The organism is Cyanobium sp. WAJ14-Wanaka (assembly GCF_024345375.1).
Classification (GTDB): Bacteria; Cyanobacteriota; Cyanobacteriia; order PCC-6307; family Cyanobiaceae; genus Cyanobium_A.
The window spans coordinates 394,609-452,279 of record NZ_JAGQAZ010000002.1 but is presented as its reverse complement, the minus strand read 5'-3'; the positions used below and the strand labels follow the sequence as shown (position 1 = coordinate 452,279).

Below are 57,671 nucleotides of genomic sequence, written 5' to 3'. Positions count from 1 at the left end.
GTACGAGAAGTGGCCGTAAAAAGCCATACCCGACGCAGCGCCCAGCCATCTGATAGGGTTTGGAGCACTCTCATGGCCTAGGCCGATGGTAGTGCTCCAGGGCCTCCTCAAGATTGCCATCAAAGACAATCGAACCCTGCTCAAAAACCAATCCACGCACGCAAAACTGCCTGAGCAGGGCCTCTGAATGGGAGGCCAAAATCAAGGTGCCCGCAGATTCAATGAAAGCCTGAAGGCGCTGCTGGGCCTGCTCATAGAAGCTGGAATCTCCGGCGCCAAAACCCTCATCTATAGCCAGGCATTCATGGGTACAGGCAGTGAGCATCGAAAAAAGCAAACGGGATGCCATACCCTGGCTATAGGCCTTGACTGGTAAATGAATGAAATCACCCAATCCGGAAAATTCCACCACACCCTGGCAATAACTCTCAAAACCTTTGAGATTACCATTGACCATCAAATAGTGGGCCTTTATGGCCTGCAGGCCGCTGAGCTCACCACTGGTAATGAAGCTCTTATGAATCATCGGGAAAACCCGAATACGTTGCTCAAATCTTCCACAACTCGGCATATAGATGCCCGAGATCAGCTTTAGAAAAGTGGATTTACCTGCTCCATTATGACCAATCAGGGCAATGCGTTCACCTTCATGAATCTGACAATTCACATTGTGCAGTGCAGTGATCACCGCACCGCCACCCTGGCGGCGCAACTGACCTCCGGTGACTGAGCGCAGCAGGGCTGATTTAAGACTGCGGGTTTCGGAGCTGAATACGGGAATTTGCAGACCAATGCCCTCAAGCCGCAACACGGGCAAGTGCAACAGGGGGCTCAGGGCAATGGATCCCGGAGAAGGGAGTTGATCTCTCTTGCTTGGCGCTGGCTGGTGTGGGCCGCCGCGTTGAGAAGTCCCGCCTGAGAAAGCTGTCGCCAAAGGGCAGGATCGCGGTCGAGCCGCTGCAACTGATGAGCCATTGTATCGCCGCGATCATGGAGCTCAAACAGCAATGCCGCATCTTGATGCAGCTCCTGATGCACGGGAATGCGGCTGGCCAGGGTGGGCAGGCCCAGGGCCTGGGCCTCGAGCAGGGGGTAATCAAAACCCTCCATCAGGCTGGGGGAAACAAGGCAAAAAGCTTGGCGCAGCAGGGTTTCAAGGGGCTCTGGTGGCAGTGGAGATATCCAGCGCACCCTCTCGCCCAGACCAAGCTGCCGCTGCTGCCTGAACAGGGCAGATGTGCAGCGATCCGTGGCACCCACCACCAGCAACCGACCGGGCCAATCGGGGTTGCGCTTGAGCAGGGCCGCAAAACCGTTCAGAGCCAGGGCCAGATTTTTATTGCGGGCATGGCGGGCCAGCACGACGCAATCGTGGCTGGCGGGGGCCTGGATCGGATCGGCCACGGGCTCCACGCCATTGGGCACCACGGCAATGCGGCGAGCGGGCAGACCGGTTTGCACCAGTTGGTTGGCCACGCTTTGGCTAATGGCCACCACCAGGGCAGCCCGTTCAAAGTGGGCTGGCAGCAGCAGCCGGCTACGCCAATGGGCCCTGCAACTGCTGGGGAAGTGGAGGGGCGTGAGGTCGTGGCAGGTGATCACCTGGGGCACCTGGGGCAGGGCCCAGAGCCATTCGCTGTAGGGGCTGTAGATGCGATCGGGCCAGTGGTCCGCAAGCAACCGGCGCAGGGGTAGGGCGTGCTGGGCCAGGGCATAGCGCTGGAGCAAGCCCATGGGGCCAGTGCAGGGCTTTGTCGGCAAATGGGGGCTCTGGCTGAACTGGCCATGGCCTGGGGGTGCCAGGCGCAGCTGCCAGGGCAGGGATTCGCCGGGCCAGGCCGCCAACAGGCGCTCCACATAGCGGCTGAGACCGGTGGGTTCGGGCCGGTAGGGCAGCAGGTTGAACAGCAGGGGCAGCCTGGTCATGGGGCCAACCTGCGCGCCAGGGCCAGCAGGGCTAGGCCGATTAGGTCGGCATGGAGTGGGGCCAACCGTTTCTGGCGGCGGCAGGCCAGGTGGGGTTGGAGCCAGCCGCTGGTGGGATCGAGCAACAGGGCCAGCAGGGCCGCCAACTCGCCAGGGCGCTGGGGATGGAAGCGCAGGGCGGCCGAACCACCGGCCTCCCTAAGGCCCGGGCTATCGGCCACCAACACGGTGGCCCCGCTGGCGAGGGCCTCCACGGCGGGCAGGCCAAAACCCTCGGCGCGGCTAGGGATTACCACGGCCAAGGCGTGGTGATAAGCAAGGGCTAGCTCGAGATCGGTGAAACCGGCCGCCAGGCAGCGACCACCCAGGTGTGGGAAGCGCTGCTCCAGCTCCCGGCAGCGCTGCTCGGCAGCAATGCCACAGAGCACAAGCTGGAGGGGAGCCAGCTGGGGATCTGCCAGGGCCTCTGCCACCAGCTCGGGGTTTTTGTAGGAGCCGATGGCACTGGTGGCGGGCAAGAGCAAGTAGGGCTGCTGGAGGCCAGAGCGCTGGATGAGTTTGGCCCAGAGCCGATCGCCCCTAGGGCCCTGCAAAGGGGCACCAAATAGGGGGGCAGGGGCGGGGTGGCACCAGCTGAGGCTGCCCGTGGGGCGGCTAAGCAGCACCTCCAAATCGGCGGCCGTGGCAGCAGACACGGCCAGATGGGCGGTGGCACCCTTGAGCCAGCGCCGGCGCAACTGGGCCAGGGGCGCGGCAACGCCGTAGCGCTCGGGCAGGCAATCGTGGACTAGGGCCAGCTCGGGGCAAGAGGGGCGTTCTGGTCCAGAACTACTGATCCAGCTGGAGATAAACACATCGGCCCGCCAGCCCTTTAATAAAGCCGAGTTCTCTGGGGCCAGGGCAGCTACCGCCTCAGGATCTAGGGGATCGACGCCTGCGCCTTGAAGGTTTGGGAAGCTGGCGCTTAGGGCCAAATGGCTGTTGCGCTCAATCAAGGCCACAGGGGCCGAATTTGTAACCAGCCCCGGCAGGCTCCAGCAGTCCAAGATCTGCTCCCATACCCGGGAGATGCCGCCAAAGGGTCTGCAAAACCACAATCCATCCACCAGCAAGCGGGGTCCAGACCTGCCCTCAAGCCGAAGCGCCAATTCCGCCAGGAGGGGATCGGCGCTGGAGCCGCCCTGCTGCCGATCCTGCTTTGCCAGCTGGATTTTTAATTGTCGGGCCGCTGCGGCGGCGCCATCGCTGCGCCAGCAATCCAGCACGGCGCCACTGGCCCGCTGATCGCCCAGGCCTGGGGCCAGGGGGAGGGGGTCAGCCATCGGTGCAGAAAATCTGGGTCTGGCGGCGCCGCCAGATCGGATAGGCGAAATACTGGTCGTAGCGACGGCGGGCCTGGTGGCAAGCCAGGCGATGGCGCGGGGCATCGCTGAGCAGTTGCTGGATGGTGGCGGCCAATTCGCTGGGCCGGCCGCTCCAGCCAAGGGCGGGCAGATTGCTGACCCAAAACATGCCGGAGCGCGGCAAATCGAAGGCAAGGGAGGGGATGCCACTGGCCATCGCCTCTAGCTGGACAATGCCAAATGCTTCATTACAGCGATCGGCGGGCAGCACCAAAAGATCTGCAGTGGATAGGAGATCCAGCTTGGCCTGCTCCGCCAAACGGCCATGGAAAACCACCCGCTGACTGAGGCCCAGTTCGGAGGCCAGCGCTTCGAAACGACCCCGCAGCGGGCCATCACCCACCAAATCCAGCTGCCCTACGGCGGGGGCGAAGGCGATGGCCTGCAAGAGCCAATCAATGCGCTTGTAGCTGTCGAGCCGGCCAATGGAGATCAGCCGGCCAAGGGGCCTTGCCTCTGGCTGCTGGAGGCGGCACTGGTGGATCTGATTGCAGGCGGCTTCGATGGGGGGGGGCAGGCAGCAGGGAAGACAGGTCACCTGGGCCACTGGCAGGCCAGATTGGATGAGCTGGTGCCTGAGGGGAGGGGAGGTGGTGAGCACCGGAAAAAATCTGAGCAAGGCCAAGGCCAAGGCCTGATAGACAGCCTCCAACCAACCAGCGATGGTAGGCCTGGGCTCGATGAAGGCATGCCAATAGATATAAATATGACGGCGGGGGCGCAGCAGGCGGGCCACTAGCACCAGCAGCAGCACGGTGGGGCAGGGCAGGTGGCCAAGCAGGGGCTCTCGGCCAGCCAATAGTTGAAACAGGGCTTTGCTGGGCAAGGCCAGAAGCAACCGGCCAAGGGGCAAGGCGGGCAAGAGGACGCGGCGATAGGGCACCGGCAGGGGATCGGCTGCTGGTGGGGCGGGTGTTAGGGAGAAGGTGGTGTCGCCAGAGCCACCGGCAAGAGCCAGGCAGTGGGCCACCCTCTCCACGCCGCCGTAGCCCGGGGGCCATTCACGCAGCAGCTGCAGCATCAGCGGCGGCGATCCAGCAGGCGGCGATCCAGCAGGCGACGCAGCAGGGCGCTTAGCCACCTAAGCGGAGCAGTGATTTGCCAACTGCTGGAGCCACGTATGGCCCGGAGGGTCTCCTGATCCAACTCGCATTGGGTTGTGAGTTGCTCGCACTGGGTTTCGAGCTGGCTTAGGCGCTGCTGGAGGCTGGCCCCAGGGGCACAAAGCTGGTGCTTAGCGCAGAGCTGGAGGACCTCCAGGGGCAGGCTGGAGAAGGCAGATCTGTGGCCCCGAATACCGCATAGAGCTTGCTGGTATGTCGCCTCGACCAGCTCCACCAGCCGAGGATGGAGGCTGGCCATCGCGGGGCTGGCCGGCAGGGCTGCTACGGCCCGATTCAAGCCCGGATCCACCCGATTGGCCAGCATTTGCTGCCAGGCTTGGGCAGTGGGGGGCTGGTGGCCATGGCCCTCAAGAAATCCGCCAAGGGCCGCTAACAGCTGGCTAGCTAGCTGGCCGTTGGTGGGAGCGGCGATCAGTTCAGCCTGACTAATTAAAAGGTCAGCAGGCTGGAGGGTGGCTGCCAGGTGATGGTTGTAGATAAACCAGAGGGCCAGGCCCCGCTCCAGGGCAAAACCATTGCGGAGCTGGAGTGAACAGGCAACCTCTAGGGGATTGCGCAGGGCAACCACCACGGGCACCCGGCGTAATAGCAGGTGCTGAATGGCTGGCAGGGTGATGCAGAGCCGCGGATCCTTATCAAGCCAAGGGCCCTGCTCGCCATAGGCGGCAAAGCGATCGCGGGCCCCACTGATCAGATCCAACAGAGGTGGATCGCTCCAGCTAGGTGGCAAAAGTGGTGGAAGGCTCCAATCACCACCCAGGGCGTGGAGAAGCTCGTCGTTGAACTCGGTGAGCAGGCGGCTTTCAAAAAAACCGCGGGGGTTGTCAGGGCCAGGCGGCAGATCGTCGCCGCGTCGCTGGCCAAGGACATCCCCCAGCAGTGAGGCAAGTAGGGAGGTGCCGGAACGGTGGCAGCCGGTGACAAACACCAAGGCCTAAGCTGGAAGACCAGGATCCTAAGCAACAACCCGACTGATTAGTGCCAGTCCAAAAGCGGGTGGAATTCCTAGTGTGTGGCACCCAAAAAGCCGGCACTACCGCGTTGGCGGATTACCTGCGCAGCCATCCTAAATTATATATTCCAGCCCAAAAAGAATTGCACTTTTTTGACGAAGAATCCCAGGAATGGGATGGCAATGGCATGGCCACTGCTGGCCACGATGGCTACCACAAACATTTTGCTGCGGCCCCCAGGGACGCCATCTGGGGAGAAGCCACACCGATTTATATGTATTGGGATCCGGCACCAATGAGGATCTGGGCGTATAATTCAGCAATGCACATTATTGTAATTTTACGCAATCCGATTGAGCGGGCCTATTCCCACTGGGCCATGGAGCTGGGACGCGGCGCTGAGCAGCTCAGCTTCTGTGATGCATTGACTGAAGAAGCGGAACGATGCCGCAGTGCCCTGCCGGCACAGCATCGGGTTTATTCCTACACGGACAGGGGCTTTTATGCAAGCCAAATAAGGCGGTTATGGCGATTCTTTGGCCGTGATCGGGTGTTGGTGCTGCGCCAAGAGGAGCTGCGCCATTCCCCCCAAATCTGCCTGGATCGAGTGTGTAACTATTTAGGGATAGCGCCATTGACTGGAGTGGAAGCCAGGGATAGGCATGTGGGCAGCTACCAGCAGCCCATGGAACGCGCAGCCAGGCAAAGGCTCACCGAGATGTTTGAGCCGGAAATCCGCCAACTCGAGCAGATGCTGGGTTGGGATTGCAGCGGCTGGCTGGAGGGCTGAGGTGATGCGGGTGCTGCTGGCGATTCCCCACGTATTTGCCCCCAAGGATGGGTCGCTGTATTCATCGCAAACCGAATCGAAACGGGCCACCAAGCGCCTAGCCCTGGAGCAAGCCACCCTGGGCAACCTGCATCGCCATGGCGGGACGCACTGGATCCACGCATCCCTAGGCAAGGGCAAAGCGGTGGTGACCAGGGCCCTGGCCACCCAGGGAGGTGCCGAGATCACAATCCAACTCTACACACCAGCGGATGCAAGCCTGGCGGGGGAAATAAATACCGATCCTCGACTTGAGCTTGTGGATCCACAAGTAACAGATCCCACCCAGGTGCCACTGGTGGCATCGCGCCGGCTGCTGGAGCAGGCCCAGGATTACGACCTTGTGGGCTACCTGGAAGATGACCTACTAATAGAGGACCCACAATTTTTCGCCAAACTGCTTTATCTGGATCGCAATAGTGATGGCAGCTTCGCTTTCTTGCCCCATCGCTGCGAGCACATTCCAGGAAAGGGAGATGTGATCCTCTCTGGCGATCCGGATGGGGGAAGGCCCGATTTATTTTGGGATACGGGGGAGGAGCTGCGCATCCCCTGGCCCCTGGGGGATGTGGCATTTTACCGGGCCACCAATCCCCATTCTGGCTGTTACTTTCTCAGCCGCCGCCAGGCGATGCGAGTAGCCCACTATTGGCAAGAAAGGCAATGGCAATCAGATTTTCAGCTTTCCGGACCCCTAGAGCAGGCGGGCAGCGGCTTACTGCTGCCGGTGTTGAAGATAATGAAAACGCGGCCAGCCGATTACCGGTTTTTGATGGTGCGCCACCAGGACGAACTCTGGCGTAGGCATCCAATGGAAACAGCAAATCATGGCTGACTCAGATGCCCTGCCTGCACTACTGCGCTATCGCCAACAGCTCTGGCTAAGCCACTGTGGGCAGGTGCTGGAGTCAGTGTTACTACCACTAGCAGGTCGAGGCTTGCTCCACCGGGATAGAGGAGGCGACAAAGCGGCTGTACTAATTGAAAACCGAATTGATAATCAGTGGCTGTTCACGGTGCTAAATACGGCCCTGATGTGCCCATCGGGCACTAGCTTGTGCCTAATCTGCGATCGGGGCAGCCTGGCTGAAGCCCAGACCTGTCTGCAGGCCAGCGGAGCAGCCTTAGAGCCCTATTGGATGGTGGCTGAAGAGCTAGTTCCTGGCACCTGGTTGGGCGATGTCGCAAGTTTCAACAGGATGATGAAACAGGAGCCGTTTTGGGCGGCGATGCCCAACGAAAAGTTGTTGTTTATCCAAACAGATGCCCTACTGGCGGAGCCACTGCCGGAATGGTTCTTTAACTTCAGCTACCTGGGGGCGCCGTTCCTACCGCGGCAGCAAAGTGAATACTTCGAACGGCGCAACAGCCAGGGAGAACTGTGCGGATTTTTCAAGGTGGATACTGCAATCCACGGCTCACCAAACCCAGACGTTTATCCCCATCTACATGGCAATGGGGGTCTATCTATTCGTGATCGAAAGCTGATGCAACGGATCTGCTCGGACTCAGCAAGCACCAGCGGACCAGAAGAAATGGAGGATGTGTTCTTTAGCCGACACTTAAGCCGCCATGGGCAAGCAGCTCCCCTTGCTGTGGCGAGGGCCTTCGCCAGCGAGAGCACCTATTCAGCGGCAGCAATTGGCAGCCATGGTGCCTGGAAATACTTCAGCTCAGCTGAAATAGCCAAGCATCTGGAGCGGCACTGGAAGCAGGCCTGGGCGATGGCGCAAGCGATTGGGGGCAACGAGAGTTGTGATCGGCTCAATTAAGCAATTGGATCAAGCCGCCTGATCGGGCCGCAACCAACGACTGAAACGCACCAATCGACGCCCCCGCAACTGGGTCAGCTCGGCCTCGGCACGGACACGTTGCTGTTGCTCTTCTGCCAAGGTGCGGCCATAGAGGGCTTCTGCCCAGGCGAGCTGCTGGCAGATCACCTCGGGCATCATGCGCGGACGCTCTTCGCCGCGACTTTCCGCCAAAAGCCAGCCATGGAGCTGCATGGCCATTTGCAATAGGGGAGAGCTCTCGGTGGAGCTGGGCACACTGGGGACGGCAACAAGCGGGGACTGGGGTTGCTCACTTTCCCATTGCAGAAGCCGCTCATGGCTTCGTTCAGGCAACTGCAAATTCAGCTGGCGCTCCAGATGGTCGAGGGCGCCCTCAGGATCCCAATGCAACTGCTCCTGCTCCACAACCACCCGAGCAGCACCCCGACTGGAGGCTTCCATGGCCAAGGTGCTTTGCAGCCACACCAGCAGACCGCGATCACGGCTCCAGCCATGGCTTCGGCGCAGGGCTTCTGCCACCTCAAGTGGATGACGCAGCACCAACAGATAGGCGGGCTGCACAGGCAATTCGGCCAGGGCTAGCCGCCAAAGGGGCAATAGATGCTCAAGCCCACTGAGCTGCAGCACCCGTAGGCCCTGGGGTGGAAGCTGGGCCTGCAATGCACTCTGGAGCTCAGGCAGAAGGGCGTGGCTGGCTTCACTGGCAAACCAGCGACTGGGGATGGCTCGAGTGGCCTGCCAGGCGGCACCTGCTGCACCCAGGGCTTTGCGATGGATGGGCTCTAGAGCTGCCGAGAGAGACGGGGCCCCGCAAAGCTCAAGGGCTCGCTGCAGCGGTTCCAGGCCGGGATCTGGGCTGGAATCCTGAGAGGGTTCCGGCAAGCCGAGCACTACCAGCAATCGGGTTGACGGAGGATTCATGGCAGGCAAGCCAGCAGGCAGATAAACAGAAGGTATCTATTGAATGCGGGGATCGCAAGCCCAACCAGTCGGCATTCAAGGCATTGGATGCAAGGTAGCTTCGATGCAGACGAATCTGCCACTGGTTATATTTTAAGTTCAGATGGGGGGCTGTAAAATTTCGAATTTCCAACCCCAATTACCTCTGGATCGGCTTTCACGCCCTGGCGATCGGCAGAGTTCACACAGCACTGTCCAAGCTTTTGTACAGGCTGTACAGAATCGCGAAACGCAAAATTTCCACCACAAAAACTTCAGCCCGCCCAGATCTCCTCAATCCCCAACTGAAGTTCAGGAAACTCCGGTCCAGCCTCCAAAACACTGAGTCCTTCAAATCGCTGTTTATCGCCGCTGGAGGACCAGACCTCCACAGCCTGTTGGTGGGGAATCAACAACCAGCCGAGCCGGGCGCCGTTGGCCTGGTAGGCAGCCATCTTGCTGCGCAGGGCCGTGAGGGCGCGGGGGCCTTCGTCTGTAGGGCTGGCAAGTCCACCACCAGATCGGGGCAGAGGGGGGCGAAGCCGCGGCGTTGCTCGGGGGTGAGGTTCTGCCAGCGATCTAAACGCACCAGGGAGGCGTCGGGGCTGAGCACGGAGTCGTCGGGCAGGCGGAAGCCAGTGGAGCTATCAAACGCCTTCCAGGTGGTGCTTGATCTTGCAAAGCGCTGCAGCTGGAATGCAAGTTCGCTGTTACGCCCGCCAGTTTCACTGCCTGTGGGCGTCATTGCCAGCACCTGGCCATCGGCAGTGAGTTCAAGCACCGCCCCACTGTTCTCGGCACACAGAAGGCCAAACTGTTCTGGCGTGAGCTGCAGATCGACGGGTGTGACTGGTCTTGCAGAGAGGGCCATCACCCCAGGCCTGTGGACTATTTCAGATTAGGTCAGTTCGCTGGGCGTGGCCCATATGAGTTGCAGCAGTCGCCAGCGGGGATATCAGCGCACCACTGCCCAAGATTTTGTACAGGCTGTACGGAATCGGAAAACTCAAAATTTCCGCCACAAAAACTTCAACCAGGGCATTCAGGAGGCGATTCCAGGCCTTGGTAGGACGCGCCGACCTCGCCCGCGAAAGCCAACCTAATTCTTGGCTAAGCTAGCTTTGCCTGCTGATGAAGGCAGCCCTGGCCGGGGAGGAGGTAAATATCGCCAGCCACGGCAAAGCCCAGGTGAAGTTGGTGCCCTGCGCGACTGCCGTTGGCTTGACACGACCTGCAGCCCTGGGGGACTGGGCGGCAAACCTCGCGCAAGACCAGGTGGATGCGGCCTTCACTAAGGCTATGGATAAGGAGGTGGCGGAGCTATTTGGCTGCTGATGCGCCTGCTCCTCGACACCCAAATCATGCTCTGATGTGCCGAGAAGCTTGCGTGGTGTCGGTGGCCAGCATCTGGGGGGTGGCCATCAAGCACCGTCTCGGCAAGTTGGCGGTGTCACCAGCCGACTTTCGCGATCAGAGCCTGGCTGCTGGTGCATGCCGATCTCTTTGACCGACTGCTCATTGCCCAAGCGCGCGTGGAAGCCTTGATGGCCGTGTCGGCCGATGGGCATTGGCCTCGCTACGACGTTTCACTACATCGGTGTGGATCGACTTCTTCAATGGCGTGACCAGCGTCTACGGATGCTGGCCAAGATGGCTGCCGGGCATATCCGCGCGGCACTTTCAAGGCTTTTGTACAGCCTGTACGGAATCGCAAAGTGCAAAATTTTCCCTACCAAGACTTCAGGAAGGGCAGGCAGGGGCGATTCCAGCGATTGGGATGTGCTGACCGACCTACAAAACCAAGGCACCCCCATCGATCAGCTTGGGATTAGGAACCAACTAGATCGTCTCATATACTGCAAAGCTGTAGCCAGTACCTGGCCATGAAAGCCGTAATCCTCGCCGGCGGCCTCGGCACTCGTCTATCTGAAGAAACCCACCTAAAACCCAAGCCAATGGTGGAAGTGGGCGGCAAGCCAATCCTGTGGCACATTCTCAAGATCTATAGCTATTTTGGCATCAATGAGTTCATCATCTGCTGCGGCTATAAGGGCTATCTAATCAAGGAGTATTTCGCCAATTATTTTCTACACACCAGTGATGTCACCTTCCATATGGATAAAGACAACTACATGGAGGTGCATGAGCGAAAAAGTGAACCCTGGAAGGTGACGCTGGTGGACACCGGTGAAATGAGTAACACCGGAGGACGTCTGGGCCGGGTGCGCCCCTATCTAGATGGCAGCAGCTTCTGCTTCACCTATGGCGATGGCTTGGCAGATGTGGATGTTGGAGCCCTGATTGGCCATCACCAGAACCATGGCCGCCAGGCCACGCTTACGGCGGTGCAGCCGCCGGGGCGCTATGGGGCGCTGCATTTGGACGGTGATGCGGTGAGCCAGTTTCAGGAGAAGCCCGATGGCGATAACGCCTGGATCAACGGCGGTTTCTTTGTGCTGGAGCCAGAGGCGCTGGATCGAATCGCTGGCGATGCCACCAGCTGGGAAGGGGATGTGTTGCCCCAGCTGGCGGCGGCAAGCCAGCTGAGTGCCTACCGGCATAAAGGCTTCTGGCAACCGATGGACACCCTGCGCGACCGCACCCGCCTTGAGGAGCTCTGGGCCAATGGCCAGGCCCCCTGGAAGCTGTGGTGAATCTGAATCCAGCCTTTTGGCAAGGCCGGCGCGTGTTGCTCACGGGTCACACCGGCTTCAAGGGCAGCTGGCTGGCCCTCTGGCTCGCCCAGCTCGGAGCTGAGGTGCATGGGGTGGCACTGGCGCCAGAAACCACGCCAGGCCTATTTGATCAGCTCGATTTGGCCCCCCGGCTGGCGGGCCATCACCTGCTTGATCTGGCCGATGCTGCTGGCCTGGCGGCAATCGCTGCTGAGGTGCAGCCTGAAGTTGTGCTGCATCTGGCCGCCCAGCCCCTGGTGCGCCGCAGCTACGCCGATCCCTTGGGCACCTGGGCCACCAATGTGCAGGGTTCGCTGCACCTGCTCGAGGCCCTCAAACCGCTGCAGCATCCCTGCGTGGTGGTGATGGTGACCACCGACAAGGTGTACGCAAACCAGGAATGGGATTACGGCTATCGCGAGGATGATCGTCTCGGCGGCCATGATCCGTACAGCGCCAGCAAGGCTGCAGCTGAGATCGCCATCGCCAGCTGGCGGGCCAGTTTTTGCGGTGATGGCAGCCACCAAACCCCCCATCTGGCGATCGCCACAGCCCGGGCCGGCAACGTGATCGGCGGCGGCGATTGGGCAGACGACCGGATCGTGCCCGATGCCATGCGTGCACTTGCAGCGGGCGAGCCCATAGCGCTCCGCAACCCCCAGGCCACCCGACCCTGGCAGCACGTGCTCGAGCCCCTTGGTGCCTACCTGTTGCTGGCCGAGAAACTGGCCGGTCAATTGGCTGTGGCCCATGGGCCGGCCAACCCCTACACCAGTGCCTTCAACTTTGGTCCGGCGCTGGAGGCCAACCGCAGCGTGCAGGCCCTGATTGAGGAGGCCCTGCTGCATTGGCATGGCAGCTGGCGGGATTTCTCCGATCCCAATGCCCCCCATGAAGCTGGTCGCCTGCACCTGCAGATCGATAAAGCCCACCACCAACTCGGCTGGCGGCCCCACTGGACCTTTGCCATCACCGTGGCGCGCACGGTGAACTGGTATCGAGCCGTGCAGGAGGGGGCTAGTCCCCTGGAGTGTTGCCTGGCCGATTTAGAGACCTATCAAATGGACCGCGTCGATGGCCACTGAATCTCGCCCAACCCCCATCGCCGGTGTGATCGAGCTGGTGGGCCAGCCCTTCGCTGATCAACGTGGGGCCTTCCTCAATGCCTTCCGCGCCCAGGAGCCGGTCTTTGCCGAGGCCTGGGGCGATCGCGCCACTGCCCAGGTGAATATCAGCCGCACAGAAGCGGTGGGCAGTGTGCGGGGCCTACACCTGCAGGCCAATCCCCATGCAGAAGCCAAGCTGGTGCGCTGCCTGCGGGGCCGGGTGTGGGATGTGGCGGTGGATCTGCGGCCAGGCTCAGCCAGCTTTGGCCAATGGCATGGCGTGGAACTTTCTGCAGCCGCATCCAACGCCCTGCTTATCGCAGAGGGCTGTGCCCATGGCTTTCAGGTGCTGGAAGCCAGCAGTGAGTTGCTTTATCTGCATTCCGGAGCCTGGGTGCCAGAAGCTGAAACCGGCGTGCGCTTTGATGACGCCCAGTTGGCCATCAGTTGGCCGTTGCCGCCCCAGGGCATGAGCGAGCGGGATTTGCAGTTGCCAACCCTTAAATTTTTCCCATGAGCCAGCACCGCTGCCGCCATTGCGGCTCACCCCTAGGTCACACGGTGATCGACCTGGGCCACCAGCCGCCCAGCAACGCCTATTTGAGCCGGGAGCAGCTGGCACTGCCAGAGATTACCTATCCGCTGCAGGTGTTTGTGTGCACTAGCTGCTGGCTGGTGCAGCTGCCAGCCCATGCATCGGCCGAGGAGCTATTCACTGCCGACTACGCCTATTTTTCGAGCACATCTAGCAGTTGGTGCGCCCACGCCGAGCGGTTTGTGGAGGCTGCGGTGGCGCGGCTGGATCTGGGCCCCCAAAGCTTGGTGGTGGAGCTGGCCTCAAACGATGGCTACCTGCTCCAATACGTGCAGCAACGAGGTATCCCCTGCCTGGGCATCGAGCCCACCCAGGCCACGGCAGCAGCGGCCCGGGAGAAGGGGATCACCACCATTGAGCGGTTCTTTGGGGTGGAGCTGGCGAGCGACCTGAAGCAGGCCGATCTGGTGGTGGCCAACAACGTGCTGGCCCACGTGCCTGACATCAACGATTTTGTGGCCGGTATTGCCAGGATGCTGAAACCCAGCGGCCGCGCCTCCATTGAGTTTCCCCACCTGCTGCGGCTGCTGGCAGGCAACCAGTTCGACACGATCTACCACGAGCACTACAGCTACCTGAGCCTCAAGGTGGTGCAGCTGATCGCCGCAGCGCGCAGGCTGGAGGTGGTGGATGTGGAGCAGCTGGCCACCCATGGCGGCAGCCTGCGGGTGTGGCTGGCCTATGGGGGCACGGCGCAGCCAACTGCAGCGGTGGCGGAGGTTTTGGCACTTGAGGCGGAAGCCGGCCTGGAATCGATCGAGGCCTATGCCGGTTTCCAGCAGCGGGCCGAGGCGGCCAAGCACGGTCTGCTGGAGTTTCTGCTGCAGGCCAAACGCCAAGGAAAACGGGTGTTGGGTTATGGCGCAGCAGCTAAAGGCAACACCCTGCTCAACTACGCCGGTATCAGCTCAGACCTGCTAGCTGCCGTGGCTGATCGGGCCACCAGCAAGCAGAATAAATACCTACCTGGCAGCCATATTCCAGTGATAAGCCCAGAGCAACTGGCTGCTCAGAAAGCTGATGCCCTGCTGGTGTTACCCTGGAATCTGATAGAGGAGTTGCGAGAGCATCTTGCTGGGATTGAGCTGGTAACTGCAATTCCTGAACTGCAACATTGGGCTGGGTATCGCGGAGACGTGCACAAGGTAGATTCTCGGCGTTTGAACGAAAAGCCAATGATTACTGAGATGTAGCTATGACAACTATTCATCTTCTGGGTAGTGAAGGTTTCATAGGACGCGCCATTCAGCGTGAGGCGGCGGATACCTGCCTGCATTGTTGGAGTCATCTCAATTCAGATTCAGAGCACCATTTTGATCTGCTCGATCCCTCCACTTGGCAGACTTTGCTAAATCGACAGCCAACGCATGCCATCTTGTTGAGCTGGCCAGGCCTTCCTAATTATCAAGAACCTTTTCATGTAACCCGTAATTTGCCGGCTTGTCTCGATTTAATTGAGCAGCTGGTAGCGTCAGGCCTCCAGCGTCTTGTAGTAGCTGGAACGTGCTACGAATATGGGATGCAGAATGGACCTTTGAAAGAAGATCAGCTAACGGATCCTGTTAACTGCTACGCAATTGCAAAAGACAGCCTGCGCAGGGTCATTACTAGCCGCCTTAACAAACAAGAAGTTCAATGGTGTTGGATTCGCATTTTTTACCCTTTTGGCACAGGACAAAATCCCAATTCATTGCTGCCATCCTTACAGGGTGCAATTGATCAACACGATCCGGAATTTGCAATGAGCTCTGGTCGTCAAGTTCGTGATTTTGTTCCAGTAGATCAAGTTGCCAAGCTTCTCCTGAAGCTTTCTAATCATCCATATGCTCAAGGGATTTACAATTGCGGCTCAGGGAATCCAGTTTCATTGAGAGAATTAGCCGAAGAACAAATAACTAACTCTCTCTCTTCAATAGTTCTGAAGCTTGGAGGTTATCCTGATAGGCAAGATGAGCCCCTTGCCTATTGGGCAGATACAAGCAAAATCGACCTTTTAAGCTGATTGACAACTAGAAAACTCTATATCAAAGCACATGTGACTCATATACGAAATAAGAGCTCCGCCCAACCGAGACCTCACTTCCCATGCATACACACGCTAATGCCCGTCTGACGCAGAAGGGCAGGCTGCGATTGGTTTCTCAACACCTCAACGACCATCGCCCCCTGGCAGAACTGGCCGCAGAAGCAGGGATTTCTCTGCGCTGTGACTACAAGTGGCTGGCCCGCTACCGCTCTGGTGGTCAACCCTCGCTGGCGGATCGACGCAGTGTTCGCCGCACCCAGCGGCGGACGCTCGATCCGAACCGCCTCCAGCGCGCCGTGGAGCTGCGCCTTCAGCGGCTGCACCTGCGTCATATCGCCCAACTGCTGGTTACACCCCTCTCCACCGTGGCAAGGAGCCTGAACCGCCTGGGCCTGGGGCGGTTGCGGAACCTAGAGCCCAAACCTGTGGTGCAGCGTTATGAGCGCCAGACGCCGGGCGACCTGATTCACATCGACGTCAAGAAACTGGCCCGCTTCCGCAAGGTGGGTCACCGCATCACCGGCAACCGGCAGCAGGGGCGTTCCAAAGGCGTCGGCTACGATCCGATAGACGCGGTCATCGACGACGCCACGCGGCTCGCCTATGTGGAGGTTCTTGCTGATGAGCAGCAAGCCACTGCGATCGGCTTCCTGAGCCGCTCCGTGGCCTGGTTCACCGGCCAGGGCGTCGAGTGCCATCAGGTGATGAGCGACAACGGTTCGGCCTACATCTCCAAGAACTTTGGTAAGGCCTGCAGCGTCCTCAAGCTCAAGCACATCCGCACCAGGCCCTACACGCCTCGCACGAACGGCAGGCCGAGCGGTTTATCCAGACCCTCTGCAAGAAATGGGCCTATGCCATGCCGTTCCAGGACTCCCAGGAGCGGAACGCCTGGCTACCCGTTACCTATCGATCTAAAACCGGATCAGGAAACACTCAGCCCTCGGCAGCCGATCCCCTAAGCAGCGGCTCAACGAGCTGCTCTCCTGATCAACGTGGTGAGACACAACAGCTAAACCGGCATCTCAAAGAGCCAATCACACCAATTTGAACTGGTGAAACCAGGCACATATCCGAAAAGATTGACCTAGCTCTCTAGGCCTAGCTAGGCAAACCTCACAGGTTTACAGTAACCATGGGCATCAGCATACCCTAAACCCATTCTTTTTAACATGCTACAAAGCCAATGAAACAAGAAGTCTTGCAGGTGCTTCACCTTGCCCCACATATAGGAGGCGGAGTTGGATCGGTTCTCGTAGATTGGCTCAAAAATGCAAGGGATGATACTTCTACAAAACATACAATAGCATGCCTTGATACCTGCAAGCCAGCAACGGTTCAAACCCTAAACTCTGAAAAGATAACATATCACGACAACCTATGGAAACACAAGAAAGAAAAGCTTCGAGGAATAATTAATGCTGCAGACATAGTAATTCTGCACTACTGGAACCACCCACTCTTGAGTAGGTTGCTAATTGAGGATGGCTTACCAGCATCTCGTCTTATATGTTGGTGCCATATTTCCGGACTCTACGAACCATGCATCATCCCTGAATTTCTGATAGATATGTGCGATAAGGTAATTTTTAGCTCAAGTATATCCAAGAATGCCGCTACTCTCGCTGGCAAGATTTTGGTAAATCCCGAAAAGTTTGTTACAATTCATTCGTCACGAGATCTTCGACCGTATCTAAGAATGTTTCACAAGAGAAAATATCCTAAAATAGCACATCGACTTGTATATATCGGAACCGTTTCATTTTCAAAACTTCACCCAGATACAATAGAAATTATGTCACGGCTAAGCCGAATGGGCTTTGATTTAACAGTGATTGGAGGACCAGATCACGAATACATATCACGTCAAATTCCAAATGATGCCCATAGGATTAGATTCCTGGGACCAAAGGAAAACATTCATGATTATCTACTCAATTCAGATATATTTGTATATCCACTTTCGCCAAGTCACTATGGAACGGGAGAGCAATCTATACTGGAGGCAATGGCATCGGGAATGCCCGTGATAAGCTTTAGCAATCCTGCAGAATCTGCCATAATTATTGATCAAAGAACAGGCCGACTAGTTTCCAACGCAGATGAGTTCGTGGAATCAATTATACCCATTGCCCGATCTGCGTCATTACGTCAGTGGATGGGAGAAGCATCAGCGACTGAAATACAAAAAAGATTTTGTGAAGAAAAAAACAAAGATACTTTCAATTTAATACTCGAATCAGCAAGCAGACAACCAAAACAAAAAAGAAATGCGAAATTAATACAGTCTTGCAATATGGACATTTGTTTATTAGCATTTTTGCTCACTTCGTTTAGCTCGACCAAAGCCCTAAATTTTATCAAGGGCTCTAGCGAAGAGGAAGAAAGACTTCACAGCATATCAAACTATATAGCAGGAGAAATAGAAAACGGTAAAGCTATATGGAAGGCGCCAACCAAAGGTACTCCATTACATTACGAGAATTATTTTCCCAAATCAAGAAGCATAAATCTTCTTGTAAAAAAAATAACCCAAAACCTATGCGCAAAAACCTAAATTAAATTAAACCTGATAAACATGGGAGAGCCTATCAGCGCGATTAGTTTTAATTATTAAATATGGAGTTGATCCAAAAATTAAACTATTTTCCAAAATTAATTCATTGTTAACTAGTGATCCATTTGAAACACAAGTATTCTTGCCAATAACACTATTGCCAGTAATAGAACTATTTGGGTACATAAATAAAAACTCCCCAAGGTATGGCATTTCAAAAGAGCTGTTTGCTCCCACCGTACACCCGTGCATGACAACAAAATAATTACTGTAAGATGCCTTTCCAAGAACTATCCCAGTTCCATGAACAACAAGGAATATATCTGGAAGAATAGTGTCATACATACAGTGAAAAGAGTGCATAATTTTATTTAGATAAAAAAGTTTTTCAGCTAAATTTAGGTTACACAATTCAGAATATGCTACATTCGAACAAAAGTATATGAAAACTGTGTACTGGTCGGCATTTAGATGGTTAAAATAGAAAATACCTTGACGCCTATATGAAGAATAGATTATTTTTTCGAAGCAGAATTCAAGTCGTTCTAAAGCTCTTGGAATAATTCTACTAAGGGGAGGAGTTTCCTTGAAATCTGGAAAAAAATTAAATAATTGTGTTGAGAGATAGTTAGTTAACTGCTCACGACTGAGACTGCATTGCATGGACAACAATAGGGGAGGACATTGACTGAATCTTATCAGAAAAATAACCAAAATTCACCCCAATGGGAAGGAGACACATGGGGAAATTTACACTTAAATATTGGGGAAAAGGGAAGTCAATGAGAGTAATAGTCATTACAGCAATTTAAAATATAGAAAAGCTTACACAAGAGCCCCTTCTGCCAGCAAAGTCAACAAACCATACTATAATACAGTTGTAGCACAAACCAACCATTATTAACAAACTCAAGATGCAAATCAAGATTACCAACAATTTTAGCGAATGGGCAAGTCAGGATAAATATCTTGAAACACTGACGGTAACACGCCAGACAGTTAAAGATAAACACACAAAAAATCAAATCAGAGGGCTCCGCTCACTAGGAATGACAAGTAGTTCATTGGCACTCCTATATGGCATGATGCGGAATGACTATGAAACAGGGTACGCATTGTTTTCAAAAATAAGATTTCTATGCTGGTATTGGGATAATGGGGACAAAATTATTTTTCCGCTTAATAGCAGAAATATGCTGTACATAGGGAATGATTCAATTGATTGGTGTAGTCATTGGCCGTTTTTTAGGGAGATAGAAGAAAAAACTTATGAGTGTCAGCTAAGAGAATTTAATTATCATCTCAATTATGTCTCCGAATACCCGTTATTAGGGATAGGTGGTCAATCTCATTTTGGCCATTTTGTGGCCAATAAGGTTGCTGCACTTTATCAAAGCGCGCTAGCATACCCATATCTTTCATCCCTTGAAAGCCTGTTAGTTCCAGATGATTACATTGATCTACACAAATCCATATTAGAATCTGTCTTGAAGGGTAAAAAAAACCATTATGTGCTCCCTCGCATTAATGGCATACATTCTTTCCATAATATTGTAATACCCTGCATAGATGAGCATAGTAATGCAATTACAGGGCTAAAGGGAGTAATCGAAAAACAAACTCTAGATCGGCAAACAGTTTCAGGGAAAAGAATATATATTACGAGGGCTGACGGCAAAAAAAATGATCGAATTATGGACTATGCCATTTTTTGTAATCGCCTCGCAGAGCTAGACTATCAAATAATAAATCCTTTAGGCCATAGCTTTGATGAGAGATTATCGCTAATTGGAGATAGTGAATTGATTCTTACTGATCCGGGTTCCTGTGCTCTAAATGGCCTATTATTTGGCAATATTAAAAGCATCCTAAAATGCATGATACCTAAAAGGGTTATAAGTTCTGTGCAATGCACTATAATAAACCAACTTTGCCTAGGATTTGACCAAGGCTTATCCAACCAATGGTTGCCGTTAGAAAGTTATAACCACAACCCATTCAATCCGTGGTATGATATATTAAAACCTCCAGCAAAAGAATATTTAGTGACACTTTCAAGCAGTGCTTGAGCACACTCCTATTTCAGGAGAGAAGAAGCCCCTTTCAATCGCACACAACAAGGCATTATGTGCAATAAATACCTTAATTAAATGAAGGCGTTGAAAACTTCCCTTTAGTGGCCAGCGTCTTATAAAACTATTGGGATGATTAAGGCGCTTGTAAATCCTTGGGAACATCTAGACAAGGGATACTTTGTCGGCGCCCTTCTTGGGCCAGAACACCAGTACCACTGAGTTCAACTCCGCTAACGAAGATCCATAAATAGCTTAGCGATATATGTGCTAGAGTGACGATGAACCGTAAGGGATTTGATGGAAAAGCAACTTTCGTTAAGAGCATTGTATGGATTCTCTCTAGTAGTGTATAATGATTAGGCACGTCGCTTTTGGGTGAATTCAAGTAATGACGACAGTTACTAATCTAACAACTCTTTAGAGCGGAATCTGCCCAACATACACTAACCACAAGAAGCATAGAATATTACTAATCTATAGCAACAGCTTTTGCGTCCATTCCAAAAATTAATCCTCAATGACTGAGCCAACCTTTAAGCCTAGAATTGATCTGAAAAATAGGACAAAGCTTGAAACTGTATTGCCATTATCAACTCCCTTTGTAATTTTTATTGATCCAAGCGATGCTTGTAACTTTAAGTGCAGCTTCTGCCCGACAGGAGATAGCGAATTGATGAAGGAAGTGGGACGACCTCTTAAGCAACTAGATTGGGAGCTATATGTTAAAATAATAGATGATTTACATTGCTTTGACGAAAAGGTAAAAGTTATAAGATTATACAAAGATGGAGAACCACTCCTCAACAAAAAACTTGCCAATATGGTCAAATACGCCAAAAATTCTGGATACTGCGATCGAGTTGACACAACCACAAATGCGTCTCTCCTTACAGCGGATGTGGGAATAGAACTCGCTGAAGCAGGCCTTGATCGAATTAATATTTCAATCGAGGGTATGAACGAAGAGCAGTATATGAAGTTTTCGGGATATCGCCTAACAAAGTTCCAAGACATCGTCGACAATGTTAGTAGTTTTTACAAATACAAAGAAAACTGCGAGGTAATTGTTAAAATCAACGGCGATGGGCTTAATGACTACCAGAAGAAAGAGTTTATAGATACTTTTGGACCAATAGCAGATGGAATCTGGATTGAGAGTGTTATGTCATGCTGGCCCGAGTTTGAACTTAGAAACGGTGTAACTACGAATCAAGACAGAGGTATTTATGGGCAGGCCATTAAAGAAGTTTCAACATGCCCTTACCCATTTTACTCGTTCTCAATAAATCCTGAAGGAACCGTAAGTCTCTGTTTTCTAGACTGGGGCAGAAAGCTGCTAATTGGGGATGTAAGAAAACAATCTGTTAAAGAAATCTGGAATAGTGACCAGATGAAACAATACCGCCTAATGTTTCTAAGAGGTGAGCGAAAAGCACATCCAGTATGTGGCGGCTGTGGACAAATGACACATGGCATGCCTGATGATATTGACTCCTACACGTCAGATCTGCTTTTAAAATATGAAAATAACTAACCTAGCTGATAGAACATTAGGGCTTCGGCCAAATCTTGGACCACAGCTACCGCTGGCACAGCCTCATGTACTCTTGATCGACCCTTCTAGCGCATGTAATTTGAGATGTAAATTCTGTCCAACTGGCGATCCAAAGCTTATCAAAAGCACAGGTAGATTTCAGGGTCAAATGACCATAAAGACATTTGAGAATATTATTGAAAATGTAAACAACTTCGACACTCCTCTTTCTATATTAAGATTATACAAAGAAGGCGAGCCTCTTCTTAATAAGAATTTATCTCAATTCATAACTATGGCTAAATCAGCCAACGTAGACCGAGTTGATACGACAACTAACGGGATACTACTTAACAAAGGGTTATCCGAGGATCTCATAGCATCTGGAATAGATCAAATAAATGTATCCCTTAACGGATTATCAGCTCTTCACTATAAGAAGTTCACGCAAACAGATATAAATGTTGATAAGGTCGTGGAGGAAATTAAGTACCTCTGCTCCATCAGTGGTAAAACCGTTATATATGTGAAGTGCATCAAGGAACACCTGAATATGGATGAGCAGAAGTTATTTATCGATTTATTTAGTGGTTTTGCTGATAAAGTATTCTTTGAGGGTTTGCAGCCAAACTGGCCTCAATTTCACTTTAATTATATTGACCCAGTTTACGAAGCCGGGCATTATGGTCAACAACTCATTCCAAGAGAAGTCTGTCCTTTCATCTTTTACATGATGGTTGTTAATTCAGATGGAACAGTAAGTGCTTGTGTACAGGACTGGAATCATTCGCTTATAATTGGCGATATTAATTCATCGTCACTTTTAGGGATATGGAATGGTTCGAGCATGAACGAACTAAGGCGCAATCATCTCAGTCATAATCGCAAAGTACATTGTAACTGTGCAAAATGTCCAGTACTAACTCACGGCTGTCTTGACAATATCGACTCATATGCTTTTGATCTGCTGCCAATGTATTGATGAAGTTTTTAATACTGGGAGGCAGCGGAAATCTCAGCTCGATAACGGTACGTCAATTATTGACCTGCTCCCATACAGTTCATTGCATCACTCGTGGGACCAATCCTTCGCTTGAGACCGAGCTCAGGCTAATCGGGGCTACTTTTATACATGTTAATGATCTAAGCAGGCTAAGTACAGACTTTTCTGATAAAATGTACGGCGGTTATGACTTTGTCATAGATTTTATTGCCTATACATCTAATGATATATCATCTCATCTGCATTGCTTATTTGGCCGTATTCGATATTGTTACGTCTATATTTCTACGACAGCTTTTTATGAGCGCAGTTTCACGCAAGACAGGCCTTATCGTGAGGATAGCATTAACATTTCCGATTCATGGGATTATGCAATTAATAAATATCGGGCCGAGCTGCGCTTGTGCAAATTATCTAATGATACTCCTTTTAAAACATTAGTAATTCGTTTGGGCCATACAATAGGATTATCAGTCCCAGTTTACTTGGGAAATCCTGGTAGGGCTTTTTTATCTTATATTACCGATGGCATGCCGATACCATTTTTGGGAGATATTGATCATCCTTGGTCGATAGGTAGTGGATATGGGCTTTCTACAATAATTTCGAGTCTTCCCAATGCAATAGCAGAGCTCCCACAATATTACCTATTCCATTATTCACAAATTCAGTCAACATGGCGTGAGATATACTCATGTTTATGCTCTGCTCTACAAATCAGCACTCCCTTGTATAAATGTCTTGCAGCAGAAGATGTTTCTCTGGTATCGCCGCATTGGCTGCCAAGCATAGTCAATCATAAGATATACTATGATTGCTATGATTTAACATTCATGTCGAAATACTTTTCCCCTATCACTGAAGAATCAACGAAGAACATAGTTTCTAAAGCATGCGATTTTACTTTATCACAGGGCGTAGATCAGGCGTATCATTCTGACAGGCAAAAATTATTGAGGCTTTCATGTTTAAATGGGTACACTTTTAGTCTATAGGATCATGTTTGCTTCGCCCCTCAAGAATGATCTCAGAATACCCTGCTCATTGAGCAGTATTTTTACGTTAGTTCACATCCGGCATGCGGCAAGCCTCCTGCTATGCATTGTAGTTTTTGGTTATCACTTCATTTTTGCAGGTAAGAGAGGGAATATACAAGTTGCTCAAATACATCGAATAATTTTTCTTTCTTATACATAAATGGGAATACTACTGAATCGGGTTCGTAATGCGCTCGACAAACGCTGGAGGCAACTTGCAAAGAATAGTCATGTTCCCACTTATTTTTACGCGCTATCTAGTCATAACCAAGGATGGGGTGTTGTCGTCCCAGAGATTCTTGGGGTACTTAAACACGCCTCTGTGCATGGCTATCGTATACAATTTATTGCTAAAGAAGGTACCCATACAACAACAATTAGGTTTTTTGACATAGGCGAAGAACTAGCTATATGGGACAGAGACCAGTTCATTTTTCAAGCTGGTCTTGAGCTGTATTCATCAATTCTTTCCCAGCGAGCTTGGAATAAACAGGAAATTTTAGCTAATTTTTCTCAGAATGTTGAGATTGTATCCCTACTTGATCAAAACCCTAATTTTAGGTGGCCGTTTTCGGATATCTTTAGAATTTTAGTTCATTCAACTGAGTATGTTCATCCTGCGTTTGCACAATCTCGCTCTATATATAGTATATTTGAAAGCTTAACAGTGAACGGCATGGTAGCGGGTGAAAATCCTATTAGCCTTACATCTCATAACAAGGTGCTTGCAAGAACAATTCTTGGAAATTATGTACAACCTCGCTTTGTGCTTTCAGTAAGAGAGGCACCTCTTCATCATGGTGGCACTGGAAGAAACACGACACTCGAAGACCTAGATCAAGTACTTTCTATTTTGTGCAAATTCACAAAATCAATTGATTTAATAGGTACTAGCCCAGGCAAAGTTTTAAGTAGCATTATTCAAAAATACTCTTCGCATTTTAAGATACAAGATTTTACACATGGCAATTACGAAACTTATCCAATTGACAATCTCTCACCCAAAAATATTGAAAGTCATTTGCTGCAAACTTATCTACTATCCACGCCTAATGTAAAACTACTTCCACAAAATGGGATTGCTGTGATTCCTTCTGCAACAGGCCAAATGGCTGGCATTTATGGCACCCCAAATATTTTTAATGCATGGATGAAAGATGTTTTACTTATGCCGCAGAGATTCAATTATGCACCTAATAAGTCACCTGTTAAGGCTTTCATTTATGGCTTGAATTGCAATTATGGAGAATCGTGGGCCTACGATCGTTTGCCTTGTGCATATGGTGTTCTCCAGGCTGGTATAGAGAATTTATTAGCACATCACCTGCCAGGAAGTGAGTATTGTATTCGCAAAAATGCATTTTTTGATTCAAAACTTCTTTTGGCTACTAGGCGGTCTATTAATCTTGTTCCAAATATCAAAGCTGATTTTGAGTTGGTTGATTTTGGCACTCACTTAATTCAGGATAGCTTTGGAAATCCAATTTGTTACACATGACCTGTGCATCAAAAACCACAAGCAAGAGCATCAAATCAACGTATAGGTGGTTTTGCATTGAACCTGGGTTAAATTATTCAGACATTCTTAAGACTACGTATGGCCTCCTGAAAAACGAAACAGCAAGCTGAGACAAAATTCACTCAAAAGGGAGGCCAGAGGGGGCAGCGGCTTGGCATTGACATCAAGTGCCGCCTATCTCCAAATTCATAACTGCTCGGGGAATATCACTCGCTCGCGGTGACTGCCAGCAAAGATGACGCCTCTGCTGCTGTTCATGCAGCTACGCCAAATTTAGCTGGATTGGTGTCGAGTTCTGGTGGTGGTGGATTGATCCAGACCACTTCCGGTTGACGCCAGCAACGCGCCGATCGTGACCACCGGCGTGGGTTTTGTTGGCACGCCTGCCCGAAGACCACAGCGCGGTGACGACAGATCTCCACGGCCTGACCGCTGTGGCGCTGCTGAGGCGTGACGAACTTGATGCCGCAATGGCGGTGCCGGTAGTTGTTCCAGTCAACAAATGACAGCAAACACTAGCAAGCGTCTTCTTGACTGGTGAACGGCCGGCTTGGGTAGTCGGACCGATCCCAAGGTTGATTCAAAGTCTGTCATGGGCATTCTTGCCAGTGCTGTCAGCATGAGTTGAGGACGGCGGAATCGCCTCCTCTCTGTGCTCAAAAGCGACTCTGCTGCAACCGATCTCGACCTGATCAGCTACCTCAAGGCGATTCCGGATGTACGGATGCGGCGGAGCGTGCGCATTCCGGCCTGGTACCTCCTGTTGGTGGCGGTGCTCGGGATACTGAGCCGCTGCCAGAGCCTGCGGGATCTGGAGCGCTTTGCCATCCGTCATCACAGCGTTCTGACAGAGGCGCTGGGCCTTGAGCTCAGGCGGCCGCCCTCGGATTCAGCCTTCCATTACTTTTTCCGCCAGGTTGACGTCGCTTCTCTGTGCGCCGCTATCTGCGACTAGACGATCACTCAGATCCCAGGTGGGGCGAGTGATCTCGACCAGCTGATCTGTGACGGCAAGACCTTGAGGGGTTCGATCGAGCCCACAGCTGGTGACGGCTAGGCATTCATTGCCCAGGTCACGCTGTACTCCGCCGCCTTGGGCGTGGCCATCAGCCAGGCCTGCTACGCCACCGGGCAGAACCATGAACGGGCGGTGCTGAGGCAGTTCCTTGGCGAGCTGGATCTTGAGGGCGTTCTGATCCAGGCGGATGCCTTGCATACCCAGCGTCCGTTTTTCGGCAGCTCCAGGAGCAGGGGGCCGACTTCCTCCTGACGGTCAAGAGCAACCAGAAGACGCTGCATCCCCAGATTAGATCCCAGTTCCAGGGAAAGCGTCACATCCATTTGTGGCAGTGGATCACGAGATCGGCCACGGCCGCAACATCACCTGGACTCTACGCGCCAAACAAGCCCCAGAGCACATTCGTGAGGCCTGGATTGTCACCGGCTGGATCGTGGAGATGACCGCCGATGGCATCCGTGATGCCAAGCCGTTTCGGGCGACCCATTTGTTCCTCACCAGCCTGCGCATCTACCCAGAAGCCCTGCTGCAACTGGTGCACGTCCACTGGAGCATTGAGGACTGGCATTGGATTCGCGACACACAGCGCCACGAGGACGCCCTCCGCTCCCGCGGCAACGGGCTGGGGCGATGGCCACACTGCGCACTGCAGCGATGAACCTGCTGCGGCTGGGCGGTTTTCAGTTAATTCGCGCCGGAATGCAGGCCGTGATGCACGACATCAAAGCGCTGCTGACGATGGTGGGGCAACAGCCACAACCAAACCCATGATGAGACTTTGAATCAGCCCTGGGGCAGGAGCATCATCAACGAAACATTCATAGCCTCTACTCACGGTAGTGGTAGTTTGATCAAGACAACCTCCAGCTGACGCGAACAGGGAGTCACTCTTAAGTATCACCTTGGAATGTACTTGTGAGCTTGTTATTAGACGACAGCACGGCGTCGACAGGTCTCTACAGCCTGGCCGCAGTTACGTTGCTCTGTCGTCACAAACTAGATGTCGCTTTAGCAGTACGGGTGCTAATTCCTGACAACAAATGACGCTACCCACTGACAGGACTCGTTCTTGCTAATTAACCGTTTACATGGGTAATCAAGCCCGTACTTCGCTGTGCAGATAAACGATTAAGAGTAGGGGTTATCATTGGATAACATCTACCTGTAGAAAAATTTTAGCACGCCAAGTTCCTTCAGCCAACATGCCAGTGTGGCGGCAAGCAGGGCATTAACATTGCCGTTATAAAGGATCAGCGGCAGCATGCGACCCCGACTGATTCGCTTGCGCAAGCAAAACATGCTCACGAGATCTGCTGTAATGGATGGAATTTCTCGTTCGGCGCCCCACCAAGCCATCCCCTTGCGGCTCCAGACGTCTATCACCACATAAAGATACAGCCAGATCCCAAGCAAGATAGTGGGAAGTTAGGTGATGTCACAGCTACACACTTAATTAGGACCTGCCACTCTTAGACTCTGCATTAGGCGTGGATCCTGGGATACTTGCCCGACCATGACGATGGGCCTGGCTGTAGGCATGTATTACCAGTTTAAAATGCGCGAAGAACTAAACATATAGTCCACAGTCCGAAAGCACTCGTACAATCTAACCTGGCGGTTGAGCCGCGAATCTAGTCTCGTTGTAGGCGAGTAAGATCCGCTGACGTTCTGATTTGGTAAGGCGGTTGACTACTTAGCGGTGACTGCAATTCTGCCGCTCAACACCACAACGACACCTGAGACTGGCTGTGCTAGTGCTGCAGCGTAGTGAGCCCCACACAGAGTGCCAGGCCAGCTCACTGACACGGTCACCATTGGCCATGCCCTCCCAGATAAACTACAAGGCCTTAATGAGGTCATCAGGCGAAGTCAAACTTCCACGACCTCTACCAAGAAGGTCTGATCATTTTTGAGGCAATCAGCAGTGCTGCCTCCTCCGCCTGCGCCATGTCCTTTCGGCGCAGCTCCTTTAGCAGCCGGATGTTCGCCCGCTGGTTCTCCTGGTGTAGGATTTGGAGTTATTGCATTCAATATGAGCACTAGCTTTTCGTTCGAATTCTGGGATGCCTGGCGCCAGCGGTCTAACTGCTCGGTAAATAAGATCCGCTCACGGCAATAGAAGCTGAGTTCAGTGGCAATCAACCCAACGGTCTTCAGCTCCACCGTGAACTTGTCGGTGGAATCTCAGACCTCGGATCCTTCTCCGATGCCGGCACTACGACCAACTGCAATCGCTAGGTCCTCGAGAAGTTATAGAAGGTGACTACATGAATGCCAAGTTCAGCTGAAATCCGGGCTACGCTCTACCGGTGCGACGTCGTCGTCAGCCTTCTAACATCAGCCTTGACCGCACAGCTGAAGGAACGTATTGCAGGGCTCCATCAAGTCCACAGGGGGAAAGTTGTAGGAATGGAGAGACGTTAACTTTCTTGGAAATGGGGCAAGTATGTATTCAACCAGGAAATTCAGGAAAATGAGTGTGTGACCTTCAATTGTCTGGTCGGATTGGAAATCGATTAACCAGACGTGGTGCGGGTAATCAGCACTTAATATCTCCACAGAGTAATCTGTGGGCCTTACATAATTCCGATTGTGTGGCAGAGGCCGCCTGGGCCACCTCCACCCAGATCAATTGCACCCGATTGTGATTGACGATATAGACATCAAATCCCGCCAGTAGGCCAGCTGCCGCCTAATCACACATGACAACAGACAAGATCAAGAATTAACTAGCGTTGATGCAGTAGCATCGACTCTTCGATGCAAACGAGGATAACGGACGCAACTTGCTTTTGGATTTGGGAAGTTGATCGGCAGGCTCGTCGATGCAAAACCAAGGATCTAGCCTGCATAAAAACAATGGCTCTAGATCGAAGATGCTTGCTTAAAAGTTTGCCTAGGCAAGCTCTTTGAACATGGCTTTGTCCAGTACAGCGGCTGCAATCAATCGCCTGATCGGGTGTTATCCAAGTCCAACTCCATGAGGCGTCTTGGCCACAGTTTGATTAATCCTGAATGCAAATAATGCCAGCAATGGTGTATAACTGCAGAGAATGCCAAAGCTGGACAGGCATCAGATAAGATCCAGGCTTGATTAATGACCTGATCAGAAGTAGATAGCTTGAAAATACTAAGATCGGGGCTGTAGCGTATCCTTTTGATAGGGCATCCACTGGCAAAACCTGGCCTATAAGGATGCCCTCATAAGGCTGCTTCAGTTTATTGGGCCCAAAACTTTAACAAATTTAGGCGACTGTGCTTGACTTCGCTATTGTAAGGGATGATGGCATCACCCATCAATCAAGAAAGGGAAGTGGCGCTAAGCGAGCTCCAGAGCACAATGGATCTGAAAGGGAAACCGAACAAGGTGGGTGCGCTTCGAACTAGGCAGGCATTTTTCTCTGGTGCCTCGAGTAGGTTGCCAGCGTCAACCTGAATGGCAAGAACAACCAGCCCACACTCTTCCCACGAACTTTCAGCCAGTTCGAGGAAAACGACAGATCCTTTTCACAGCAAAGGCTGAGGTGGAGCGTAAAAGGCTTGACACGAATTAAGAGCTCAGTGCCAGGACGTCCCGATCAAAAAAAGGGGAGCTGTCCGAACAGGGCCTGTAGCGTGGAACTGATCACTACAACGCTCCTTCACAAGGGTAGCGGAACGTAACTAGGTACCTGTCTATCAGCAGCATCCGCATAAATCGAGAAGGATTGCCAAAACAAATCCGCCTGCGGTGACCTATTGGGACAGGAGGGACTAAGACCGTGAGATTTAGCTCGCTAGGGAGGCCCAATGCCACTCAAACCAGCTCTTTACAGCAATATTTGCGGTCCTGCGGTCGGTGGTGAAAAGACTGCATAAACGATTCTGCATTCACTCGATCCGATGAGAATATGGGAGCTGATCAGGTGAAATTAAGCAAAGATGCCAATACTCTGCTGCCATTCAGGCGGGGTGGATGATAAAAAAGAAAAATCTAAATAATATTGAACAAGCAATCCCTGATGTCTACTGGAGAATGACTGGGCAGTCAAAAATATTTAATAACCATGGCCGAGAAAGACGCTAAGACAAATATCGAGAAAAACTATTTAGATAAAGCTTAAAGCTTAGAAATAGCGAACGCATCTGTGATGTTGGTTACGGTAATCAGGTTGCGAAATAGTATTGAAAGCCTTAGTGATAGAGCGCGGACAAGCAGCAGATACCTTGTAACCGTGGGAGAACGCAATGCGTGGGCACTCTGATTGACAAAATTTATGAACAGGCGAGATTGATTCTTCATGGGTTAGAAAGCGCCTAAGTTCGAGTGAGTAGATAGAACGAGGCACATAGACATCGTTGGTGTTGAGCCACGTAACGTGAGCCGAAGGATGGAAGTCAAGCCAAAGAATTGGTGTACCAAAGAGTGATGGAGGGAGCGTACCGCCACTTTGACTACCACAAAAAAAAGTAGAACGAACCCAAATATATAGTTGAAGAAGCTCATACTCACGCCTGGAGGTAGCAAGATCAGGTAGACATGTGACAAGGCCACCCAATGAACGAACAAGGTTATCCCGATATGACACTAGAAAGGGTTGGCCACCACTAGAAAGGATGTGATTAACTACTTGATTAATGCTTTGGATAGATGTATTCCGCAAAGACCTGCCATCTACTGCTGTTCGAAAGTGTAATCCAGCAAACCAATCAGCTTTTAGGTGGGGCCGAAAAAGCTGCTCAGCCTCCTCAAGCAAGGCTGGGTCGTACGGCAAGAACGAATCTGCATTAAATAAATCCGTCTCAATGCCTGGAATTTGGAAGTAATCCCGGGCCAGAATGGAAGAAGGAATTCCGTTAGAGACGGTTGGCCAAATTTCCAATTCGTGATCATAACATGAGTTATATGTTAAGTGCGGCGAGTCAAAAGAAAGCTGATCAAGTTTAATTGGAGAATTTTGACTGTAACTTAAAATAAGGTCAAATAAAAGTTGGTTAGGCAGGCAGGATGGAATATAGTAAAACACAAGTGTAAGGCCAGAAAACTGAAGAGATCCACGAATACAAGCCCTAAGATAGTAAAACAGGAGGCACATATGTCCAATAGCGAGAAAGTGTGAACATTCTCCATAGAAGCCTGGTGCTCTATTTAAGAGTTTATTAAGCCTATTCCTTGTAAGGATAAGAAGCTTATCAAGAGCAATGTAGTCTCCAACTAGTGTGAACGGATAAAGAAGTGATATACGATTATGGAGAAAGTCAATTTGGTTAAGAGAGACGGAGTCAAGGAGCGTCTCGAATACGCCAAGCTCAATTGCGTTTTCAGGTAAGGATGCGATTAAATAGGAAGCAGCAAGAAGGTCAGATTCTCTTAATGACTTTGATCGAAGAGACGCAAGGAAGATGGCTATGGATGAACGAAATGACCTAGGATGGATAGAATTATAAAATGCTTGGTTTACAAGAGGGATAATATGGGGGCTAGGAAATTTGTAGCAAAAGGGTATGATAGGTACGTAAGCAAAAAGTATACGCAAAAGATCGAAAAATTGCGTAAAAGAGTTATTGAGAAATAAACTAATGTTTTTTAAACCATATCTTAATTTTTTTTCATTCGCCTAGCCTAGTGAACGAATTATTGAGATAGCTTGTTCAATAGTGGAAAGATCTTGGTCAGGTCCGCAAGGTGGATGAAATACTCCATTAGCAAAAAGTTCACTATTCACAAGGTGAGGAGCATGGACATCAGGTAAATGAGATAAAGAATTGTGGTAGTTACAAGTTGGTATACCAGAAGCATTGAGTGCAGCTATATATTTACTACGGAAGGGCGTAAAGAGATCGATGAGCAAGGGGACTTCGCCAGCGGATAGATCGGAGGGTAATAGACGAACATTTTCAAGCCCATTAAGCCCAACTAAGTACATTTGATAGATTGATCTTAAACGTGCAAGACGCTCCTGATAACTATCTAGCATTCCTAGTGCAAATGCGGCGTGGAGGTTACTAGATTTAAAATTGTACGAGCGCGAATGATACTGCTCTATACCATCTACATATCGAACGCCATGCCACTTAATAACAGAGAGCTTGTCGTAGTCATCTGGTCGATTAGAAACTACAATGCCTCCATAAGCACCAGGCAAGGCGGAAATCATACCCAGTGAATAGCAGCCAAAAGATCCTGATGTACCAGAAGGGCGATTTGTAATCGGGGATGTTGAGAAAAGACTTTTACACGAATCCTCTATAACAACTGTATTCGGATATTTATCGATATATGGAGAAAGGTTAGGATGACGACCGTTATAGTTGACCGGCAGTAATACATCGTATTTTTGAATAATTTTGGAACAATCCAGGATCGGTAGGTCTTCCAGAACGTCAAAAATATGTGGCTTAGCTCCAGTGAGTTGTATTGCTTGTGGCGTTGCAACCCAGCCGATGCCAGATGTTGCCACTAAGGAGTCGCTCTTAACACCACTTGCAAAAAGAGCAATCGATAACGCGGATGTACCACTATTCGTATAAAGACACGTAGGAACTCCTAGAATAGTAGCAAGCTCCTTCTCGAGTGTTCTAGTATGAGGTCCAGATGTGACATAATTTTTCGAAAGCGCTTCTGAAACAAGCCGACGAGTAAGGTCAGTAATTGAAGTGTGAAACCACCCAAGTTGTGTCATGATGAAAAGTTCAAAACTCGTTGAGCTACAAAATACTGGTCAAGAAGTGATTCGCCTCCATCAGCAATTATGTTAGCACCGTTTAAGGAAGAGGATTGAGAGGAGAGGATAAATACAATTAGCTTGGCTAACTCAGAGACGTGAACTGGAGATTGACGAGGTATTGATGAACGCTGAAGGGCTACTTTCTGATCAGTAAGCGGGATTTGGTCTGACCGTCCTGGTATGAATACTACACCGGGTGAAATGATATTAAATCGTGCAGAGGAGGCTTCTCCATATTTGACAGCGCAAGAGCGAACAAAAGACTCCAAGGAAGACTTGATAATATTATATGAGAAATGCTGGGCAGAAACATAACTAGAGGCGATTGATGAGACAATTGCAAAACTTGGTGATTCAGTAATGATTCGATCATGCAGTGATTCAATAAGGTTTACTAGTGGGAATAGCTCCACATTAAAAGCTTCGTTGAGGAGATTTACAGAAGAGTTCTGAATGTGATGTCTAAAACGAACCGACCACAAGACAGAGGAAATGGTGGAAAGCTGATCAATGCGAGAAAGGATATCAAGCAGAAAAACATCATCAGTAAGGTCCCCGACCCAATTATCAGCTAGGAATATAGAAGGATGAGGATTAAGATCTATATTTACAATATCAACACTGTCAGTGAGGAGCTCAGAAATAACAGCGCTACCAATTCCAGAACTACCACCGAAAACTAAGTGTGTCATCTAGGCCTACCTTTCAAAAGCTAGCATAGGATAAATATTAGCAAATTGACGGGTCTGCAGCTCGTATTCAGCAAGGAGGCTCTGAAGTCGCAGTAACTGAACTTTACTATAGGTTTGAGATACGGAAAGGGATTCATGTAGTTGCGCTAGAGAACGACCACCGTGGATGGGGGAAATTGGTAACGGGTGAGAAAGAATATAGAGATAGGCAATCTCAAGCAAAGACAAATCATACTTATTAGCGAGATTCTTGAGAATGTCAAGCATCATTTGCTTATGTGATGTGAAACTATTTTTCACACGCAAGCTAGTATTGAAACGACTGGATAAATCCTCAAATACTTTAGATTGTGTATTAATAATACCTCTTGCCTGGATCCGGTTGGCAACATAAAATAAGGGTTGAGAGACTGATTCAATAGATGAAAAGTCTGACAGAAGGCGCTGCTCAAGAATATTTGCATGGATCTGGATGAAAGAAAAAAGATTATTTGATATTCGTTGAATTTGCAAATATTCATAAGCCTCAATGTTAGAAATACCCAGAAATATGTCGGGAAAAATACGTTGCATAGCAAAACAACAGCTAATCGCATTATCAATAGATGAAATATCTTCAGGAATAGTATGTAGCTGAAAAGAGTGAAGACGGCTAGCAGGAAACTTCTCAAGATAGCTAGAGAAGGTATTAAATAGTTCCGATTCCTTCCAATAACGTGGCCGAACGGAGAACTGACCGTCATAAAAAACGACCTCCAAGCCAAGTTTAAGACTTAGGAGTATATTTGACGGAAGATCTGGTAAAAGTTCAAGCAAGATCTTTAGAGAATTTCCAGCTGAATAGATGTCAGCAACGTCAATAACATATGTAGAAGATGGGGTTAAGGAAGTAAGAATCTCGTAAGTATCATTGATACAAAGATCACGTCCAAAGGGTAACCCACCAATCCAGCTTAAAGGGCTACGATTCAAGAGAAAACCTTACTTCGAGAGCTAGGCGGGTGGTGTTTAGTCCTATTATCTGCTCAGTATGAATAGTGTTCCAGTGAAAGACAATAAGGTCACCAGGTTTAGTCCGTAAACGCTTGAATGTATACCTATTCCAGTTTAAGAGACGCTTCTCTTCCTTGCAAAATCTGTTTCCAGATGGTAAGTATGAGGGATATTCTTGAAGATGGCTTCCAAATAAGAATCCCTGACTTTCGTACTCTGTGAAACCAATAAGAGGGATTGTCACAGAAAGAAGATTTCCACCTGGTCCCCAAGACTTGCGAGACGGTGGATAGCCATCCTCAAAGCCTGGCCTTACAAGGCGAAATGCAGAGGTGCCTAGGCCTTCATCCCAAGGAGCTAGGTAGGAAAATGGGAACAGAGGTTGAATCGCTGATTTAATAGAGGGAAAGAGATCAGTATCTCCCCAAGTTTGAGAGCTGAAGTGTCTGTTTGATGGCGATAAAGCATATGCTCGATAATTATCATAATCAGCAAACCAAGAGTGGTAACGAGACAAGTCGGAAGATATGGGGGCGGACAATAGGGATAGGATATGTAAATTTGTTCTACTAAGTAGTCGGGCGAATGTCGAGGCTGATAAAGAATTAAGGATAATAACGCCGTCTCTGTGGAAATCAGATAACATATGTGAGAAGCGAATGAACACAAAAGAAGCATAGGAAGAGTCTAGCGCTGATTAATGGAATGGAACAGAATCTTTGGAAGTAATGAAAACTGAACCTCCTCTGTGCGAAGTGGGAAGATCTGACAGGTATTTTACCTTTTTCCAGCCACTTTTTTGAGAAAAAATATTAAAAGTTTGAGTACTTTTCATGTAATCAAACAAGAGCTGAGCGTTTGTATCAGTACTAATTTCCGCCATAATATCGAGAGTTTTGAAATATTCTGAAGGAATACGTGAGAGGATGCTGAATTCGGCTCCTTCGGCGTCAAGCTTAATAAAATCGATGTTGTTGAGGTGATCGGCAATATCTACACAATCAACCTGTAATTCAGAAAGTTTACCGTAAGGGTCTTTCTTCATACCTTGAATGTGACTTCCAGTTGTATTACCTTCAACACGCACAAAGGATAGATTAGAATTCTTATCGTAAACAGCCTTAGAAACAATCTCAACATTAGTAGCCTTGTTAAGAACCATGTTACGCATAAATACTTCACAATGTAGAGGGTCTGGTTCAAATGCGATGACATTCCAACCTATCTTACTCATGACAATGGAGTGCAAACCTATATTAGCACCAATGTCTAATACATTCTGATAGCGTGTCTTATTGCAGAGATAAAATGAAAAAAGAATCAACTCGTCGATGCCAAAAAGTGCCAGCGAGTCTAGATTGCCAAAATTATAGAGCGGAAATACAATTGATCCGAACTCACCAAATTCAACTGGTACATTTTCAGTTTTGGAGAAGGCGGTGGTAGGAACACAAGTACTGATTAGTTCACGCAATAATGAGTAGATGCTGGAGCAAGGTGAGTGCAGGCTCGAAATAGAGGCAAGAGCCTGAAAAAAAGTGGGTGTAAACATCTGGATTTTGAATCAAGTGATTATACTTATAGTGAAAACTAATTAAAGCAAGCTTTAGAGGAGATAGATATAAACCTTAAACAAGAACGACGGTGCGGAGTTTACCTAAAGAAGAAAATGATAAGAATCATGAGCTGGGATCAAAGCTATTGCCACTTCGGCGAAGCTTATACATCTCAGGATGACTTGATAATTCATTGTCAAGTTCCGGACTCCCCCATGAATCAAAAACAACACTGATATTGCGACCTCCGATAATAGCACGTGGCTGATTAAGTGCCCACTGGCAACAATCAACCACTCTTGACATTGGATTGCACTCATTACTAGAGAGCTTGTCAAGAGTTTTTTGATAATTACTACCTGCAAGAGCAGGGCCAGCATCGATTGTAGATTGGTGTATCTTGGTTTTGACCCATCCTGGTCCCAGTATTGTAAAGCGAGTATCCGTAACTTCGGCATCCAGGAGCTCGCAAGCCTTGACAAGAGCTATCTTAGAAAGAGTATACGAAGAATAATTAACGGTGGCACTATTGGTTCCTCCTCCTGCAAATAAGAGAACCGCTGAAGACCTTGATGCATCCTGTCGCCTAAATGGTAATAAAGAATGTATAATATTCATTTGACTAATAAAATTAATGTTTATTGACTCTCGCCACGAATCAAAGTTAGTCGCAAGGAAAGGTCCTACAGGGTCTTGAACTCCAGGACACAAGATGAGATTATCCCAGTCTGCAGATAGATCCTGAAGCTGAGCTATGGATTTGGACATATCTGGCGAGGAAAGGTCGCAATAAACGAGTTTGAGTCCAAGTTCCTGAAGAGAGTTTAGTTTTTTTGATTTTGTACGATAAGTACCAATAATTTCATGCTGCTTGTGGAGCCAAAAGTTTGTAAGTGCAAATCCGATATCACTGGAAGCAGAGATGATAATGGTCTTTTGAGTCATAGCCAATAATAAAGGTTAGTGAAGAATCGATGACATTAAGGAAAGCTGTCACTCCTAGGATGCCTTCAAGCAACCTCTATTAAGTGTAGCTCGTTAATGGAATACGCTCCTTTGCTTGCTTGTTGACAATACACCATGGGGCTGACTACAGCAGTGGGTATTCTGCTCAAGCGCGTTGGATTGGCACAGCGAACTGTTTGATAAACATCGCCATCCTACTGACAAATGTCCATGCCGTTGCAATTGTAACACGCATATGACATCAGGAGTTTGAAGCCGCTATGGCAGTGATGGTGGTGGTAAAAATTCACAAAAACTACGACTAACTGGCAGCCATCTTTATTGCTAGCAAATGCCGGCTGGGGTGGCCGGGCCAATATCTGACCTTTCGGAACAACGATTCGGAGTAGTAGTTGTAGTTTGAAACACGAGATAGTCAGCGTTGGCTAGCCTTCGGCGTTGCTTTGCCAGACGACTTAAAACTTTTGTCACAGGACCAACAAGGCAACTATTCTCCCTATTATGTAGTCTTTGTTCTGCAGCGCTCTATATAGAGCCTTGATTTCCCTTTGGTCTTAGACGCGGAGCATCTCGAGCTCCCTTTTACTTTTTCAAGATGAGCACAGGCTTTTAATCGGCATCATGGGAAGTCTGCAGCCACCTTTCAACCAGCTCAGGCAACAGGATTCGCTCATTGCAGTAGCAGCTGAACACATGCCTTTTAGGCCAGCCGTCTCCAACAGGAACATGTCTGCAGAATTCCAACATCTGGTTCCGTATCGGATGTAGGACCAACCTCCCCTGCAACCGCTAGGTCATCTCCCAGTTGTAGATAGTCACTACATGAGTGACCAGTTCCTTTTAAACCCGGAACACTTTCTGCCGCAATGAGAAGACTCACTCGCCGTCTCAAATTATCCCTTACACCCTAGCTATAACGACGGATACTCATTGTTACATGTCCTCGGGTGTACTGATCAAAGGGAAGCAACGTCCTCCCTAAGACAGGGAGCTCGAGGGGGAGAATCAAAAGAAATCACTAGTATCATTAATACATCTCCACTCCATAATAATTGCGGATTGGACAATAGAGATTACGAAAGATATTAGCGTATTAGTGAAACCACTTTTGAGTAAAGTGAAGTAGAAGAAAAACCTAGGCCTTCACAAATCTCGGAGTACTTACCGTATTTCCTGATAAAAAGATCTGGAATGCAATGGCAGTCAAACCTAAGAGATGGAACAGCTTTTACCGCAGCAAGAAGCGCTGTGGATGAAAGCCCTCCTGAATAAATATGTTCTTCAATTACAAAGAGTCTACCAGTCTTGGCAACTGACTCTGTAAGCGAAGCAACGTCAAAAGGTTTGTAAGTATGGCAATAAAGGACATCAGCGGTAAGTCCTTGAGATTCAAGCAGAGAAGAGAGTTCAAGTGCTGTCTTAAGCTGAGGCCCTGAGGCCAAAAGAGTTATGTCTTCGCCAGCTTTAACTAAGATATTCTTACCGAAAGAAACTTCCGCGAAGTTTACGCCATGCGATGCCCTGCTCATACGATAGTAAGTAAGCTTAGTGGAGTCATATCTCTGAGCAAGGAGCGAGACAAGTTCATTAGGCGAACTTGGGTAGCAGGCCTCAGTATTGGGGTAGGAAGACAATAGAGCAAGATCTGTATAGCAATGATGGGTACATCCTAGAGTTGAATAATCAAAAGCACTACCTACTGTAATAAGGTTTCCTGGGAGCGAATGATAGCAAAAGTCGAGCTTTATTTGCTCAAGGCTGCGCTCTGCGATAAATGGGGCAATAGTATGACCCAATGGTATATAGCCTTCTTTGGAAAGCCCAGCACAAACAGATACGAGAGTTGGCTCAAGAATGCCAAGATTATAATAACGGTTGGGGTATTCATTCGCAAATCCTTGTAAAGCGGAGTGGCCGATGTCACCAACAACCACAACTAGTTTGTCACTCAGTAAACCTATAGACTCGACTGCATATGGAAACGCAGATTTCATGTCGGTTGGGAATTGCTTCATTGTCCAAGTGCCTTCATAATAATTGTGAGTTCAGCCTCATTAGGTATTTTATAGTGCCATGGACCGTGGCCTTCGAGCATAGGGACACCGAAACCTTTTATTGTATTGAATAGTATCGCACGAGGCTTACTACATGAATCATTAACAGCTAGCGCAAGAGCGGTCGATATGGCATCAGTGTCATGACCGTCAGCCTCAAAGACCTTCCAGCCAAATGACTCGAACTGATCTAGCAAAGAGTTGTGAGGACAGATTTGATCAGACGACTTATTGTAGTCAATTAGTACAATAAGGTTATTTAACGATAGATTGTTGGCTACGATAGCCGACTCCCAGATAGTTCCTTCATGACACTCTCCGTCGCCTACTAATACGAAGTGAATTGCATTAGTGGATGCTATCTTAGAAGCGAGGGCACGTCCTACGGTGTAAGGAAGACCATGGCCTAATGAACCAGCCGAGGCTTCAGCTCCTGGCACCTTAGTACTATCGGGATGCCCCCCAAGAATGGAGTCATAATTAAGGTAGGAATTGAGATGCTCAGAGGTAAGATATCCATATTTATGCAATACACTGTATAAAGCGCAGGCTGCGTGACCTTTGCTCAGAGTAAAGGTATAGTGTAAACCATCGGCCGACGTAATATACCTAGAATAAACCAAATCAATTATATCAATAACGGAAAAGCTGCTCGGGATATGTCCGCCTCCTCCTGCACAAACCAACTGAACTATCCTTGACCTCAGGTCAGAATTTGGAGGAGTCATGAGACGAAAATTAGGTAATGTCGTGTGCTGTTAAATTTGATTCTAGAATGGTCCAATATAAAGAGGGTTAGGTTGATCGTGACTTGTCATGAAATCAGGCGCTGTAGGAACACGATAATCAGTAGTGCGGCCAAATGAGCTTAATACAGAATGAACAATATCTCGGGATGTGATATAATAGTTAATGGATAATTTATGAGATGTGGGGCAGGGATAAGCCGGAAAGCTTAGGCGCTTAGGAGGAGAAACAAGAGTCGAATATAGCGTTTCGGAAATGACAGAGATTATTTCTGAGCATATCCCGCATGTTGACTCAGCGTGATCAACCACTAAGAGCCTATGAGTTTTGGCCACAGATAGTGAGATTGCATCATAATCGATTGGATTCATGCTACGCATGTCAATTACCTCGGCACTAATATTATACTTAAAAAGCTCAGTCGCCGCTGCAAGGCACTCGATTGTACCATAGCTATGGCTGACAAGGGTAATATCTGTTCCGTAGGTTGCAATACGACACTTGCCAAGTTCAAGGCTATAGTGATTGACGGGTACCATTCCCTTAGTTGAATGAAGCCACCTGTTTTCCAAAAAAATAACAGGGCTGTCGTCTTCGATCGCCCCAATAAGAAGACCTTTGGCCTCATACGGTGTTGAAGGCATTACGACTTTTAAGCCAGGTATATGGGCAAACCATGCATGCAGGCTTTGGCTGTGCTGAGGACCCTGGCCCCAACCGCGTCCAATAATCATTCGAATAACAAAAGGCACACTCATTGCCCCATTAAACATGTAATGCCATTTTGCAGCTTGATTAACAATCTGATCAATGGAAACAAGGGCAAAGTCGAGGCGCTGATGTGTCAGGATAGGGCGCATTCCCGTAATAGCGCTGCCGATCGCTACACCAGTCATGGCATTCTCTGATAACGGAATATCAAAGACACGATCGCTTCCAAACTTTTCCTGCAGACCAATTGTTGTACCAAATATTCCTTTAGGATCGGGCACTCCAAGACCCATCAAGTAGCTATTTTCATACTTGGCTAAGCACATGTCTTGGGCTTCGCGCAGAGCTTCTGCGTATGTAATCTGACGATCACCTCGCGGTGGTGCTGGCTCGCAAGTATTTGGTGGTGCATAAACATGAAGGACTTCCGAATCAGGACTAGGAAACGGGTCGCTAATTGCCGCCTTAAAAGCTTCCTGGATTTCTCCATGAATCAAACTAATCTCCTCTGTCTTCAGCTCAACAGATGATTGGCGCCTGACTACTTGAAGCGGATCACGTAGCTTCCATTCCTGAAATTCATCTTCAGTGCGATAACCAATATTGTTGTCGTAACCTGGCCCACAGTGTTCCAGCCAGCGATAAGTAGAAAGTTCCATAAATACAGGCCCATTTCCTTTTCGAATCTCAGCAACGGCAGAGGCAGCCTTCGCGTAAATATTTTCAACATCATTTCCATCCAGCCGCACTGTATTAATGCCATGCCCAGCTGCAAGACCTGAAATAGACCTATGCTTGGGTTGCCTAACCTCTAGCGGTGAGTAGACGGAATACAAATTATTCTCACAGGCAAAAAGGATTGGTAGGCTTTTCAATGTAGCAAAATTTAGGCTTTCATGAACAACACCTGTCTCCATTGCACCATCGCCTAAAAATACAACCACAACCCTTCCCCTGCCCTCACGTTTAGCAGTAAGAGCAGCACCAACTGCAATCGGGACAGTGCTGCCTACTATTGGAGTGGCTCCAATAAATCCACAGGCTTGGTCGCTAAGGTGCATTGAACCGCCCCTGCCGCCACAGCAGCCGGTGGCTTTGCCATAAATCTCAGCCAACATAGCCTTGAGATTTCCACCTTTTGCCAAATAATGGGCATGATTGCGATGACCTGAAAATGCCCAGTCAGTTGGTTGAAGAGCAGAGCACATACCTACTGCTGCAGCTTCTTGACCAATACTTAAATGAACAGGGCAGCGCATTTCCTGCTCCGGATATCTTCTTGCTATTTCTTCTTCAACCATCCGGATCCGTGTCATGGCTCGAAGTAGCTCTATTGGAGTTTTCATAGGTTTCAAATTATTCCGAAGTGGTTCAATCATTTAGAATTGCAAATGCCGCATCCATTTCACGGTGTAGCACTGATCGCCATCAGGAAGCATATTTTGAGCAAAGGCTTCGGCGATTTCTTCAATCGCATCAGCCACGGAATGGGCTTGCTTGAAACCCGTGGCGATTAGCTTGCTGGAATCCTGGCGATAGGAACGGGGATCATTAGAAGCGCTAACCACAATTTCTGCGCCAATCTTACTTTTAACCTGCTCTGCAATATCAAGGATCGAGATATTTTCAAAACCAGCGTTGTAACAGCCACTTTCAATCCCAGAATTGGCCAGAAAATGGCGATATACATTGGCAATATCCTGAATATGGATATTGGGCCGGGTTTGGTCACCTCCAAATACCGTAATCTTGCCATTCTTGAGAGCCTGATAACTAAGCATGTTCACACTCACATCTAGCCTCATCCGAGGCGACACTCCGCATACGGTCGCCGGGCGAATGCAATGCACCTGCATTTGATCCCTATATGAGAGGAATACGCGCTCGGCCACCATTTTGGTTTTGTTGTAAACAGAGATCGGCACCAGCGGTAGATCCTCTGTCACATTTGGCTCGTCTTTGACCCCATACACGCTGCCGGAGCTGGCAAAAATAAACTGTTTTACGCCTGCACGCACCGCCCGATCGGCCAACTGCTGACCCGCCAGCACGTTCACCTCCCAGCTCAGGGTGGGGTTGAGCTCCACTGCAGGATCGTTGGCAATGTTGGCCAAGTGAATGATCGCCTCCACACCCTCAAGCGGGATAGCGTCTGTGTTGCGAATGTCTAGGCAGAGGTTGGTAAGGCCAGGATGATTTGGCAGATAGTTTCCAAACCACTGGGTATCCACGCTCACCACCTGATGGCCATCTGCCAGAAGCAGCGGCACCAGCACCGAACCTTTGTAGCCGCAGCCACCCGTAACTAGAAGTTTCATACTTTGTGTTGGTAGGTCCAGGGAAGGGTTTGGAGTTGGTCGAGGTGGGAATCCACCCAGGCCAGGGTTTCGCTGAAGCCCTCATCAAGCCTCACCTGATCGCTCCAGCCAAACTTTTCACGGATCGCAGTGCTGTCGAGCAGATAGCTTTGGTCTTTACCAAGTCTCTCACCACTCTCTTCCACCACGGAATCAAATGCCACGCCACAGCGCTGGCAGATCCGTTCCACCAAATCGCGGATGCTGATCGGCTCCTGGGTGGATAGGTGCCAAGTGCTGCCCGGCTCCGCTTCCAGAGCCAGCTGGAGGGTGGCCCTCACCACATCACTGATGTGGATGAAACAACGCTCGGAATAGCCGCCGCCATGGAGCTGCATTGGTTTGCCGGTGCGGGCGCTGAGCAAGGCCCTGGGGATGATCCGGTACAGCTGCTGGCCGGGGCCATACACATTCGCGGCCCGGGTGAATACCACCGGGAAACCATAGGCCTTCTGGAAGCTATGGAGATGTAGATCGCAGGCCGCCCTACTTACGGCATAGGGGGTGCTGGGGGCGAACTGATTGTGTTCCCGGATCCAGCCCCCATCGGTGCTGCCATACACCTCAGGGGTGGTCACGTGCAGGTATTTTTCCAAGAATGGCCGCTGCCTCAGGGCGTCATGCAGGGCAACCTGGCTCACCACATTGGTGCGATACCAGTGGGTTGGGTTAAACCAGCTTTCTGCCACCATCCCCTGGGCGGCAAAGTTCACCACATGGGATGGCTGCACCCGATCAACCAGCTCCAGCAGCTGGCTGAGCTGGCTGTTGAGATCGATCGCCTGAAAGCTGAAATTTGCCTGATTGGCCAGGGGCTCCCCTCTAGCCGGATCAAGCCAGAGATAGGGCAGGAAGACAGGATCTAGCTCCCTTGATCGGCTTGTGGCCCAAACCTGATGGCCTCCCCGCAGGGCTTCTGCCACAAAGTGGGAGCCACTGAAGCTGTTGCTGCCGATCACCAGGATCTTTTTGCTATTCATGGCTCCAATACCTCCTCCAGGTTGGCTTTTAGAGCACCGGCAGGAATTGGTGTATTTCCCATCGTTTGCACGGCTAAGGAAGCCATACAGCAAGCCAGTGCGGCCGTAGCCATCATCGCCTGGCCGCTGGCCAGGCCCGTGGCCATCACCGCCAACACCGAATCGCCCGCTCCTGCCACATCAAGGGGATTAACAGAAAGGGCCGGGAAAGGCTGGCTGGTCAACTTGCCCTGGGAGTCGCGGTCGTAGGCAATGAAGCCTTCGGCGGCAAGCTTCACTAACAATCGCTCGCAACTGGTGCTTTCCAGCAGCAGCTGGCTGAGGTTTTCAAGGCCACTGTCTTTGTCTTGGAGGGCTAGGCGCAGTTCCCGTTCATTGGGGCAGAGCAGGGAAAAGTGCTGGAAACGGCTAATCGAACCCACCTGGCTGCTGCATTGCAGATCGCCAAACAGCATCAGCCCATGGCGCTGGGCCAGATCCGCCACCACCTTCAGCACCATGGGTGTCACCACCCCATAGACAAAATCAGACACCACGATGCCCTGGGCCTGGGGCGCCAGGCTTTCCAACTGGGCGATCACCTGCTCTTCAATGGCTGAATCCAGGTTGTGCTGCTCCAGCCGGCTAACCCGGAACAACTTCTGGTTTTCCACCACATAGCGCTTCTTAAAGGTGGTGGGTCGAGATGGATCGCGGGTGAGGCCGTTGCCGATGCCCTGGGCCAGCAGCTCGCGCTGCACCAATTCAGCGGTGCTGTCTTGGCCCACCACCGACACCAAATCGCATTGGGCCCCAAGGGAGCGGATGTGCGCCGCCACCACGGCGGCCGCACCAATGAAGTTGCGTTTAGCCAGCTCGCGCACCACCACCACCGGTGCCTCAGCGCTCATGCCGATGGCTTCGCAGGCCACGTATTGATCCACAATCGTGTCCCCCAGCACGATCAGCCTGGTGTTGGGCCAGCACTGCATCGAGCTCAGCAGATCATCCCTGCTGAGCCCCTGGCGGCGGCAGGCTGCCTTGAATTGGACCTGGCGCTGGCGCTTTAGATCTTGCTCAGTGCTATTGAGCAGTTCGCTACTGGCGTATTGCACATCTCCGGCATGGAATTGCACCTTGCCGCCCTGGGCCCGCAAAAGAGCCAGGGGCTGCTCAAGCCTGGCTGAGCCCTCAAGCTCGGTGCCCAACACCAGCATTTCTGGCTGCAACTGCCTGATGGCAGCAGCGAGGTCATCACCCTCGAGCGGCACGATTAAATCGGCGATACCCAGCAGGCCCAGGGCTTCTGCTCGCTCGTGCTGACTAAATGGGTAGGAGTTGGGTTGGCCAGCTGATCCATCGCCGATCAAGGCCACCACAAGCTGTTTACCCAGGCTGCGAGCATGGCGCAGATAGCGGATATGGCCGGGATGGATGGTGCTGAAGTGGCCGTAGGCGAGCACACAGCCCTGCCATTCAGTCGCTTGAGCAAGCGGCAACATCGTGGTGCTCACAGCTCAATCATCACGCGGCCTGCGGTGGAGCCATTGCGCATCGCATCGATGGCCGTGTTGATCTCCTCCAGCGGATAACGGGCACTCACGAAGCGATCAAGCCTGAGGCGGCCCTGCTCCAGCAGACGCAGATAGCGGGGGATATCGCGGGCGGGCTCGCTCTCACCCCCATGGGAGCCCGTGAGCAGTTTGCCGAAATGCAGCGGCAGCGTATTGAGGTTTACGGCGCTGCCGGCCCGGGGCACCCCCACCAAAATCACCCGCCCCTGGCGGTGGGTGAGGCGATAACCAAGCTCAATCACCTCTGGCACGCCTGTGTTGTCGATAAAAACGTCAAGGGGCTGATCGCCCAGGGGCTGGCCTGCCAGAGCCTTACTGATTTCAGATTCGGGATCAACCTGGCTGCTATTGATGCAGTGGGTGGCTCCAAGCTCACTGGCTAGCTCCAGTCGGCTGTCGAAGCGATCAACTGCAATGATTGCAGAGGCTGATAGCAGCGCTGCAGCCTGCACGATGTTGAGGCCGATGCCGCCGGCACCAAACACCACCACTGATTCGCCCAGCTTCAACTGGGCATTGTTTTCCACTACGCCAAAACCGGTGGTGATGGCACAGCCAAACAGCGCTGCGGCATCGGGGTTGATGTGGGCTGGCACCTTCGTGCAGCGGTTTTCACTCACCACCGTATGACGATTGAAGGTGGTGACCCAGCCGGCATTAAGGGGCTCGCCGCGCCAACGATATTTAGGGGGGTCAGCCTGAATCCCAGCCCCAGGGCGCCAATGCAGCACCACCCTGTCGCCAGCGGCCACATGCTTCACCCCAGGGCCCACTGCCAAAACACTGCCGCAGCCCTCATGGCCCATTAGGTGGGGCAAGAAGCGATCAGCGCCCTTCACCCCATCGATCTCACCGAGCTGGGACCCACAGATGCCGCTCACCTGGATCTGCACAAACACCTGGCCCACATCAAGCTCAGCTGGCAGCTCGATGGTGTCCACCACCAGGGGCTGACGCTGGGCAACCAAGATCGCAGCCTTGGTTGTGGTTGGTATTTCCTTATTTGGCATTGCCCCAGTGCCCATGCTCACTCGAAATAAATAAAGGAGTGATCGCCGCTGTAGCAGGTTTGCTTAAACCACCAATGCCAAGCCTCTGGAGTGTTAAAGGCTTCGCAGGTTACCTGCCAATAAAGCAGATTGGCCTTCTCCGCCTGGTTGCGCCAGCTCTCAACACAAAGGTATTTGTGCTCTTTCCCTACTCGCTCCATCTCGCAAAGAGCTGGGTGCAAGTCTTGGGCATGCAGACAGTGAAGGGTATTAATTGAGATCACTAAGTCAAAATGATCATCAGGCCAAGGCAGCTGGGTTGCATTGCCCACCTGAAGCCGATCGCGAATCTCCTCCTTGCTATTGGCAATGGCATAGGGGGATAGATCAATTCCGTAGATCTCAGCACCCGGAATTACCTTCAGAAAGTCGTAAAGCAAAAATCCTTTACCACAGCCAATATCTAAAATCTTCGGATTTTCAGGTAGTTGGTAGTGATCCACCAAGGCCCGGGCCACTTTTTCCCAACGGCCTTCCATGTAGCGATAGCCGCCGTAGCAGATGCGTCGATCACCATCCCAGTAGTCGTGGTCGAATTGCTTGGCTAGCTCTGCTGCCTTTGCCTTTGGGTAATCCGGGTCATTCACTCGGGCCAAGTAGTCACGCTGGGTGCTTTTGTGCAGCACGCCCATGAAATCAATTTCTGCCATGCTTATCGCTCAATTTGGGAGGGCTTGTTGGTGTTTAGCCATTGCATACACAAATGACCCACCACCAGCTGGGTATCCTCTGCAATCTGCATATCTTCGATAGGGAAATGAATCGGCACATCAGCCAATTCCAGACATCGCCCCCCATTGAAGGCCAGGATAGCAAAACTTCTCATCTTTAATGTTTTAGCAGTCTCTAGGGCGCGCACCACATTTGCAGAATTGCCGCTACCTGAAAGCACAATAACCAGATCACCCTTGCGGGCTTTCACTTCAAGCTGATAACTATAAATGTTGGCATAGCCGGTGTCATTGGCCAGGCAGGTGATTACTCCAGCATTTGCAGGCAGTGCCTCCACCCTCAAGCCCGGCAGCTTGGGGCCAAGCCCGCAGGCGCCGATGCCGTAGATGAAATCGTTGGCTAGGTGCAGGGCATTGGCGGCGCTGCCGCCGTTGCCACAAATAAACACCTGGCGGCCCTCAATCCAGGCCAAGCGCAGCTCTCCTGCAAGGGTTTCAATGGCACCAAGCGTTTCCGCATTGAAACAGCCCTGCAGCCGCTGCAGGTAGCTGGTTGCCGCCTGGGCAAAGCTGGTTTGGGTGCTGGCAGCTATCACTGGGATCTCCATAGCTTCTGGGCTTGCTCGAGGGCTTCAAGGGTGCCGATATCGAGATAGGGCTGGTCAGTGGGGCAGGTTTGGATGCGGCCCATCAGAGCTGGAATCACCTCGGTACTGAAGTCGTTTGGTGTGGGAGCCATTAGAGAAAGCACGTCGAAGAAGGCGGGGTCAAAGGCATAGAGGGCCCCATTGGCAACGGAACCCGGTGGGTCCTGCACCTTCTCATGGAAAGCTACGACCACGCCTTGCCCGTTGGTCTGCACAATCCCGCAGCTGCTGGGCCGATCGCTCTGGAAGGTGAGCATGGTGAGCAGGCATTCGGGTTGGCGATTTTCGTGGGCAGTCAGAAATTCCGCCAAGCCCGCAGCCATGGCGTTATCGGCATGGATCAATAGCCCCGTTGCGCCTTCAAAAAAAGCCTGATGGGCAAGCAAGGTGCCAGCAGTGCCGAGCAGTTCGGGCTCGTGCACGGTGCGCACTGCCATCTTTGGGCTTTGCCAGCTCTGAAGATAGGCATCCACCTGCTCAGCTAGGTAATGGGTGTTGATCAAGGCCGCCTCGCAGCCCGCCTGCTCCAGCTTGCGCAGCCAAAGCCCCAGCAGGGGTTCACCACCAAGGGGCACCAAGCACTTAGGGGTTTGCAAGGTGAGGGGGCGCAGGCGAGTGCCAAGCCCTGCAGCCAACAACAGGGCGCGCAGGGGCTTACTCATGGCATGGCCATCTGGGATGCGGCCCCGTCGATAATTAGATCCGCGAGGGCGAAGCTGGCCGTAAAGGCCGGAGAAATGGCATTCAGCACATGGGTGCTGGCGGGGCCTGGCAGGCAGAGGAAGTCGTCCTCTAGGCGCTGGCTGCTGTGGTTGAACAGCTGGGAACGGATGCCTACCTTTTGGCTGATTTCCAGGTGCTCTGGGCGCACGGCCGGGATTAGCTGCTGCGCAGCACCCAGCAGCAGCGGTGGCAATGCAAGGAAGGCCTGCTCGTGCACGTAGCGGCGAAAACCGCCCCGGTTGGCCAGATATTGCCTAGCCAGAAGTGCCACGTTGGCCGCCGCCATGGCCGGTTCTACGGCCTGCAGGCCCCGGTAATTTTCGCGGCCCCAAGCGGGGGTAGCTGTGGGTCCAATGCTTACCAGCGGGGTCTGGTCAGCACTGGGGGTGAAGTGCACCCCGAGGAAGGGCACATCCAGATCGGGCACGGGATAAAGGTTGGCTCGGGGCTGGATCGGGCATCCAGGCTTGAGCTGCCAGTAGAGGCCCTTAAACGGCAGCAGACTGTATTGGCGGCCAACTCCAAATTGATGGGCCACGCGATCGGCCTGCAGACCAGAACAATTAAATAGGTGGCCATAACTGATCACGGAGCCGTCTTGCAGCTTCAGCTGCATGGCTTGAGGTTGCACCTGCCAATGCTGCTGCCCCCGCAGAATCCGTAGGCCTTGCTCCTGCAATTCCTGTTGTAGGCGCTGCACAACCTTGATCGGCTTAACAACGGCGGTATTTGGGCTCCAAAGGGCCCTACCGCTGGCGGTGCGGGCCTCAGGGATCAATTGGTGCAATTGCATTTCGTCCCAGAGCTCCAACTGGGCCCCATTGGCCAGGCCCCGCTTGGCGAGCAGATCGAGCTGGGGATCAAGTTCGGCCCTGGGCGGCACAATCACCTTGCCGCAGGGATTTATCGGCAGCTGGCGCTCCTCCACCCAGGCCCTGAGCCGGCGCGCCCCAGCCACACATACCTGGGCCTTGAGGGAGCCGGGTTTATAGTAGAGCCCCGCATGCAACACACCGCTATTTCTCCCAGAACTGTGCAGCCCCAATTCAGGCTCCTTATCAAGCAGTGTGATATTGCGGGAAATGCCGCGATCCAGCAGTTGATGGGCGATGCAGAGGCCCACCATGCCGCCGCCAAGAATCAGCACATCGCAGTGGCGGTTACTCATCCAGCATCGTTCAGCAGGTGAACAGGGAATTGATGGAGCGAATCAAGATAAGCAATCTCCACCAGACCATTATCTTCATTTGTATGAGGGTTTTCGGATGCCCAGCGCTCCACGGCTGGACGTTCAGTCTGGCCGTGACCGCTGCTGATGTGACCTAGCCAGCAGAGCCCTGCTGCAGCCCCGGCCTGGAGGTCGCAAAGGCGATCGCCAACCAGAAATGATGTGGCCAGATCAAGTTGCAAATCAACCGCCGCCGCCTGCAGCATGGCTGGGCTGGGTTTACGCCAGCTATGGGCCGGAGCATCGGGCCCATGACCATTGGCATAGATCGCGGCGATCGGGGCCGCTGGGCCCAGCAGCTCCAGCAGGCGTTCGGTGACTAGCTCATATGCCCGCCAATCGAACAATCCTCTAGCAATGCCCGATTGATTTGTGATCACCACCACCGGCCAGCCCCGCTGATGGGCCTGTTGCAGCAACGCCTTTGCCCCAGAGCAGAGCTGCACTTGGGCTGGATCGCAGAGGTGATGCCTGTCTTCAATCAGCACGCCATCGCGATCGAGGAACAGGGCCGGCCTGGTAATTGGCAAGGGTGGCCTGAAAAGGCGGCGCCGCTCGAGGAGAGGATGCATGAACTGATCTGCCGAGCAAAGTGGTGAGACACAACACCTAAGGCCGCAACTGCTTCGGCCGTCGTGCCATTTTTCACTTTGCCAGCAGGGCAAGTTGTGGTGGCAAGCCAAAATCCAGTTTGCTCTCAGCTGAAACGCGGCTTAGTTGCGATGGCACCTTCAACTGTGCTTTTCCACTACGGGACTTTTCAGGTGTTGTGGCAGAGGCCCGATCTCCTGCAGGCAGGCCTGGCGCTAGCGGATGGCTCCAACAGCCTCGCAGTGAAAAGTGCCGATACGGAAGCTGTTCAGCAAGCCTTCCAGAGGCGCGGGTTAACAGCTGCCTGCCCACTGATCCACTACACCGACCCCTTCCTGCTGCGCTCCCAGCCCCTGCGGGGCCTGCGCCAGTGGCAGGGCCCAAAGTTGCTGGTATGCGGAGACCTTCACCATGGGGAACGACCCGTCGATGTGCTCTCCGCCTACCTCGATGCCGAACCCCACGACGCGGTGCTGCTCACCTTCAACCCGGCCCTGCTGGCTGAGGTGCGCCAGCGGCTGCGGGTGCCGGTGCGCTGTCTGCCACCCACCTTTTTTCGCTACCCGGTAGCAGTGCCCGCGGCGCAGCCGCGGCAGGAGTTATTGCATGTGGGCAGCCTGGGGCCCCACCACCCCCGCCGGCGGGAGCTCGTGCTCGCCCTACAAGCGCGGGGGCGCATCCCCTTCCGCCATGCCACCACCTCCAGCGCAGAGGAAGCAGCCGCGCTCTACGCCCAGCACGCCCTGGTGCTCAACGTGCCCCTCAACCACGACCTTAACCATCGCTTCTTTGAGGTGATTGCCGCCGGCGTACCCCAGGTGGTATTCGGCGATCCAGCCCTAGTGGGCGAACACCGCCATCTGGCCGAACGGCCCGATGTGTTCTGGGCGTCGACGCTCGAGGAGCTGGAGGCCTTGGTGGCAAGGCTGCTGGCCGAGCCCGAGCGCCTGCGGGCAATCCCGGTGGCGCCGCCGCCCTACTGGGAGCTCAAGGATCTGCTCAAGGCGGCGTTGGCGCCCTGAGGGTGGGTGGGGCTGGTAAGCACACAGCCAAAGATGAGCGGCCCTTGCCCTAGATTCATCATTAAAATCAAAATAGTAAAGCGAGCCTGTAATGCCCCCCCTGAATCTTACGCAACAACAAGAGCAATATCTTCGCGATAACTTCCAGCTCAGCTATCACATCCCCTACCTAGATGTGTGCTCAAAAAAAATCTCCTTAAAAGATCTCGACGTTCTTGAAATCGGAGGTGCCCTGCCGGCCTCATTGGTGATTGAACATCTAGAATGCAATAGCTGGAGCGCAGTTGAAGCGCCCTCCTATGACATAGAGCTTGGTGAAGCCAATCAATTTCACCGAAACCACAAGGAGCAACAGAAACTCATTGATCTTGGCCACCGCTATCGCCACTTTTACTGCAATGCGGAAGATCTTGGCGACGAGCATCTAAATCAATATGACTTGATTTTCACCATCGCTTGTTTTGAGCACATAAACAGGCTGCCACTGGCTATTGAAAAAATGCTCCAGTACCTAAAGCCAGGTGGCAAGCTATTTACCATGCACTCGCCAATCTGGAGTGCCTTTGATGGCCACCATCTGCCCATTGGCATCCCCGAGCGCTTCGACACTCAGCTGCCTGACTCAAGTTACATTTTTCAGCCCTGGGGGCACTTGCTCCAGTCTCGCGCTGCGACATTCACTGATATCGCCAGCCGTTTCGACCGCGAGTTCGCGGAGGAAGTAATTTACAACACCTACAACAGCAATCACATCAATCGTTACTTCAGCGAAGATTATTGGGTTGTCTTTGAAGCCTCAGGATTTCTAATTGAGGAATATCAAATCACTTTTCCGCGAAACCCATCTCCTGAAATACAATCTGCGCTCGAAGGCATCTATCCCGGATACAAGCAGTTTGGCAATAATGGTATTTATGCAATCCTGCAAAAACCCTCTGCCAGCGTGGTTACTTTCTAAGCCCCCAGCTGCTTGAGTCTCCACGGGCTCCCTTAATGGCGTGAGGGTCTTGTTCGAGAAAGCATTTCCTCTCTGAATATGTCATGGGGCTTTTCTAGCTGCTGGGTTTCGGCCGACTACTAAATGCCTACTGCGGCTTGTGGGCGCCATCGAGCGGGGTGCGGCGCGCGGCTTGGAGGCCGGCTGCACGGCGAGGGCAGGGAGAATTGTTTTGGACTTTTCTGCCTGGGGCCTTTATGGGCGCACCTAGACGCTACATATGGTGTTTCGTAACTCCTGCACTCGCAGGCCTCTGAAAACCATTGAGGAAGGCGCCGCAGGTACTGATGTACTATTGCTGGAGTTGCATCTGATTTGGCGCGGTGACCGATCCAGCCGTTGAGTCTGCGCCAGAATCTGGGCAGTTCAAAGGTCCATTGATCTGCCTGGATCTCCAAGGATGGCTCCAGTCGATTGGTGGTTTTGTAGTTGCCCTGATTGCTGTTTTCACCTCCTATGACCACCTCAACCTCCCAGGACCAAGCAGCCCCTCTAGCTCCCATAGCTTCCCGATCAACCAGCAATGGGGCTTCTGGCTCATCCTTGCCTCGGTGGCGGTTGTTTTTGTCGACGCTCAATTGGCGACGCGATCCCGGCTACGAGCAGCGAATACAGCAGCTGAAGAGAGAGAACGCGCTGCTAATCGAGAAACTGCGCAACTTCGACGCGCTCGAGTTGAGGCAGAAGCACAGCGAGCCCAGCTCGCCTATCTCCTCGAACCATCCGCAGCCCATCGAGAGCAGCTCGAGCAAGTCCTAAGCAAACTCAACAGCCCAGAAGTGCGGGCCCTCTTTGACGATGAGTAGATCGTTTTGCGCAGAGCCTGCAACGGTCGACAGCTTGGTTGTTACAGCGGCCCGGACCCGACGTTCGGGCACCAGCCCTTGGTGGTGGTACGGGGCCCAGCACCGCCAGTTCTCTGCGGATGAATCACCTCTTTGAGCCTGCCGCGGCTTGTACGGCGAGTGCGGGGCGCCGCGCGGAGTTCGGCGAGGGAAGGGAGTGTTTTTTGGATCGTTCGACCTAGAGGCTTTTTGGGCGCGCCTAGACGCTACATATGGTGTTTGGTAACTCCTACGCCTGCAGCGCCCTGAAAACCATTGAGCCAGGTGCCGCAGGTATTGGTGAACTACTGCTGGAGTTGCAATGGATATAAGGCTGAGCCCAATCCTTACCCCATTACCCCCTCCAGCCACCCAATCACCTGCTCGGGTCCCACGGAGGCCATGCAGGGATGGCCGTCCACTAGGCAGTCGTCGTTGCGGAAGCGGTTGTCGCTGCAGGCCGAGCAACTGGCCATAGCAGTAGTGCGACTCACGTTTTCGCAGCGAGGCAGCCACAACCGCACTGGGCTGGCCCCCACACCGGCGCCATCATTCCCCACCACCGCCAGGGTCGGGGTACCCACTGCCGCAGCAATATGTAGGGGGCCAGCATCCACGCTGATCACCGCCCTGGCCCGCTGGGCCGCACCGGCCAACTCCATCAGGCTGGTGCGGCCCCGCAGATCCTCCAGTCCAGTGCTGGCAAGCAGATCCTCCTCCCCATCCCCAGCGTTGTAGGCCTCCCGCTGGGCCGCCGGCGGGCTGCCCACCAGCCCCACCCGCCAACCCCGCCCTGTGGCAAATTCCACCACTTGGCGCCAATGGCTGAAGGGCCAAAGCTTGGCCCCCCGGGCCGTGGTGCAGTGAATCAGCAACTCCGGCACCTCAAAGGGCGGATCCGAGGCCGGTAACTCGATGGCGGTTGGGTCGGCGTAGTCCGCCACAAAGGCCAGCCGGCAAAACAGCTCTGCGATGTAGTTGCTGGCAAACACCCCCCGGTAGCGATCCAAAAAAGCCGGGCTATCCCACTCCGGATCAGCCAAAAAGTGCTGCTGGGGCAGCTCACCCCAGGGCAACTGGCGGCGCAGGTTGGCCGTCAGGCTGCCTCCAGCCACAAAGCAGGGGTTCAGCCAGGGCACCAGGCTGCAGGTGACTGGATTGAAACCATCCAGGTTCACCGCCAACTGCACCGGCCCATGGCGCTGCTGCAGCTGCGCCAGCTCCTGCTGCAGCCGCAAGCCGGCACCGGGGGCAGGATCATCCCAGCTAAGGCGCCAATCGATCGCATCCAGGGCCGCCTCAAAATCAGCCGTGAGCTCACTGCCCACAAAACCCAGCACGGCCTTGGGAAAGCGGGCCTTAAGACCCCGTAGCACCGGGGTGCTCACCACAAAGTTGCCCACCTTGCAGGAGCCCAGCACCACGATATGGGGGGCTTCTCCAAGCTCCTCGCCGCCGTAGCGCTGCATGCCGGCCATGCTGGGCCCAACCAAACCGCCATCTTGAACGATCACCCCCTGCGCATAGAGGTGCTGGTCAACAGTCCAGGCCCCCACGACCAGGTGCGCATCCGCGAGCCGTTCAAGGCGCTTCAACAACAGGGCCTGGATTGCCGCATCCACGAACGGCCATTTCGCTTTAGTAGCTGTATCCGGCCCCACAGCCTGGTGATCTGGCAGAGGCCCCTGCCAGAAAGCCGCCAGCGCCAGTGGGAACACCTGCAATGGCTCAGGGAGCGAGGTTGCCTACTGCTCACCGAATGGGACGATCACCCCGACCTTTTTCCCGAACCGATCCAGACGCCGCTGCGGGCCATAGCCCTGGCGCCACTGCAGCTCTGCCACGCACTACACACCTCCAGCCCGCGGCTGGCGAATGCCCTCAGGCCCCTTCAACCGCTGGCCCTGGTGCTCGAAAACAGCATTGCCCAGCTGCCCCCCCTGGATTTAGCTAAACACACTCGCCCACCGCTGCGGCTGTTGATCGCCAACCAAAACCGCAGCGGCGAACACCAGGCCATCAGCCAGGCCCTGGCCGAATGGGCAAAGGCCGATCCCTCCTTGCAGCTGGTGGTGATCGGCGATCGGGCCCTGGCCCAGCGGCTGCCGGCCCACCAGCTGGAGTTTCACCCGACCCTGCCCTATCAGCACTACCGGGCCGTGCTGGCCAGCTGCCAAATCGCCCTACTGCCGCTCGAGGCCACGGAAGCAAACGCCTGCAAAACACCGATCAAGCTGCTCGAATGCGCTGCAGCATCCGTGGCCACAGTCTGCGGGCCCGGGCTCTATAGCCTCTGGGCCCCGGCAGGGGTAACCCGCCTGGTGACAGGGCTGGAGCAGGTGGTGCCAGAGGCCCGTTCCCTGGCCGAAAATCCGGCGGAACGCCGAGGGCTGGTGGCGCGAGCCCACAGCTGGGTGGGCCAGCAGTGGCAACTGCAGGGCCAACTGCCCTGGCGGCTCTGGCTCTACCAAGAGCTCTGGCGGCGGCGGCGGGCCGTGGATGCCCGGTTGGTTGAGCGTATAAACGCTTACCCCGCGCTCTAGGTCAAGATCTCTTCGATCTGCTGATCTGCCTGCTCCATCGCAGATCCCCAGCCATCCAAGTGGCTGCAGCGGGCAAGGCGCATGCTGCCGTAAAGGGGGGTGAACGCGCCCTGCTGGCCCCAGCGCCAATCCGCCGGCACCCCCAGCAGCAGGACACAGGGAATACCCATGGCTCCGGCCAAGTGAGCCACAGAAGTGTCCACACTCACCACCAGATCCAGCCCATCAAGGCATTGGGCCGTGGCCAACCAATCAGCACTCTGCAGGCCTGGCTGCAAAAGGCCCGCCCCCATCTGAGCCGCCACTGCTGGATGGTCGTGGCCCTCCAACTGGAGGCTAATTAGCTCAAGCCCATGCAACTGGCGCCAGCGCAAGGCATGGGTCCAGAGCTGATCAAACGGCACATCCCGCACCCGGGCACTGCGCTCTGGCTGGGGGGCTCTGTGGCGACCTGCGCTCCAGACCAAGCCAACTCGCCTAGAAGGCGAGGCTCCCCGAATCACCTGCCGACGGCGCAGCCAGGGGGGTCTCGCGGGGCTGTCCAGGCTGGGCCATTGCTTGAGGAGCATCGGCAGAAAAAACAAACCAAGCTGGGGAATTCCCTCACCCCATGGGTCAGCCTGCTCTGGCATTGGCTCCACACTCACATTGGCGGGAAGGTGCAGGCGCTCCTCCACCAAAGCCATCAGCTGCGGCCTTAGCCAAAGGCGCAGTTTCTGGCAGCGAGCTGCCGCATCTGGCAACCAGGCCAGATTTTGGATCGAATCGCCAAAACCTTGATCCTCCCAAACAAGCAAATCCCGCACAGGCTGACCACACCAACGACTTGCACAACGGCCTAAATCAAGCCAATCAGCAACATCGCTAAAGGTCGAGGCCATCAACAGATCCAGGCCCTGGCGATCATCTGGCTGCAGCAACAGCCGATAGATGCCCAGGTTCAGCAATATCAACTGCAGCTGGCAACTCTGCTGCAGGTCAGCAAGGCGCCTACCCACCAGGTCGGCCACAGGAAACAGCCGCCAGTCGGGTGCCACCTGACTGAGAAACAAATTGAGAGCTTGGTACTGATCCGCCAACGCCTGCTCCAACTGGCCCAGCCTGTGATGGCAGATTGCTCGGTTGGCCAAGGCCATCACCGATACACGACGCTCGAGCTGCCGCTGCACGTGCTCCAGGGCCCGCTTGGGTTTGAGCAGATATAGGTAAAGCTCACAGGCGCTGGCGTTTAGAAGCTCGGCTTCATCGTCGGTGAGGGCCGGCTGGCGCAAGCCCTCTTGCAACCAGAATTCGGCCTGGGCCCCATCTAGCCTCGCCAGCTCCAATAAAGCGAGATTGTTGTAGGTGCTCGGGCGCTGAGGATCCAGGGCTAGAGCCCGCAGGTAGGCCCGCCTGGCCTGCTCCGATGCCGCCAAACGCTGGTGAATCCTGCCAAGCCAATGCAGCAGCCCAGCATCCATCTCTGCCCCACTTCGCATCAGGAGCATGAGCTCCGCCAGGGCCTGGGGCCAAGCCCCCTCGGCCTCCAGGCGGGCGATTTGATCGCTGGACAGGGGCACAGCCATTGGCCGATCATTACAGCCTATGGCAAGCCATACACTGGCCCCAAAGGGCTAAAGAGATGCGAATTCTGCTGGTAAATCATGGCACCGCAGGCGATTGGGGCGGAGGCGACGGCGTGCAGATGCGCGAAACAGGCAAGCGGCTAATGCAACGCGGCCACAGCGTGGAATTGATAAATGCCGATCGATTTAACCCGGCCGGATTTGATCTGGTGCACATATTCAACTGCCGGGTACACCAAAGCTTTGAACAGCAGCTGCTCAGCTGCCACCAAGCCCAGATGCCGGTGGTTGTTTCACCAATCTGGGTATCGATCGCCCGGGCACTATGGGGAAGTCGCGGCAGCGTGGGGCTCCTAGAGAAAGCCGCAGAAGAAGGAGCTGGG

General features: G+C 52.3%; 54 protein-coding genes (2 of these 54 only partly in view). 24 read left to right on the top strand and 30 right to left on the bottom strand.

The window, feature by feature from the left end; all coding sequences use genetic code 11:
* The 6 genes in view from KBY49_RS08940 to KBY49_RS08915 are tightly spaced (at most 8 nt apart) and all read right to left on the bottom strand, a layout consistent with a single transcriptional unit that may run on beyond the window.
* Nucleotides 1-74, bottom strand: the 5' end (the start) of a protein-coding gene (locus KBY49_RS08940) for an ABC transporter permease (protein ID WP_254934440.1). The gene continues 709 nt to the left of window position 1, outside the view; the window shows 74 of its 783 coding nt (coding positions 1-74); it begins with the start codon at nucleotides 72-74; the stop codon falls past the left edge of the window.
* Nucleotides 71-823: an ABC transporter ATP-binding protein gene (locus KBY49_RS08935; protein ID WP_254934439.1), complete on the bottom strand. Its 753-nt coding sequence runs from the start codon at nucleotides 821-823 to the stop codon at nucleotides 71-73. The genes KBY49_RS08940 and KBY49_RS08935 overlap by 4 nt, the downstream gene beginning before the upstream one ends.
* An 8-nt stretch (nucleotides 824-831) precedes the next feature.
* Nucleotides 832-1,926, bottom strand: a complete 1,095-nt coding sequence (locus KBY49_RS08930) for a glycosyltransferase family 1 protein (protein ID WP_254934438.1) — start codon at nucleotides 1,924-1,926, stop codon at nucleotides 832-834.
* Nucleotides 1,923-3,248 carry a glycosyltransferase gene (locus KBY49_RS08925; RefSeq protein WP_254934437.1) on the bottom strand — a complete coding sequence of 442 codons (1,326 nt, stop codon included), beginning with the start codon at nucleotides 3,246-3,248 and terminating at the stop codon, nucleotides 1,923-1,925. The genes KBY49_RS08930 and KBY49_RS08925 overlap by 4 nt, the downstream gene beginning before the upstream one ends.
* A complete protein-coding gene (locus tag KBY49_RS08920; protein WP_254934436.1) occupies nucleotides 3,241-4,350 on the bottom strand; it encodes a glycosyltransferase in 1,110 nt (369 codons plus the stop codon). Before KBY49_RS08920 ends, KBY49_RS08925 begins: the two co-directional genes overlap by 8 nt.
* Nucleotides 4,350-5,384, bottom strand: a complete 1,035-nt coding sequence (locus tag KBY49_RS08915; RefSeq protein WP_254934435.1) for a hypothetical protein — start codon at nucleotides 5,382-5,384, stop codon at nucleotides 4,350-4,352. The genes KBY49_RS08920 and KBY49_RS08915 overlap by 1 nt, the downstream gene beginning before the upstream one ends.
* A 47-nt stretch (nucleotides 5,385-5,431) precedes the next feature.
* Here KBY49_RS08915 and KBY49_RS11755 point away from each other — a divergent pair, with 47 nt between their 5' ends.
* From KBY49_RS11755 to KBY49_RS08900, 3 genes are read left to right on the top strand one after another with little or no spacing between them, the layout of a single operon-like run.
* Nucleotides 5,432-6,196, top strand: a complete 765-nt coding sequence (locus KBY49_RS11755; protein ID WP_396099709.1) for a sulfotransferase domain-containing protein — start codon at nucleotides 5,432-5,434, stop codon at nucleotides 6,194-6,196.
* A 4-nt stretch (nucleotides 6,197-6,200) separates the two neighbouring features.
* On the top strand, nucleotides 6,201-7,070 hold the full coding sequence (locus KBY49_RS08905; protein WP_254934433.1) for a hypothetical protein: 870 nt from the start codon (nucleotides 6,201-6,203) through the stop codon (nucleotides 7,068-7,070).
* Nucleotides 7,063-8,007: a DUF5672 family protein gene (locus KBY49_RS08900; protein ID WP_254934432.1), complete on the top strand. Its 945-nt coding sequence runs from the start codon at nucleotides 7,063-7,065 to the stop codon at nucleotides 8,005-8,007. Before KBY49_RS08905 ends, KBY49_RS08900 begins: the two co-directional genes overlap by 8 nt.
* 9 nt (nucleotides 8,008-8,016) lie before the next feature.
* Here KBY49_RS08900 and KBY49_RS08895 read toward each other — a convergent pair whose 3' ends face one another.
* Complete coding sequence (locus tag KBY49_RS08895) at nucleotides 8,017-8,949, bottom strand: hypothetical protein (protein ID WP_254934431.1); 933 nt, start codon at nucleotides 8,947-8,949, stop codon at nucleotides 8,017-8,019.
* 427 nt (nucleotides 8,950-9,376) lie between these two features.
* Nucleotides 9,377-9,838 carry a Uma2 family endonuclease gene (locus KBY49_RS08890; RefSeq protein WP_315857016.1) on the bottom strand — a complete coding sequence of 154 codons (462 nt, stop codon included), beginning with the start codon at nucleotides 9,836-9,838 and terminating at the stop codon, nucleotides 9,377-9,379.
* A gap of 260 nt (nucleotides 9,839-10,098) precedes the next feature.
* Between KBY49_RS08890 and KBY49_RS08885 the strand changes: the two genes are divergently transcribed.
* The 16 genes from KBY49_RS08885 (at nucleotide 10,099) to KBY49_RS08810 (ending at nucleotide 26,770) form a co-directional block, all read left to right on the top strand.
* Nucleotides 10,099-10,302, top strand: coding sequence for a type II toxin-antitoxin system prevent-host-death family antitoxin (locus tag KBY49_RS08885; protein ID WP_254934430.1), 204 nt, complete (start codon nucleotides 10,099-10,101; stop codon nucleotides 10,300-10,302).
* Nucleotides 10,303-10,850: 548 nt separating this feature from the next.
* Nucleotides 10,851-11,621 (top strand): glucose-1-phosphate cytidylyltransferase, encoded by a 771-nt coding sequence (gene rfbF, locus KBY49_RS08880; protein ID WP_254934429.1) that lies wholly within the window; start codon nucleotides 10,851-10,853, stop codon nucleotides 11,619-11,621.
* 2 nt (nucleotides 11,622-11,623) lie between these two features.
* Nucleotides 11,624-12,727, top strand: coding sequence for a CDP-glucose 4,6-dehydratase (gene rfbG / locus KBY49_RS08875; protein WP_254934646.1), 1,104 nt, complete (start codon nucleotides 11,624-11,626; stop codon nucleotides 12,725-12,727).
* The gene (locus KBY49_RS08870; RefSeq protein WP_254934428.1) at nucleotides 12,717-13,265 is read left to right on the top strand and encodes a dTDP-4-dehydrorhamnose 3,5-epimerase family protein; all 549 of its coding nucleotides are present in this window, start codon (nucleotides 12,717-12,719) and stop codon (nucleotides 13,263-13,265) included. The genes rfbG and KBY49_RS08870 overlap by 11 nt, the downstream gene beginning before the upstream one ends.
* Nucleotides 13,262-14,536 (top strand): class I SAM-dependent methyltransferase, encoded by a 1,275-nt coding sequence (locus KBY49_RS08865; protein WP_254934427.1) that lies wholly within the window; start codon nucleotides 13,262-13,264, stop codon nucleotides 14,534-14,536. Before KBY49_RS08870 ends, KBY49_RS08865 begins: the two co-directional genes overlap by 4 nt.
* A gap of 2 nt (nucleotides 14,537-14,538) precedes the next feature.
* Nucleotides 14,539-15,345: an NAD(P)-dependent oxidoreductase gene (locus KBY49_RS08860; RefSeq protein WP_254934426.1), complete on the top strand. Its 807-nt coding sequence runs from the start codon at nucleotides 14,539-14,541 to the stop codon at nucleotides 15,343-15,345.
* Nucleotides 15,346-15,428: 83 nt separating this feature from the next.
* Nucleotides 15,429-16,331, top strand: a complete 903-nt coding sequence (locus KBY49_RS08855; protein ID WP_254934425.1) for a leucine zipper domain-containing protein — start codon at nucleotides 15,429-15,431, stop codon at nucleotides 16,329-16,331.
* Nucleotides 16,332-16,555: 224 nt separating this feature from the next.
* Nucleotides 16,556-17,926 carry a glycosyltransferase family 4 protein gene (locus tag KBY49_RS08850; protein ID WP_254934424.1) on the top strand — a complete coding sequence of 457 codons (1,371 nt, stop codon included), beginning with the start codon at nucleotides 16,556-16,558 and terminating at the stop codon, nucleotides 17,924-17,926.
* Between the two features lie 914 nt (nucleotides 17,927-18,840).
* Nucleotides 18,841-19,995, top strand: coding sequence for a glycosyltransferase family 61 protein (locus KBY49_RS08845; RefSeq protein WP_254934423.1), 1,155 nt, complete (start codon nucleotides 18,841-18,843; stop codon nucleotides 19,993-19,995).
* Nucleotides 19,996-20,518: 523 nt separating this feature from the next.
* Nucleotides 20,519-21,535, top strand: a complete 1,017-nt coding sequence (locus tag KBY49_RS08840; RefSeq protein WP_254934422.1) for a radical SAM/SPASM domain-containing protein — start codon at nucleotides 20,519-20,521, stop codon at nucleotides 21,533-21,535.
* Nucleotides 21,522-22,517 (top strand): radical SAM/SPASM domain-containing protein, encoded by a 996-nt coding sequence (locus tag KBY49_RS08835; protein ID WP_254934421.1) that lies wholly within the window; start codon nucleotides 21,522-21,524, stop codon nucleotides 22,515-22,517. Before KBY49_RS08840 ends, KBY49_RS08835 begins: the two co-directional genes overlap by 14 nt.
* Entirely contained in the window at nucleotides 22,517-23,533 is a 1,017-nt protein-coding gene (locus KBY49_RS08830) for a hypothetical protein (RefSeq protein WP_254934420.1), read from the top strand. Before KBY49_RS08835 ends, KBY49_RS08830 begins: the two co-directional genes overlap by 1 nt.
* 202 nt (nucleotides 23,534-23,735) lie before the next feature.
* Nucleotides 23,736-25,073, top strand: a complete 1,338-nt coding sequence (locus KBY49_RS08825) for a hypothetical protein (protein ID WP_254934419.1) — start codon at nucleotides 23,736-23,738, stop codon at nucleotides 25,071-25,073.
* A gap of 395 nt (nucleotides 25,074-25,468) precedes the next feature.
* Nucleotides 25,469-25,600 (top strand): hypothetical protein, encoded by a 132-nt coding sequence (locus KBY49_RS08820; RefSeq protein ID WP_254934418.1) that lies wholly within the window; start codon nucleotides 25,469-25,471, stop codon nucleotides 25,598-25,600.
* 146 nt (nucleotides 25,601-25,746) lie between these two features.
* Nucleotides 25,747-26,049 carry a transposase family protein gene (locus KBY49_RS08815; protein WP_254934417.1) on the top strand — a complete coding sequence of 101 codons (303 nt, stop codon included), beginning with the start codon at nucleotides 25,747-25,749 and terminating at the stop codon, nucleotides 26,047-26,049.
* Nucleotides 26,050-26,437: 388 nt separating this feature from the next.
* Complete coding sequence (locus KBY49_RS08810; RefSeq protein ID WP_254934416.1) at nucleotides 26,438-26,770, top strand: hypothetical protein; 333 nt, start codon at nucleotides 26,438-26,440, stop codon at nucleotides 26,768-26,770.
* Between the two features lie 500 nt (nucleotides 26,771-27,270).
* Here KBY49_RS08810 and KBY49_RS08805 read toward each other — a convergent pair whose 3' ends face one another.
* The 20 genes from KBY49_RS08805 to KBY49_RS08715 form a co-directional block, all read right to left on the bottom strand.
* Nucleotides 27,271-27,525: a hypothetical protein gene (locus KBY49_RS08805; RefSeq protein WP_254934415.1), complete on the bottom strand. Its 255-nt coding sequence runs from the start codon at nucleotides 27,523-27,525 to the stop codon at nucleotides 27,271-27,273.
* Nucleotides 27,526-27,981: 456 nt separating this feature from the next.
* Nucleotides 27,982-28,275: a hypothetical protein gene (locus tag KBY49_RS08800; protein ID WP_254934414.1), complete on the bottom strand. Its 294-nt coding sequence runs from the start codon at nucleotides 28,273-28,275 to the stop codon at nucleotides 27,982-27,984.
* Nucleotides 28,276-30,218: 1,943 nt separating this feature from the next.
* Nucleotides 30,219-31,187, bottom strand: coding sequence for a TIGR04372 family glycosyltransferase (locus tag KBY49_RS11750; protein WP_396099700.1), 969 nt, complete (start codon nucleotides 31,185-31,187; stop codon nucleotides 30,219-30,221).
* A 522-nt stretch (nucleotides 31,188-31,709) separates the two neighbouring features.
* Nucleotides 31,710-32,774: a DegT/DnrJ/EryC1/StrS family aminotransferase gene (locus KBY49_RS08795; protein ID WP_254934413.1), complete on the bottom strand. Its 1,065-nt coding sequence runs from the start codon at nucleotides 32,772-32,774 to the stop codon at nucleotides 31,710-31,712.
* Entirely contained in the window at nucleotides 32,771-33,511 is a 741-nt protein-coding gene (locus KBY49_RS08790) for an SDR family oxidoreductase (RefSeq protein ID WP_254934412.1), read from the bottom strand. The genes KBY49_RS08795 and KBY49_RS08790 overlap by 4 nt, the downstream gene beginning before the upstream one ends.
* Before the next feature lie 6 nt (nucleotides 33,512-33,517).
* Nucleotides 33,518-34,483: an aldo/keto reductase gene (locus tag KBY49_RS08785; protein WP_254934411.1), complete on the bottom strand. Its 966-nt coding sequence runs from the start codon at nucleotides 34,481-34,483 to the stop codon at nucleotides 33,518-33,520.
* A gap of 718 nt (nucleotides 34,484-35,201) precedes the next feature.
* Nucleotides 35,202-35,978 carry an FkbM family methyltransferase gene (locus KBY49_RS08780; protein ID WP_254934410.1) on the bottom strand — a complete coding sequence of 259 codons (777 nt, stop codon included), beginning with the start codon at nucleotides 35,976-35,978 and terminating at the stop codon, nucleotides 35,202-35,204.
* Nucleotides 35,979-36,183: 205 nt separating this feature from the next.
* Complete coding sequence (locus KBY49_RS08775; protein WP_254934409.1) at nucleotides 36,184-37,005, bottom strand: SDR family oxidoreductase; 822 nt, start codon at nucleotides 37,003-37,005, stop codon at nucleotides 36,184-36,186.
* 1,106 nt (nucleotides 37,006-38,111) lie between these two features.
* Entirely contained in the window at nucleotides 38,112-39,041 is a 930-nt protein-coding gene (locus KBY49_RS08770; protein WP_254934408.1) for a transketolase family protein, read from the bottom strand.
* Complete coding sequence (locus tag KBY49_RS08765; protein WP_254934407.1) at nucleotides 39,038-39,808, bottom strand: hypothetical protein; 771 nt, start codon at nucleotides 39,806-39,808, stop codon at nucleotides 39,038-39,040. Before KBY49_RS08765 ends, KBY49_RS08770 begins: the two co-directional genes overlap by 4 nt.
* Nucleotides 39,809-39,850: 42 nt before the next feature.
* Complete coding sequence (locus tag KBY49_RS08760; protein WP_254934406.1) at nucleotides 39,851-41,854, bottom strand: thiamine pyrophosphate-dependent enzyme; 2,004 nt, start codon at nucleotides 41,852-41,854, stop codon at nucleotides 39,851-39,853.
* 63 nt (nucleotides 41,855-41,917) lie between these two features.
* Nucleotides 41,918-42,856, bottom strand: coding sequence for an NAD(P)-dependent oxidoreductase (locus KBY49_RS08755; protein WP_254934405.1), 939 nt, complete (start codon nucleotides 42,854-42,856; stop codon nucleotides 41,918-41,920).
* A complete protein-coding gene (locus tag KBY49_RS08750) occupies nucleotides 42,853-43,875 on the bottom strand; it encodes an NAD(P)-dependent oxidoreductase (RefSeq protein WP_254934404.1) in 1,023 nt (340 codons plus the stop codon). The genes KBY49_RS08755 and KBY49_RS08750 overlap by 4 nt, the downstream gene beginning before the upstream one ends.
* Nucleotides 43,872-45,356, bottom strand: a complete 1,485-nt coding sequence (locus KBY49_RS08745) for a PfkB family carbohydrate kinase (protein WP_254934403.1) — start codon at nucleotides 45,354-45,356, stop codon at nucleotides 43,872-43,874. Before KBY49_RS08745 ends, KBY49_RS08750 begins: the two co-directional genes overlap by 4 nt.
* A gap of 8 nt (nucleotides 45,357-45,364) precedes the next feature.
* Complete coding sequence (locus KBY49_RS08740; RefSeq protein ID WP_254934402.1) at nucleotides 45,365-46,396, bottom strand: zinc-binding dehydrogenase; 1,032 nt, start codon at nucleotides 46,394-46,396, stop codon at nucleotides 45,365-45,367.
* Nucleotides 46,397-46,455: 59 nt separating this feature from the next.
* The gene (locus tag KBY49_RS08735; protein WP_254934401.1) at nucleotides 46,456-47,127 is read right to left on the bottom strand and encodes a class I SAM-dependent methyltransferase; all 672 of its coding nucleotides are present in this window, start codon (nucleotides 47,125-47,127) and stop codon (nucleotides 46,456-46,458) included.
* A 2-nt stretch (nucleotides 47,128-47,129) separates the two neighbouring features.
* On the bottom strand, nucleotides 47,130-47,756 hold the full coding sequence (locus tag KBY49_RS08730; RefSeq protein WP_254934400.1) for an SIS domain-containing protein: 627 nt from the start codon (nucleotides 47,754-47,756) through the stop codon (nucleotides 47,130-47,132).
* Complete coding sequence (locus tag KBY49_RS08725) at nucleotides 47,741-48,457, bottom strand: nucleotidyltransferase family protein (RefSeq protein ID WP_254934399.1); 717 nt, start codon at nucleotides 48,455-48,457, stop codon at nucleotides 47,741-47,743. Before KBY49_RS08725 ends, KBY49_RS08730 begins: the two co-directional genes overlap by 16 nt.
* Complete coding sequence (locus KBY49_RS08720; RefSeq protein WP_254934398.1) at nucleotides 48,454-49,686, bottom strand: NAD(P)/FAD-dependent oxidoreductase; 1,233 nt, start codon at nucleotides 49,684-49,686, stop codon at nucleotides 48,454-48,456. The genes KBY49_RS08725 and KBY49_RS08720 overlap by 4 nt, the downstream gene beginning before the upstream one ends.
* On the bottom strand, nucleotides 49,683-50,318 hold the full coding sequence (locus KBY49_RS08715; RefSeq protein WP_254934397.1) for an HAD-IIIA family hydrolase: 636 nt from the start codon (nucleotides 50,316-50,318) through the stop codon (nucleotides 49,683-49,685). Before KBY49_RS08715 ends, KBY49_RS08720 begins: the two co-directional genes overlap by 4 nt.
* Nucleotides 50,319-50,468: 150 nt before the next feature.
* Between KBY49_RS08715 and KBY49_RS08710 the strand changes: the two genes are divergently transcribed.
* The 3 genes from KBY49_RS08710 (at nucleotide 50,469) to KBY49_RS08700 (ending at nucleotide 53,162) form a co-directional block, all read left to right on the top strand.
* The gene (locus KBY49_RS08710) at nucleotides 50,469-51,359 is read left to right on the top strand and encodes a glycosyltransferase (protein ID WP_254934396.1); all 891 of its coding nucleotides are present in this window, start codon (nucleotides 50,469-50,471) and stop codon (nucleotides 51,357-51,359) included.
* Nucleotides 51,360-51,450: 91 nt separating this feature from the next.
* Complete coding sequence (locus tag KBY49_RS08705; RefSeq protein WP_254934395.1) at nucleotides 51,451-52,317, top strand: methyltransferase domain-containing protein; 867 nt, start codon at nucleotides 51,451-51,453, stop codon at nucleotides 52,315-52,317.
* Between the two features lie 362 nt (nucleotides 52,318-52,679).
* A complete protein-coding gene (locus tag KBY49_RS08700; protein WP_254934394.1) occupies nucleotides 52,680-53,162 on the top strand; it encodes a hypothetical protein in 483 nt (160 codons plus the stop codon).
* Between the two features lie 365 nt (nucleotides 53,163-53,527).
* On the opposite strand, the gene KBY49_RS08695 is transcribed toward KBY49_RS08700, so the two are convergent.
* Entirely contained in the window at nucleotides 53,528-54,658 is a 1,131-nt protein-coding gene (locus tag KBY49_RS08695) for a glycosyltransferase family 9 protein (RefSeq protein WP_254934393.1), read from the bottom strand.
* Between the two features lie 24 nt (nucleotides 54,659-54,682).
* Between KBY49_RS08695 and KBY49_RS08690 the strand changes: the two genes are divergently transcribed.
* A complete protein-coding gene (locus KBY49_RS08690) occupies nucleotides 54,683-55,723 on the top strand; it encodes a hypothetical protein (protein WP_254934392.1) in 1,041 nt (346 codons plus the stop codon).
* On the opposite strand, the gene KBY49_RS08685 is transcribed toward KBY49_RS08690, so the two are convergent.
* Nucleotides 55,720-57,288: a tetratricopeptide repeat protein gene (locus KBY49_RS08685; RefSeq protein WP_254934391.1), complete on the bottom strand. Its 1,569-nt coding sequence runs from the start codon at nucleotides 57,286-57,288 to the stop codon at nucleotides 55,720-55,722. The genes KBY49_RS08690 and KBY49_RS08685 overlap by 4 nt on opposite strands.
* 56 nt (nucleotides 57,289-57,344) lie before the next feature.
* Here KBY49_RS08685 and KBY49_RS08680 point away from each other — a divergent pair, with 56 nt between their 5' ends.
* Nucleotides 57,345-57,671, top strand: the 5' end (the start) of a protein-coding gene (locus KBY49_RS08680; protein ID WP_254934390.1) for a glycosyltransferase family 4 protein. It continues 834 nt past the right edge of the window; only the first 327 of its 1,161 coding nucleotides appear in the window; its start codon is at nucleotides 57,345-57,347; its stop codon lies beyond the right edge, outside the window.

Excerpts from the sequence above, each read along its gene's own strand:
- KBY49_RS08930 (WP_254934438.1), bottom strand. The coding sequence starts at position 1,926 with ATGACCAGGCTGCCCCTGCTGTTCAACCTGCTGCCCTACCGGCCCGAA.
- KBY49_RS08925 (WP_254934437.1), bottom strand. The coding sequence starts at position 3,248 with ATGGCTGACCCCCTCCCCCTGGCCCCAGGCCTGGGCGATCAGCGGGCC.
- KBY49_RS08920 (WP_254934436.1), bottom strand. The coding sequence starts at position 4,350 with ATGCTGCAGCTGCTGCGTGAATGGCCCCCGGGCTACGGCGGCGTGGAG.
- KBY49_RS08905 (WP_254934433.1), top strand. The coding sequence starts at position 6,201 with ATGCGGGTGCTGCTGGCGATTCCCCACGTATTTGCCCCCAAGGATGGG.
- KBY49_RS08900 (WP_254934432.1), top strand. The coding sequence starts at position 7,063 with ATGGCTGACTCAGATGCCCTGCCTGCACTACTGCGCTATCGCCAACAG.
- KBY49_RS08895 (WP_254934431.1), bottom strand. The coding sequence starts at position 8,949 with ATGAATCCTCCGTCAACCCGATTGCTGGTAGTGCTCGGCTTGCCGGAA.
- KBY49_RS08890 (WP_315857016.1), bottom strand. The coding sequence starts at position 9,838 with ATGGCCCTCTCTGCAAGACCAGTCACACCCGTCGATCTGCAGCTCACG.
- KBY49_RS08885 (WP_254934430.1), top strand. The coding sequence starts at position 10,099 with ATGAAGGCAGCCCTGGCCGGGGAGGAGGTAAATATCGCCAGCCACGGC.
- rfbF (WP_254934429.1), top strand. The coding sequence starts at position 10,851 with ATGAAAGCCGTAATCCTCGCCGGCGGCCTCGGCACTCGTCTATCTGAA.
- KBY49_RS08870 (WP_254934428.1), top strand. The coding sequence starts at position 12,717 with ATGGCCACTGAATCTCGCCCAACCCCCATCGCCGGTGTGATCGAGCTG.
- KBY49_RS08865 (WP_254934427.1), top strand. The coding sequence starts at position 13,262 with ATGAGCCAGCACCGCTGCCGCCATTGCGGCTCACCCCTAGGTCACACG.
- KBY49_RS08860 (WP_254934426.1), top strand. The coding sequence starts at position 14,539 with ATGACAACTATTCATCTTCTGGGTAGTGAAGGTTTCATAGGACGCGCC.
- KBY49_RS08855 (WP_254934425.1), top strand. The coding sequence starts at position 15,429 with ATGCATACACACGCTAATGCCCGTCTGACGCAGAAGGGCAGGCTGCGA.
- KBY49_RS08850 (WP_254934424.1), top strand. The coding sequence starts at position 16,556 with ATGAAACAAGAAGTCTTGCAGGTGCTTCACCTTGCCCCACATATAGGA.
- KBY49_RS08845 (WP_254934423.1), top strand. The coding sequence starts at position 18,841 with ATGCAAATCAAGATTACCAACAATTTTAGCGAATGGGCAAGTCAGGAT.
- KBY49_RS08840 (WP_254934422.1), top strand. The coding sequence starts at position 20,519 with ATGACTGAGCCAACCTTTAAGCCTAGAATTGATCTGAAAAATAGGACA.
- KBY49_RS08835 (WP_254934421.1), top strand. The coding sequence starts at position 21,522 with ATGAAAATAACTAACCTAGCTGATAGAACATTAGGGCTTCGGCCAAAT.
- KBY49_RS08830 (WP_254934420.1), top strand. The coding sequence starts at position 22,517 with ATGAAGTTTTTAATACTGGGAGGCAGCGGAAATCTCAGCTCGATAACG.
- KBY49_RS08825 (WP_254934419.1), top strand. The coding sequence starts at position 23,736 with ATGGGAATACTACTGAATCGGGTTCGTAATGCGCTCGACAAACGCTGG.
- KBY49_RS11750 (WP_396099700.1), bottom strand. The coding sequence starts at position 31,187 with ATGTGCCTCCTGTTTTACTATCTTAGGGCTTGTATTCGTGGATCTCTT.
- KBY49_RS08795 (WP_254934413.1), bottom strand. The coding sequence starts at position 32,774 with ATGACACAACTTGGGTGGTTTCACACTTCAATTACTGACCTTACTCGT.
- KBY49_RS08790 (WP_254934412.1), bottom strand. The coding sequence starts at position 33,511 with ATGACACACTTAGTTTTCGGTGGTAGTTCTGGAATTGGTAGCGCTGTT.
- KBY49_RS08775 (WP_254934409.1), bottom strand. The coding sequence starts at position 37,005 with ATGACTCAAAAGACCATTATCATCTCTGCTTCCAGTGATATCGGATTT.
- KBY49_RS08770 (WP_254934408.1), bottom strand. The coding sequence starts at position 39,041 with ATGAAGCAATTCCCAACCGACATGAAATCTGCGTTTCCATATGCAGTC.
- KBY49_RS08765 (WP_254934407.1), bottom strand. The coding sequence starts at position 39,808 with ATGACTCCTCCAAATTCTGACCTGAGGTCAAGGATAGTTCAGTTGGTT.
- KBY49_RS08760 (WP_254934406.1), bottom strand. The coding sequence starts at position 41,854 with ATGACACGGATCCGGATGGTTGAAGAAGAAATAGCAAGAAGATATCCG.
- KBY49_RS08755 (WP_254934405.1), bottom strand. The coding sequence starts at position 42,856 with ATGAAACTTCTAGTTACGGGTGGCTGCGGCTACAAAGGTTCGGTGCTG.
- KBY49_RS08750 (WP_254934404.1), bottom strand. The coding sequence starts at position 43,875 with ATGAATAGCAAAAAGATCCTGGTGATCGGCAGCAACAGCTTCAGTGGC.
- KBY49_RS08745 (WP_254934403.1), bottom strand. The coding sequence starts at position 45,356 with ATGTTGCCGCTTGCTCAAGCGACTGAATGGCAGGGCTGTGTGCTCGCC.
- KBY49_RS08735 (WP_254934401.1), bottom strand. The coding sequence starts at position 47,127 with ATGGCAGAAATTGATTTCATGGGCGTGCTGCACAAAAGCACCCAGCGT.
- KBY49_RS08730 (WP_254934400.1), bottom strand. The coding sequence starts at position 47,756 with ATGGAGATCCCAGTGATAGCTGCCAGCACCCAAACCAGCTTTGCCCAG.
- KBY49_RS08725 (WP_254934399.1), bottom strand. The coding sequence starts at position 48,457 with ATGAGTAAGCCCCTGCGCGCCCTGTTGTTGGCTGCAGGGCTTGGCACT.
- KBY49_RS08720 (WP_254934398.1), bottom strand. The coding sequence starts at position 49,686 with ATGAGTAACCGCCACTGCGATGTGCTGATTCTTGGCGGCGGCATGGTG.
- KBY49_RS08715 (WP_254934397.1), bottom strand. The coding sequence starts at position 50,318 with ATGCATCCTCTCCTCGAGCGGCGCCGCCTTTTCAGGCCACCCTTGCCA.
- KBY49_RS08710 (WP_254934396.1), top strand. The coding sequence starts at position 50,469 with ATGGCACCTTCAACTGTGCTTTTCCACTACGGGACTTTTCAGGTGTTG.
- KBY49_RS08705 (WP_254934395.1), top strand. The coding sequence starts at position 51,451 with ATGCCCCCCCTGAATCTTACGCAACAACAAGAGCAATATCTTCGCGAT.
- KBY49_RS08695 (WP_254934393.1), bottom strand. The coding sequence starts at position 54,658 with ATGGCCGGCATGCAGCGCTACGGCGGCGAGGAGCTTGGAGAAGCCCCC.
- KBY49_RS08685 (WP_254934391.1), bottom strand. The coding sequence starts at position 57,288 with ATGGCTGTGCCCCTGTCCAGCGATCAAATCGCCCGCCTGGAGGCCGAG.